Genomic DNA, 57,671 nt, shown 5'->3' with positions numbered 1-57,671 from the left:
ATTGTACTTAGCAAATAAGTGTAAGGGAGTTGCTTTATATAATTCTAGTTTAACTTCATCAATACCATTGCGTCCGTTAAAGTATATTACAGAACTAAGTCTTGTTTTATTATTTATATCAGTACCAATCGTTATGAAATCTGAATCATTTTTAACAAAATCTTTTCCTAGTGATTGATAATGATCAATAATTTTCTTTTTTATTGATTGATGAGATCTTTTAATATTTTCTATAATTTTATTTGCTTCTTCTTGTGAAAAGCTGAAAGCGAAAGGTTCATAATCTTTGTAGTCACTAGAAATTTTTGCTTCTAGAAGGGTATGAACTTCATTGCTTACTGATGCAGAAAGTGTTTTTTGTGAAAAGCTGAAAGCTGGAGGATATACACTGTAGTTAAAACCTTTATATTTAAACTCAAGTGGACCAGTTCCAATAAATTTTAGATCGTAATCCCTTTCTTTTAGTTGTGATAAAAAATTATTCCATTTACTTTCATCAAACTCGTTGTAACGAGGCCATGAGTAAATCAATACTTTATCTTTATCTCGATCGTGATCATTTCTAAATCGTGCATGAATACTGTTTGGCCGTCCGAATGCATAATTATATTCTTTTCCAAAGTCCTTGGTATTAAGAACGTCAACTGACATACCAGGGACATCATTGCTGATATGTTTTAAGAAGATTTCCCCAACTTTATGAGTCTTTCTAGCTAATCGAGCTTTCTCACCCTGATTTAGTATGGAGCTGTTATAATATTTATAATCAAAAGAATTGCCACTCATCCTACGCTTCTCTATAAAATTGTATTATTATAGTAAAGTAGTTAATAATTTATGAGCTCTGGGTTATACAAATAATGGTTATTCTTCGTGTTTCTCAGTATATTTGAGTAAACTATATATAAGAATTGCAACTATAGAACATACAACCGTTAGCAGTAAATTCGGTAAAATACTATAGTGAAAAAATTTCCCTACTATATATATTCCAATAGCTCCAAACATCATATTGCAGAATGAGAGGACTGCACTACCAAGACCTATACCTTTGATTGTTTCTAAAGCAGAAGTTACGTTATTGCTGATTACAAGTGCAAGCCCGATATTGCTTGGAATCCAAATAATTTGAAGAATAAGTATGCTCAATTTGTTTATGAGATAAAAATATATCAACAAACCATCGGATATTATCGGTAATACCAAACCTATGATTAGCATCTTGCTCACTCCTATTTTTGGTACATACCTTCTATTGATTAAAGTGCCAATTATGTAAAATATAACTATAATTGATATGAGATAGCCAAAATATTGTACTTCAACGCCTATTGATTCAAATATGAACGGGTAATTAGCAATGTATGCCCAAAGCCACATAAAAGTCAATCCATGAATGGCTGAAAACCCAAGGAAACGATAATTCCTGAATATTGACATATACTGCTTGAAGATATTGATGGCTATGTTGGTTTGATTTTTACTTACAGTGAGCGTTTCTTGAAGCTTAAGGTAAATAAAAATGAGCATAAGAATTGCAGCAAGTGATATAATAAAAACAAAAATTTCCAACTATAACCATGTGAAATTATATAACTGCCTACCACTGGTGCTATTCCAGGTGAAAGTGCTACTACCATATTTAACTTTGAGATTACTCTTGAGTATTCACTACCTGAGTACATATCCCTGATTGCTGCATATCCGACAACGCCTGCAACACCAGCTCCTGCTCCTTGTATAAAACGGATTAATATTAAAAGTATAATATTATCAGCTACGCAACACATGATACTTGCCAAAGTAAAAATTGCCATACCAATCAGCATCATTAGGCGCCTACCGTAGTAGTCTGACAGTGGGCCATAAATTAATCCAGATATTGCAACTCCTACTAAATTTAAACTGATTGTAAGCTGTACTATATTACCTTCCACCTTAAAATAATTGGCAATACTTGGCAATGCAACTGAGTATAAGTCTGTTGCCATATCAACAACTGCTACAGATAATATCATAATAAGAGAGATAATATTTTGTGAAAAAGCTGTCGACACTAATGATTTACTGGATTAAATATGTTTAATTGTAGTATATTTTTCTCATTAGTATATTAATTTAACTGCTAATCTCTGTATAAAATATGGATAAATCACAATTAGTTAAAGAGGTTTTCGATTCTGTAGCAAATCGCTACGACATCATGAATGATATAATGAGCCTTGGAATGCACAGGCTATGGAAGGAGAAGATGGTAAATAGTGTGCATTTTAAAAAGAACTCCAAGGTTTTGGACATTGCTGGAGGAACCGGAGATATAGCTATAAGAATAGCAAAAGGGGAACCAAGTGCTCAAGTTACAGTATGTGATATAAATCAAAACATGCTAAATAGAGGATGTGACAAAGCTATAAATTCAAATCAGCTCAATTTCAATTGGGTATGTGCAAATGCAGAGAGTTTACCATTTGAAGATTCTGAATTTGATTATTATACAGTAGCTTTTGGTATTCGAAACTTTTCTGACCGCAAGAAGGCTTTAAGTGAAGCATATAGGGTATTGAAGCCAGATGGGAAATTTATTTGCTTGGAGTTTGCCCCTATGCATTATCAAAATGAGATATTCACCAAATTTTATGACTTATACTCATTTAAAGTAATTCCTAAAATTGGCAGCATAGTTGCTAAAGACAAGAATTCTTATGAATATCTAGTAAGAAGCATCAGAGAATTTCCAACTCAGACTAATTTTAAAATGGAAATTGAAGAGGTAGGCTTTAGGAATGTTGAGTTTTGTAATATGAGCTATGGAATAGTGGCATTACACATTGGAACAAAATGAATATTAAACTCTGGTCTGGCCAGTAGTTTTTTTATTACACAATTCATAATAAACATAGGGGTAACATTGAGCATTTTTCCAACCACCGGCATAACTCTTCAGCTATGGTGGTTCTTCTTTTCTATCTTCGAGCATTGCACTTGGCATAATGTTGTCCTACAGTAGAAATCAAGCTAAAGTTTCTTGAACGTGTTGCTCTAAGGAAGTACACTGTAGACTAATGCTGTACCTTTTTCCTGAAACTAAAATCTATATACTTAACTATAATAGCAAGAGCGATACTCAAAAACCCTCAGATTTTAATACTGGATGAAGCAACTTCCGCCCTTGATTATGAAAGTGAGAACCTCGTGCAAAAAGCATTGAGCAAATTAATGCAAAACAGAACAACGATCGTAATTACACACAAACCGCACTTAAAACTGACAAGATTATAGTAATTAATCATGGAAAAGTAGAAGAAGTAGGAACTCATGACTCTCTAATGAGTAAAGACGGGCTGTATGCAAAATTGATGAAGATAGGGTAGAAATTTAAATCATAATGTTGTTAATATGCTGGATTTGGCAATCAAGTTATTAAATTTTTATGCAGTGTCTGGGCACTGGCATCCTACAGATAGTGTTCGTACAATTGGCATCAAGTGCTGGAATGACAACAAAGGTGAGTTTTTGTTTTTTACTTAAATGGTAAGAGATTTATTGAAATACTCCTGCAAAATCATACTATTAATTAGTACACTATAAATTTAAAATTATAAATATGTTAAACAAATTAGTAACTTTGCTATTAATTTTTATATTCCCTTTTTACTCGTACTCGTACCAGTTTAGAACCAAAGCAAAGCAAGCAGTCGTTTTAGATTTAGCTTCAGACTCGTTCATTTTTGACCATAATTCCAGCGAAAAAATGGCTCCATCTTCAATGAGCAAGCTAATGACTTTATATGTGGCTTTCGATTATTTAAAGGCTGGAATAATAAACATGGAAGATAAATTTCGAGTAAGTAGAAAAGCATGGGAAAGGAAAGGCTCTTCTATGTTTTTGAAAGAAGGTCAATCTGTGACAGTAAAAGAACTACTTGAAGGAATTACAATCGCTTCAGGTAATGATGCATGCATAGTGCTAGCCGAGGGTATTGCAGGATCAGAAGAGAATTTTGTTGCTGAAATGAATGAAGTTGCACAAGATTTGAATCTTAATGATAGTCATTTTGTCAACTCAAGCGGGTGGCCAGATGAAGATCATTTTATGAGCGCAAAAGACTTGGTAACACTGGCAAAAAGGATTTTTACTGATTTTCCTGAATATTATGATCTATTTTCTGAACAATACTTGACATATAACAACATTGTACAAAAAAATAAAAATCTTTTACTTTTCCATGATATTGGAGTTGATGGTCTAAAGACAGGTCATACGAGTGCTGGTGGTTATGGAATTATAGCGTCTGCAAAACGGAACGATAGGAGAATTTTTGCTGTTGTAAATGGTTTAAACACTGAAAAAGAGCGAATAGAAGAAGCTAAAAGACTAATACAATATTCCTTAAATCATTTTCACAGCAAGAAAATATTTGCTAAGGATAGTGTAGTTGAAGAAATAAATATTATTTATGGAAAAGATAAAAAGGTGCCCGTTACAGTTGCAAACGATGTTACCATAACTTATAACCGCAAATTACATGACAAAATTAAAGTGCGTATTGAATATAAAGATATGGTACCTGCACCAATTAAAAAAGGTCAAGAAGTGGGCAAAATCTTCGTAGAAATACCGGGTACTGAGCAACAAACTATACCTGTTTATGCAGCAAATGATGTACAAGAGTTGAATTATATAAAAAAAATTTTTAGAAAGTTGTTTTAATCAGCAAATGTAAGTTAAGGAGACCAGAAAGAATATCTAAGTGACAGCTAGGTACCCGTTCAGATGCATGGCAAATATTGAAACCCGTGCTTCTTTTCTTGTTACCTAAGTAGCCTCTATTCAAGTAGCCCTTTTGTTGTCATCCCAGTGCTTTGACACACAACTGTACGAACATTGTGATTTGGGCCCATCAGGGGGGTGTCATTCCAGTGCTTGACACTGGAATCTAGAAAATTTGATTGCAAATAAGCACGCTATACAACACTTTTGATGAAATTGAACAACGAAACTGGATCCACAGCTGTACGAACATTGTGATTTGAGAATAATCTCCGCCAGGAAGAGTGTCATCCCAGTGCTTTGGCACTGAGATCCAGAAAACTTAATTTTAAATAAGTACACCAGATAGCTGTATAATAAGAACTGGATTCCAGTGAGCTTTGTTGCATAGCTCTTCGGATAGTGGGTAATGTATAATAAATTCATGAAGCTATCTCAAATTTAGCCATGCCAGTTTCAGTAAATCTGTTAATCAAATAACACTTGAGTAGCAGCTCCCTCTCACGATTAATTTCAGATTTATTCCTAAAACTAAAACCAAATGCTTGCTTTAGTCGAGAAAAAAATCCCTCAATATATGATCTCTTTCCATAACTTACCTCTTCTTTCCATTTCTTCACACCATCTTCACCATATAACTTTATGAGTTTGATTGCAGAATTTCTCTCAGCCATATAGTCCAACTTTGGATGCTCTACTGCATTATTTTGCAGAGGAATTTTCATTTTTATGCCAAGCTTATTGCATAATTTGTGTAACTTCTTTCGGTTATATGCCCTATCTGCATACAGTGTGCTTATGTTATATTGAGCTTCAACTCTTTCAATAAGATCACAGGCTCCGTAATGATCAGAATAAACTCCTCTACTATATTTTGTAGCTATGACTTTTTGCTACCTATCTCCAGCATTACATGCAGTTTTCTTGTTTGCTCGTGGCCGTGATATTTTCTATCTCTACCATTTGCCTTCTGGAATATTATTGTAGATGCTGATACTTGTACTATCTATGGCAATTTCAATATCTTCTGTATCATTTTTGTTAACTCTACAGTCATTGATCTTAATATTGAGTTTTCTAAACCTCCTTGAAGCTTGTGAATAGCTAATAACTTTTAGCCTTTTTTCTATTTGTTTTAAGTATCCTTTTACGAACCCAATTGTTTGCCTCAGACCTATTCTGAAAAGGTGAGTTACTACATGCACCAAGATTACAACTTTATCACTGTAAATATTGTTTCCACCAGCTACTTTTGGGCTATTTTCGTACCAGTTTTCTATGGCATCATTGATATAACGAAAAATGCTTCCTCTTTCTTGGAGAAATTTGTTATATTCATAGCAGTTACTGACTTTCATTTTGACTGGCATATTTTCCTTTGTCGGTTAAATATCTGTTTTATAATGAATTCCGCCAGTAACTGCTAGCTCTTTTCACTTGAGTGATGCAACAAAGCCATTCCAGTGTCACGCACTGGAATGACATCATTTATTATGCAACATCGTGTCACATTGCAACGTTCGTACAGTTGTGTGCTTTGACACTGGGATCCAAGAAAATTCACAAGCAAGCTATTCGGTAAGCTTATGCTAAATTTGATGAGCTTAAATGGAAAAATGGATCTCAGTGTCAAGTTCTGGTTAATGTTCGTACAGTTGTGTGCTTGACGCTGGGATATTTGTTCCTATTTTCTCGTCTATCTTATTTTGCCACTCTGCTGAACAGATACAGTTAAGGAGACCAGAAAGAATATTTAAATGAAGCTAGTCTACTTTCAACCCCTCAGCATGTAAACTGCGTGGTAAAGACTCCAGCTCTTTTGCAGCGGCTAGTTCTTTATTTTTTGCATGTATACCAAGCTTATTGAATTCCCGAGCAGCAGGAAGCACTCTCGCTTCAAGCGAACCAGCAGTTTTATTGTAATGATCTACAGCGCTTTTTAAGCTCCTGCGTAAATTGTCAAAGTTTTCACCCATCGTGCAGATTCGCTCATATAAAATATGGCCCAGTTCACTTATTTTTTTCGCATTTTCGGCTATCATTTCTTGCTTCCATCCATAGGCTACTGCCCTAAGCAGCGCGATTAAAGTGATCGGTGTTGCAATAATCACTTTTTTTCTATTCCAATTTCTATCAAAGCTGGCTCACATTCCAGTGCTGCACTGAAAACCCCTTCTCCTGTTAAGAAAAGCACCACAAGCTCTGGCGTATTTTCAAATTGGTTCCAATATTCCTTTCTGCCTAGATCATTTATATGTTTTTTTATTGCCAGAGAATGATTCTTCAATTTTTCCCTTTGTATCTGCAAATCATTTTGTGACATAGCATCCATATAAGAATCAAGTGGTACTTTAGCATCTATTATTATTTGCTTTCCAGATGGCATTTTTATTATTAAATCAGGACGTAACAAATTGTCCTCATTTTTATCAATTACTGAGGCTTGAGTAAAAAAATCGCAATATTCAATCATTCCCGCCATTTCTACTACTCTTTTGAGTTGCATTTCACCCCACTTGCCCCTAATGTGAGGTTTCCTTAGGGCGTTGGCAAGGCTAGAAGTTTGGCTCATTAATGCTCCAATTTGCTCCCTTAAACCTTCGTAGGCCCCTACCCTCTCTTTCTCTAGATCACGTATTTCACTATCGAATTTTTCTAATTTTTCTTTTATTGGCATTACAACTTCGTTGATCGTTGCTTGCCTTTTTTTGAAATCACTTTCTGTTTCTTTTAGTTTACTATCAATTACTTCCTTCGCTAAATTTAGAAAATTATTATTATTTACCTGCAAAGCATCAAGAGAAAGTGCTTTAAAAGTGTTTGTGAGTCTCTCCTCTGCTTTTGTCAGTAATTCTATTTCCTTTTTCTTTTCCTCACGTTCTTTTTGCAGAGTTACTTCAAGCTCTGCATTCCTCACTTTCAAATTAACTATCTCTTCATTCTTATTCAGTAAAGTTTGCTTTGCCTCTTGAAGCTCACGCTCCGCCCTACATAAATTACTCTCAAGATTTGCTAATTTTTCACTTAGCTTTCTATTCTTTCTTGAGATGATATAGAGAAATAGTAATAAGGAAAGAACAAGAACTATAGAATTGAGAAGCATCAGAATAAAAAAACTGCGTTTACAATTCTATATGATTTTTGTTTATATAAGAAAGAAAAAAAGAGCACATCTTTAGGTGCTCTTTTGTGAAATTAACTAACAAGAACGATCATTATTAGCAACTTGTTCTGGTGTTATTAGTTGGGTAAATAACGAATTTGGTACCACCTTGCAAAACAATTTTTCTCTTTCCAAGCTTGCTTTTGATAAAAAGTCAGATAACTCTGGGAAAAACTTCAACTTTGCTCCCTCTGGAATAATAACACCGTTAATAACAATATACTCTCCTTCAGCTTGCTCTTTCAAAACGTTGGAGTATTCTTTCTCTTCCTTATTGTCACATAACTTACTTATATTCTTATGTGCAAATGTTCTTGAGTCATCGTTTAGCTTCTCTGTCCTTGAAATGAGATCAGATAGTATTTGTTTAACCTTAGGATGACTTCTTAAATCATAAGATTTCTTTAAATTTAATAATCCTACTTCCCATTGAGAAGTAATGTCATTTTGTTTTTCTTGAACTTGCCTCTCCATTAGTTTATCAGATAATGAGTTCTCAGCGATAAAATTATCTTTTTGATTACCAGTATGTTTTGTTTTACTTTTAGCAGGTGCTTCTGATTGTGGCATACCTAAAAAGACAAAATCCTCTTCTTGACCAGTAGACTGATGGTTTTTCCAGTCTAATTTTCCTAAAATCCATGAAATTCCTGTGTGATCAGCAATCCACTTAAAAAAGTTTTTTATGCTTTTCCACATATTTTACTCCTTAAATTAATAATATATTAACTTAATTATCTAATAAAAAATATAATATGTCAACTATTTTTTACTTTAAAGGGAAAAAGGAGAAAAAAGATGTCATTCCAGTACTGGAATCCAGCTTTTTCATAATTATTAAAACGTTGTATTTTAACATAAAACAGCTGTTTTTATGCTCGCCAACTTAATAAAATTCCTGGATCCCAGTGTCAAGCACTGGGATGACACCCTCCTGATGGGCCAAAATCACAATGTTCGTACAGTTATGGAATGAATCGCGGTATGACGTGTTGCTTTGGTCAGCTCTAAAGATGATGCTATAGAAGTTTTTAGTATTTGCTCGCAATTTTTAACAATTTGATAGCGCTGGTGTTTACAACTTCCCCACCGACACGCTTAGTGACAAAAAATCTAACATAAGGTTTGTTTGTATAAGGGTCTCTCAATATTCTCATTCCTCTGTTATCTACAATCTTATAAGCTTGTTTGAAATCTGCTACTGCAATCACTGTAGGTGGCATATCAGCAGATTGATATACTGGTATTCCCATTAAAGTATCTGGAGTTTCAAGAGATAAACTCGGCTGCCAAAGATATTGACCTGTTTCAGATTTTAGTAGCCTAACGTCCTTTAACGTATTCCTGTTCATCAAGAATGATGCATTTTTAGAGTAATGTTCATTCAGAGAATAGTACAATATCATTATGGCATCACTATCTAGCTCATCAGCTTTAATTTGCTCTATTTTATCTTCATAAGCTAAAATTCCTTTAGGCTGAAAAGTGCCATCACCTTTTATGAAGGCTTCATTCTCCTTCTTACTGAAAGTTTCGGCAACCTTTTCCACAAGCCAACTTTCAACATTGACAAATGCATCATCGAGCAATTTTTGTGATATTTGCGGTTGAGCATAGAGCTCATAAGTTGTAATGGAAATTTTTTGAATTTTAGGTGTACTCGTGTCTTTTGCAAAGTCATACTTAGATTTATAGCCACCATCTTCATCTTCTACTGTTTCACCACTCCAACCTGCACCAGCACGTTCACAATCTTCTATAATATAATCTAATGTTTCAGTAGAGATTCTTTGATTGGAACATATTTGCCGCATTGGAGATGAATCAGCTATACGCTTGTTTATCCGTTTTACAATATGAGGAGTAACTAAATACCCTCCAATATCATTATCATCTCCACTGAGGGTTTTGTGCGATAAATCGCCCTTGCGGACATAATCAGAAAAATGTTTGTCGTTTGTTGTGCTCGCCTCTGGACGTTGAGCTGCAGTTTCAATAAAATCTAAGCGCTCTTTGCAATTATCAATATTACTATTTATCTTACATAGCTGCTCGATTGTTGCAGGCCCTTTGCTTTCAATTTCTTTTAGTTTTCGATCATTTATTAGTTTAAATTGCTCCCATGATGAAGCGAGTTCATTGACACGGTGAGCGATATCAGTAAGTGACATAATAGCCTCCTTTAAAAATAAAATTAGAATAGTTATTGTAATTTGAGGATAATCTTTATCAGTACCTTTTCATTGTCATGTATGTAGCTAACACTGGAATCCAGTTAAGTTAGTAAACATAAAAATAGCTATTTTATGTTAAAATACAACGTTTTGATGATTATGAAAAGACTGGATGCTAGTGTCGAGCACTGGCATGACACTGCGTACCTAATTTAAAGAACTATTAACACTATACAGCGTTTATTTTTTCCTGTCAAGCACTTTTTTTCGCTGTACACCCATTGAGGAGAATGTACAAATAAAGTACTTAGCTGTACAAACTTGCCAAAACAATAAATGGTATCCTTCAAGTATCCTCTTCTTGTCATCCCAGTGCTTGACACCCTTCCCCGGTTGCTCTAAAACTACGATGGCAAGCGTTTGTCGCTTTTACTCTATGCTACCTTATCTACCTTACCGCTCTCCTGCTTCAATCAGTAAGAGATTTCAATATTAATTCTGCACTATTTGCAGATGGATCTGCCAATTACAATAAACTCGGTTTCTGAGTTTATTGCTTCTTCTAAGGCACCACAAATGATTTCAATCTGTCATATATACCTAAAAAGTAATTATATTAATACAATATTTACACCTATATGCTAATATAGATATTGCTTTTAAAATTAGGAGTAGATTATGAATAAAGAAAAAATAGAAAGTCCCGATCTTATATGCACACGTCAATGTAGATCACCATCCAAAAAAGCATGCGAAAACAAATGCCAAGATTACTGCGTTAAGTATGAATTAGAAAAAGCAGAACGCGATTTAGATAATCTAAAAGATCCAGATAATTTAAGTAAGAAAGATCGGCAAGACCTTGACAAGTATCTAAAGTGTTTAGAAGATAATGATGATGATTTTGACTACTGTTTTACTCTTTTTAAGGGTCAATCTAGTTCAGATTTATCTATTTTAAAAAGCTTCTCGTTAAGTAACACTTTAATGAGAGCGTAAAGTTATTGCCTATCGCAGATGAAATGCAAGATCAAGAGTTCATGTATTTTTAATCTGTAAAAGACAGCATTTGATCTTAATAGTTATTTACCTGAACTGCTTCAATCAATAAGGGATTTCAATATTAATTCTGCACTACTTGCGGTTTTTGTAATTGGCCTGCCAATTACGATATAATCAGCTCCTGAATTTATCGCTTCTTTTGGTGTTGCTGTCCTTTTTTGATCATCATGACCTGAATCTATACGGATTCCTGGAGTAATAATTTTAAAGTCTTTACCACATTCTTGGCGCACTTCTTGAGCTTCTAATGCAGAGCAGACTATTCCATGCAGACCAATTTTCTTTGCAAGCTTTGCTAACAAAATTACCTGTGATTTTGTTTCTCTTGCCACTCCAAGCTCGCTTAGATCTTCATTACCCATGCTAGTTAGTACTGTTACTCCAATTAGCTTTATTTTTTTCCCTTGCACTACACTTAGCGCTTCTTTAAGCATTTTTGTCCCACCACTGATATGCAATGTTAGCATTTCAACATCTAGAATCTTTATTGCTTCAATCGTTCTGGCTACAGTGTTTGGAATATCATGCAATTTCAGATCTAAAAAAATTGGTACATTGCATTTTGCAACTTCTCCCACTCCAGAAAGACCATGTGCAGCAAAAAATTCTAACCCAAGCTTTACCATGCCAACCTTATCACGCAGAGCATTAGCTAAAGATATAGCTTTATTCAAATCTCGTGTATCTAGTGCGCATATTATTGGGTTCATTATCTTGTATAATTTTTTTTATAATAAAGCTAGTTATTATGTTTTGCAAATACCTTCACTCTGATTAAACTGACTAAGTTCATAAGATCCTGTCAATAGTGAATTTGGCAATTTGGTCGGAGTGCTAGCAGGTGATGATTCATATCCAAGATCTTTCTGTAAAGAATCAGACGTTGCCTCCGACTGTGATTCACATCCATAATATTTACCTGGCGTAAATTGCATAATTCTCTTTTCGCTATAATCTTTAATTGCTTCATTTTCTCTTATCGATTCTTCTACCTTCATACATTGAAGTTGTTCTATTTGATCATCTCGCTTTAAGAGTAAATTTTCTAAATCCCTCACCTTATTATCGTGCTTTTTTGTTATTTTCTTTGACTCAAGGAACTGATCTTCAATAAAACCATTTGCTTGATTTAGCTCTTCAGATTTCTTTTCTAACTCTTCAGATAAATATCTATTTTCTTTTTCAAGCTTTTTAATTTTGTCTTGTTTTTCACTTAATTCGTTATTTAATGTATCCTTCTCTCTATGTAATTCTTCTATTTCCCCGCTTAATATTTTTCTATTTTCAGATATTTCTCTTATTTTCTCGAGTAACTCCTCTTTTTCTTTAGATAATTTTTCTACTTTCTTATACAGTTCTGCATTTTCCGATTCTGTATGTTTATTATTGTCTATTTTCCTTTTCAATTCCGTTATGCATTCTTCTTTTTCGGCTAGATTAGCTTCTTTTTCCTGTAACTGCTCATGTAAATGCAAGATCTCAGAAGAGAATTTTTTTCCCTGCTCACCAAGCTTATCTTTTTCTTTCGTTATTTCATCTAATTTTTCTGCCATCCCATATATACGGCACTTTTTACTTTCTAACTCTTGCTTTAAAGAGTCCCTCTCACATTCTAACCCATTTACCTTATTTACTTCCCCGTCTAGATTTTGCTTTTCTCTAGTTAATTGATCATTTAATTTTTCTATTTTTTTTTGCAGCCAGAGTTATTTTCTCTTCTAACTCTCGCTCTTTCTGAGTGAATTTATCCTCTATTCTCCTATTGTTACTCATTATTTTATACAAGAGCATAAGAGCCAAAGCAGACAATGCAGCTAAAGCGAGAATTAAAGAACTAGGTACATTAATAAGCACTAAAGATGTAAGTAATGTAAGAGTAGCTAGAGAACTAGCTATAAAATAAAATGTATTACCTTTATTAAATAAATTGCTCATAACCTATATATAAAACTGCTGCAGTTTTATATATATTGATTAAAATTGTCTTACCCGTAGACCATACGAGTCAAGTTAAGGAAAAAGATATGAGGAGATAGAATAATAAGTTCTCACAGATATGTTTTTAGTGAGAGAAGTAACGATGAATAAAATAACTTGCCTATCAAATAACCTCAAAGAGTTTTTTAATGAAATGGCAATTCTTCTCTCCTTAACTTCACTCTCTACCGCATCACTTAACTGCTTGAGTTTTTGTGTTGCTTTAGCTAACTCTTCAGTTTTCTGATCTAAATTTTTTTATATGATAGCTTTTAATTCCTCTACCTCTCTCACTTTCTGCTGCAATTGTTCTGATATAATTTCTTTATCTTCAGTCAATCTTGTATTTTCTTTTTCCAATTTATTAATCTCTTCGTTTAAGCTGTCATCTATAGCTTGTGTACTTTTGTCTTGCATTTTAGTAGCACTTATCTGAGTTTCTTTGCTATCACACTCAATTTCTTGAGTTGTTTGAATGTTAATATTTCTATTACCATTTTCTATCACGGTTTCAGATGATTTATGATTGCCTTCCTCCTTATTTTTAAATTTTATTTGATACAAGAATAAGTTACCTATTTTTACATCTTTGTTCGCTTTCAACTGATCGTCAGTAACACTATTACGCTCAATAAGTTCTATACCACTAGCATCAATGTTAATTATAATAGTACACTTTTTTCCATCCTTATCATACCAGTTCAGAGTCATTTCGTATGAACCATCAGTTACAATGTAATACTTTATCCCTTCTTCAGAAACAAAGCCGTGTATTCCACTTTTTCCATTGCTATGCAGCGTTGAAAACCCTAAAATTCCATTATCTTTACAGAAATTACTATTTAAAAACTCACTGATTTTGAATTCATGTTTATTAGCCCTCAATTCAATTTCTGCACAACTTCTATATATTGAGACTGTTTCAACACCATTTTCAATATATCCATTCAACACTTTTTTAGCCTCATCTTGAAGCTCTGGTCTAGCTATACTATTGTAATCTTGGATAATGGCTTTATATACTTCATCTTCATTAAAATTGGTATTATGTTTTATTAAAAACATAATACGTTAAAATTAGCTACAGCAGTGTGAATTGATTTATTTTTTTCTCTTATCTTATTGAGCAAAAACAAAAATTTTTGAACGAAGTTATGATAATCGTCTTCTTGTCCTTTAGCTTTACTATAATATGAACCACCCATCACCATTCCCTCACAGCTAAATAATTATCATGCTAACACGAATGCTAAGTTATGCAATCAATACACTTACAGTAAATTTTCCATTCTCAGTTATAAGCTCTGCCTCTGTACTCTCAACCCATTCTATCACTTCAGCATTGCAAATTGCCTGCAAATCATCCTGTGCAGATTGATTTAACTTATCCTCTTTTGCATTTGCTTTTATCATCAATTTTTTTATCAAGTGCTTAACTGACACATTATTATCCGCTTTTATTTTTCTCACTAAGTTTAACATCTGCACGAAATTATCTCCCATTTCTTCAGAATGCTTATCATAGATCAGCTCTTGCTTGCTAGGCCAATTACTTTTATTGTGCACGGAGTTATAACTATACAACCGATGATATATTTCTTCTGTAATGTATGGCAAAAAGGGTGCAAATAACCGCAAAATAATGTTCAACACATATGTTAAACTCTGTTTAGCGCTTGAATTTGCTTCACTGCTACCGTATGCACGTTTTTTTACTAGCTCTAAGTAATTATCACAAAAATCTTTCCAAAAAAATTCTTCTACCGCACTCAAAGCTTCGCAATATTCAAATTGCAATAGGTTATTTGTTGCTCTTTCTATAACTTTGTACAACTTAGACAATACCCACTTGTCCATCGCCTCACTGATGGAATTTATGCTCATAGTTTGATGTTTTTCCATGAACATGGAAACAAATTTGCTAGCATTCCAAAGTTTCGTAACGAGCCGTTTGCCAATTTTGAAGATATTTTCAGAGTAGACTGTGTCAACACCAAGTCTTGAATTTGCTGCCCAATAGCGAACCACATCAGCTCCATAAGCATCAAGCATTACATGAGGAGTAATGATGTTACCTTTTGATTTACTCATCTTTTTTTTATCATCAGCCAAACACCAACCGCTAATCATGATATTCTTCCACGGCAGTGAATCTGCATGATAATGCGCCTTCAAAATTGTGTAAAAAGCCCAGGTTCTTATTATCTCATGGCTTTGGCTGCGCAGATCTGCAGGAAATACCTTGTCATACCGATGGCTTGGTAAACCGAGCTCACTGTTTACTGCCAGTGCACTTAGCTGAGGAGTTATCGCACTTGTTGCCCAAGTATCCATTACATCTTGATCTGGAACAACCTCTTCTTTGCTATAGCCTTTCGGCAAATCTTTAAGTGGATCTATAGGCAAATCCTTTACTTCAGCTAGAATAATTTTGCCTTCCTCTCCTTTACGCTTTGAATACCATACCGGAAATGGCACACCAAAATAGCGCTGCCTTGAAATGCACCAATCCCAATTTAGTCCTTCTATCCACACCTCCATACGTTTACGCATAGACTCTGGATGCCAATTACATTCTCTTACTTTATCTAATACTTGAGCCTTTTGCCCTAAGATCTTGATAAACCATTGATAAGTAGGTAATATTTCAAGTGATGCACCAGATCTTTCCGCACATTTGACAGAATGAGAAATGTTGGTGCTTTCTATTAAAAGTCCTTTTCCACTGAGGATTTCAATTATTTTCTTTCTTGCTTTTCTGACCTTTAGCCCATGGATCCCAGTGTTAAGCACTGGGATCCATTTTTGATCACACACTGCATGCAGGTTCATCTTTCCATCCTGATCAATGATAATTTTCATCGGCAGATTATGCTTTTGCTGCCAATATATGTCGAGCTCATCACCGAATGTACAGCACATAACAAGCCCAGTGCCTTTATCTATTTTGACCTTATCATCAGCTATTATTGGAACTTTTGCCTCTGTTATTGCTACTGTAGCTGTTTTTCCAATCAGCTGAGTGTAGCGTGCATCTTCTGGATGACAAAAAACTGCAACGCATGCTGGAAGCAACTCAGGTCGCGTAGTTGCAATCTTGATCTGCTCATTTTTTTCAGTGGAAAAAACTATTATATTTAAAGATGATTCAAAAATTTTGTCTTCTATCTCTGCCTGCGCAATTGCAGTTTTATCAACTGGATCCCAAAGAATAGGTTGCATTTTCCTGTATGCATACCCTTTGTTATACAGGTCAATGAACGACATTTGAGAAAGCGTCACAGCTTCTTTACTGATTGTGTGATACTCCAAACTCCAATCATAACTAATGCCAACTGATTTAAATAACTCCTTGAATTCTTGCTTTGACTTCTCAATAACTTCATGGCACATCTCTATAAATTTCTTCCTGCCAACTTCTTTTGCGCGGGTTTTATATGTCCGCTCAACTAACCTTTCAGTGGGAAGCCCATTATCATCAAATCCAATTGGATAAAACACATCTTTCCCCAGCATGCGTTGAAACCTCGCAATAAAGTCCGTATGGCAATAGCTAAATATATGGCCGATATGCAACTTTCCCGATATTGTTGGTGGAGGTGTATCTATAGTGAAAGTGTTATCCTTTTCACCATTCCATTTATAAACTTTACTTCCTTCCCATAATATGTTGTATTTGTCTTCAATTTCTCTAAAGCTGTATTTTTCTTCTAACATAAATATTTTTCAATTTTAAGCTTTAAGTTAGCACAATTGAGCAAATACAGCAATTTTAATGTCTACCGTTTTAATTTAGCCTCGTTACAATACAAATTTTTCTTGATCTTATAATTTTTAATGTATTACATAATAAATTTTTAATATTGAGGTTTATCATGTCTGGTTTTGAATTTTCTGACTTAAAAAATCTTGTTAATGCTCTATACGATCCATACTTTCTGCCCTCCAATGAAAAAATAAAACTAGCAGAATTGCTTGAAGACGTGCTGGAATTAAAAGGTAAAAAAAGTCCAGAAGAGGCAATAGCTACATTAAAAGATAAAATAAGAAATGGACTAAAAAATGAAATAAAAAGTGAAATGAAACAAAAGATAAATAAATTTGAGCAGCTAGAGAAGGAAAATACAGAATTAAAAACTAAAAAGGATCAGGCTGAACGGTTAAACAGAGCCTTAGAACATGCAAATAATACAGCACAGAATGAAAATACAGAATTAAAAAACAAATTAAATATTCAAATCCAGCAATTCAAGAAAGAATCAAAAAGTAAAAATAAAACGATTGAACAACTAACATACACTGCTACTATTGGTGCTAGTCTCGCTGTTGGGTTGATAGTGTACATTGCACTTGAGCATATAACTGGGCTAAGTATGGTAGCTATAATTAGTATAGCAGCAGCGTCTGCACTCGTAGCTGGTTACGTTACACATACAACACTAAGACCTAATACTCAAGTAAATGAATCAAAGGAAGTACAGATAAATTGTAAAAGACAAAACTTAATCTCTACGAGTCACATACATTTAACAGAATGCTGATATTAGTTTTCAATTCTTCTGTCAGTTAATTCTTCGTATCTATTCAGGGGAGTAGCAAGGTGGTCTAATCATAGAATAGCTATGAGGTAATATGGTAAAACTTTTAGAACTTTGCAAAACTTAAAAATAGAGGTAGATAAATTTAAAAGCTGAAAAAGAAGCTCTGAGAATGCTCAAAGAAAGGAAAGGCTTGGTTTAAACTCGAAAAATTCATCAATACCAAGTTCAAAAGAATTGTATAAAATAAAAAAGGATAAGCAAGAGGTACTTTGCTGATAAAAAAAGGCAAATCTGTTGATACGGGATTTCGAAACATAGTTGGAATATTGAAGTTAAAATTCTAGCTTGAGAAAGGTAGCCACTGAATTATTTGAAAGCTTTACTAAAAAATGAGATAGATGTTTTTAGGTTCCAGACGTGCCAGAAAGTTGCAAAAGCGTACAAGGTATTACTTGAAGAAGATATTCTACTTACCTGGTTGCAAAAAATATTTTGAAATCTGAAAGAATGACTTGGAAATTTTTAGATGACCCTGCCGCTGACGTGCTGAACGGCAAATACGACATTATGTTGTTTACCGCAAAAATTCATATTTTACACAATCGAAACAGGAACTTGAGCGGATAATTTCGTTATACTTAACGTGGAAACAAAGGGCCTTTTCACAATCTTCTATCTATCGTTTCTTGAACCACTCCCCTGAACAGATACATATTATTAGTAGTATTATGCATTTCTTTACCACCACTATTAGTTTAGAGCCAATTTTCAACGCTTAGCAATAACCTGAAACCCTGTAATATATAACATTTTTTTAGCAATCTTATCCCACTTTCAATAAACAATGATATTTTAAAAAGGACGTCCACTAGTCTAATTAAAAGGGGATAGACTAACAACAGAAAAAATTGTGTAAAATATCTTTGATACACAACAGTTTGGTACTATGTCAATTAAACATAAGGCATTTCAAATTCCAACTATCTTTCAAATAACTGTTTCTTTCTGTTTTTGCACCTCAAAAAAAATTTAGCTTACTTTTGCACTAGTTCGTTCAAATAGCATTAGTACGATTTACTCTTTTTGGGATGTAGAGATTTTCTAGGGATTGTCTTTTTGAATTCTATAGTATTTTGTTCAACATTGAAACGAGAGTCCAGTTTCAAGCATTGAAGAGACGAATCAAGAGCTGCTTTTGCCCCATTACTCTTAATTATTCGAGTAGTTGGCAATCTAATCGAGTTATTTTCGTTTATACTAATCAGCACATCAAATTCTATGCTATTATTGTGTTGTTTGATATTGCTGGCCCTAATCTTACCGTTTCCAAACCCAAACGTTACAGAATTACCTTCATTATAGTCAATGTCCAAAAAATCAGGTAAAACTGCAAAATCCGCGTTGTTTACAAATTGAGAAAATGCATTTTTGATGTCGTTAAATGTACCGTAATGGTCTATATGGTCGTCATTAATACTTGTTACAACAGCAATATTTGCAGGAATTTTTAACATAGTTCCATCAGACTCATCAGCCTCGATTAAGAAAATGTCACTCTTGCCAAGTTTTGAATTACTCTGATAGGAATTTAATATTCCTCCCACAACTACAGTGGCGTCAGTCCCATAATGATCAAAAATGGAAGCAATCATAGCTGTTGTTGTTGTCTTGCCACTTGAACCCGAAACCGCTATCACATATTTACCTTTCATAATTTCAGCCAGCATATCTGACCTATGTAAAACGGTCTTATTGTTATTTCTTGCTTCAACTAGCTCCACATTATCAGGTTTTATTGCAGAAGAATGTACGACTATTTGAGCTTGTCTAATGCTACTGGCATCGTGACCAATATAGACCTCTATACCTAGTTTTTGTAACCTATCTATATTATCGTTTGATCGCGTATCACTGCCTTGAACTTTATAACCGAAATTGTGAAGAATTTCAGCGATTGCGCTCATTCCTATTCCACCTATACCGATTATATGTATTACTTCTTTTTTAGTTCTGTGCATATTTGGCAGTAGACGTTTACTTATTACTAAATTTATTATAGTATAATTTAAAATCCTCATGGCTTTCACTAAATACAATGATAAAAAACCTAGCCTTTCCATGCCTAATATTCATTTTGATGAGCAGTTGTAGTTTTAGCAACAGGTATAATCAGACTGCAGGTCATTATAAAATTGGCAATAGCTATACAATAAATGGTATCATTTATCATCCAAAATACTGTAAGTGTTACGAAGAAGTAGGAATAGCGTCGTGGTATGGAATAGAAGATCATGGGACACTTACAGCAAACGGTGAAGTGTTTAACCGTCACTTGATTTCTGCAGCGCATAAGACTTTACCCCTACCCTGCTTCGTTCGTGTTACTAACTTAGAAAACAAAAGAAAGCTTGTTATAAGAGTGAACGATAGGGGGCCGTTTGTTGAAGGTAGAATAATAGATCTATCAGAAAAGGCAGCACAAGTTTTAGGACTTCATAAGTCTGGGCTTGCAAAGGTAAAAGTCGAGTACCTAAGAAAGAGGTCAGAACAATTGATACAAAATACTCCTCATTACAAAAGGCAATATGAAAAAGAAATGCAGAAACGTCACCCAAAACAAAACAGTGCAGAAAGCAAGGGATATGTCGCATTTTTTGTAAACGCTCAGGCTGCTAAATTAGCTGCATCAAAGCTTCGTAATCAAGGAATAAAAAATGTTAGATTGCTTTTCAAGAACAATCAATATTGCATAAAAGTAAGTTAAAAACCTGCAGTGCATAGTATGCCAAAAACTCCTTGACAAACTTTCCCACTTTCCTTATCATATCAATGAGAGTATTTATCCTTGTTTTTGGGCTCAACGACAAAATTCAGTAAAAAAAACTCAGATATTTATTGGCAAATTACATAAAATTATAGCGGCTGCATGTCTTTTTTATTTTTTCTACATTCAGCCAAATCGCGCTTAAAATAAGCGTTAGCACATTATTACAATGCCAATTTAAATTATTATAGGGTCAAAACTCGCTATACGGGGGTTCTTTTGTCTTTTTTTTATTTAGTAAATTTCTTAATATTTAGATTAGTTGGGAGTCCTATAGAGATGTCATTCCAGTGCTTGACACTGGAATCCAGTTTCTATTTGGTGCGCTCATTTAAAGTGAAGTTTTCTAGATCCCAGTGTCTGGGCACTGGGATGACAACGAAGGGGCTACTTGAATGACAACGAAGGGTTATTTGGATGATAGCCGTACTTGATCTGGATTCCAGTGTCAAGCACTGGAATGACAGAAAAAGGAGTACTCCCAAAGGGGCTATTGCGTGACATTCCACTATGTCATTCCAGCACTTGATGCTGGAATCCAGTTCTTATTACCTGATCAGCCTTCTGGATCCCAGTACTGGGATGACAATGAAGGTCTACTTGAATGACGAAAAAGGGGTGAATGACCGAACCACTATTCACAATCCCAATTATTACCTTATTTAAAATAAATATTGACTTTTTATTATAGCTATATAATAATTAAATATATTACTTAAGATTAAAGACAAGATTATGACAAGTGATCAATTACTAGCAAAAGTACTCAGTATAATTAACGATAAGGCAGATTTAAATGAAGATAATATAATTCAGGAAATACAAGAAGAACTAAAGAAACAGGATCAAGATCTATATGAAGAGTGGAGAAAAGTTGGATTTGATGTAAATCATTTATTTAGTCAAAAACTTAATGAAGAGTGGAGAAAAGCTGTATTTGATTTAAATCATTTATTTAGTCAAGAACTTACATTGTTGCACGTAGCTGCTAGAGGTGGCTTTGAAAACGTAGCAAAAGTCCTGGTAGCAGCAGGAGCTGATGTTAATAAGAAAGATAGTAAGCACAAGAAGTTTCCTTTACATTTAGCTGCTGAAAATGGTCATGCTGAAGTAGTAGAATTTTTCTTAAATAAAGGGATAAGTGTTAATGTAATGGATAAAGAGGGCAATACTCCTTTGCATTATGCTGCAGATAATGGAAATAGAAAAACAATATCAATTCTAATAAGAAAAAATGCAGATCCTTGGTTAAAGAATTTTCATGATAAAACTCCAGTGGATATTTATGCATCCAAGCATCCTAATGGCTCTGGATACTTAATTCAGCTGAAAAAAGCGAAAATTCAAGGTTATATCGTTTTTTGCTCAATGTCGTTGTTAGGCGCTGCTATGGCAACATCAATTGCTGCGATTAATGTAATTGCATCTGATGTGCCTGTATTAAAGGTGTTGTTGTATGTAAGTATTTTGTATGCATTTGCATCTATAGCTAGATATATTACGTACAAAGTGGCTGAACCGAATGCTAAAAATGAGATTGAAGAAGATCAAGATTTAGACATAATAAATGTTGAAAAAGTGAGTGATGAAAAAAAATCGGTTAACAAAGCAACACACTCAAAAGAATTAGATGATCTTGTTCGTGCAATAAAAGGCTCTTCTAGAATAGAGATAGTTGATCCAGACAAGCAGAAAAAAGTAACACTTGATGATGTTATTGTTTCAGAGAAAGTAAAAGAAGAGTTAAAAATGATTTGTGGTCATATATCAGAGAAGAAGAAGCAAGCTCTTGAAATGTTAGGTTGCAAGATGCCAACAGGCTATATTTTATATGGTCTACCTGGGAATGGTAAAACTCTTATTGCTCGTGCAATTGCATGTGAAGCTAATGCTAAATTTATTAGCGTTTCTGGATCTGAATGTATGCAAAAATATGCTGGACACAGCGCACATTACATAAAAGATCTTTTTGAAAAAGCGAGAGAAAATGCTCCTTGCATAGTCTTTATAGATGAAATAGATGCTGTTTGTACAAAACGTAGTAATAGTGGACGAAGTAATGAAGAACACAACCGAATTGTAAATCAGTTTTTACACGAGCTTGATGGTTTTAATCCTATGGAAGGCGTGACAGTGATTGCTGCAACTAATCGTCTAGACAGTTTAGATGAAGCGGTGATTAGACCAGGTCGCCTCTCTAAACACATTGAAATTTCTTTACCAGATAAGAGCCTACGTGAAAAAATATTGACTCTTTATATGAAGGGAGTACCAATGGCATCAGATGTAAATCTGGCAGAACTTTCAGATAAAACTAATGATTTTTCAGGAGCTGATCTAGAAAATTTGGTAAATGAAGCAAAATTTCATGCTATAGATCAGATCTACAAAGAAGAGTCAGAAGATGAACCAAAAATAACAGTGACCATGGATGATTTTAATAATGTACTTAAAGATCTTAAATCTAAAAAGGTTGAGAATGAGCAAGCGGATAGTAAGATGGAGTTGTTGAACAATATTGAGAATTTTATAAATTTGAGCAAAACGCTTAATAAAAGTGCATAGAAAACAAAAGGATTAGCAAGATGCAAAAGGCATTATAATGCATACAGCTCTTGCTGTACAGAAAGTCTAGTTCTAGGGATACTGAATCAAAAAGTTTATTCGAGACCTGAAGAAATGACAAACCTTCAAAGAACCAATTATGACTTTTTTGAACTTGCACATAACCTTAATTCAGCAGTACTCGTGAGAGCTAGCAAAGATAGAACAGTAAATAAAAAATCTAGATATCCTGAACAAGGCGAAAAGAAGTTATGGGAAATCTTTTCGCCTTGTAGGTACGATAGAAGTTGAAATTCCTGCAAAAGATAAAAAGAACAGCAAATTTAGAAGTTAGGTTTGGAAGCTTCATGATGAATCCATCTAAAAATAACATTAGGCATAAATTTGCTACTTTTCTTTTTCCGCATCTCCGACAACCTGATTGATATTCCACTATATAAGGCTTGATTTCCAACTTTTTGATGAATGTACGGTTTTTGCTATCTCTCCTCCGCATTTGCAAGTGGGTAACTTTTACCACCTCATCTGCATCCATTTTGGCACGAAAACTTCCTTTGTGCCCAACCTGACCACCTATACTCTTTTCACTTTTTGGCTTGCCCTTTTTTATTTTGTATAACTCTTTTGAGCTGGGAATTGATGAATTTTTAGAATTTAAACCTAGCTTTTCCTTTAATTGAGCGTTCTCAGAGCTTCATTTTCTGCTTTTAAATTTTCTATCTCTATTTTTAAGTTTTCGCAGAGTTCTAAAACATCAACCATATTACCTCACAGCTACTCTATGATTAGTCTTTTAGATCACCTTGTCTACCTTGTTTCACCGCTACCCTGAACAGACACTTGAGGCCCAGGATGAAAATAATGGATCAGCCACCAAGCCCTAAAGTAGGCGCGCCAGCTCTCGACCCTACTGCAGGTCAAAAATAAGTTTTGAGTCGTAAATACCCTTAGGGCTATGGTAATGGAGTTGGCGGAGTTCGTAAAGCAATTTTTAGTTTTGTTTCTATGGGTCAGTTGGTACGCGCTTTGCCTTTAAGCAGATGTAAAAGCACAACTATTACGAATAACATTCCACCAATAACTGATATAGCGCCACCCGTAATAAAACAAGCACGTGCCAACATCGATGAAATACTTGGCAGATCTGCAACTTTTCTTAAGGCACCATACCCACCAAGCCAAACAAGGCCAGTAATATGGAGAAAATGTCCCAAGCTGTATGCATAAATCTGCCATTTTATGCTAGAGTTTTTTACTTCTTGAAAGTTTAATTTAGGTAACAGCCAATAAATGAAATTCATAAAAGCTATAGTGATTCCAACTACAGAACCATGATAATGAGCAGGAATTGTGACATTGCCTTCAATAGTTAGCACTCCAAGCACACCTCCATAGATGAACAATACAAACGAATGAAGCAAATAATTGCCCTTATCATTGAGTAGGGTCTTTATATTGCGATACACTAGTATTATTAGGAAGCACGGCAGAACTGCTCCAGCAATTCTCATATGCCAAGTAAAGAATTGTACTAACTCAGCACTATCCACTGTATAAACAAAATATGTAAACGGTGCGCCTACAGCCAAGATTGTGTTGATAAATAGCGGTAAAATTTTATTGCTTGAGGCTAGACTGGCACTGGAATTCAGCATGATTAAATACACTAAAAACATTGCTTGAGCAAACGCAAATTGCAGCAAATGTCCAGCTCCCCAAAAGAGATATTCATAAAATAAATTCTTATCTGAGTGATATATATCTGTCGGCATATTATTATATGCTAAAACAAAGCAAAGAAATGATGAAACAAGTATAATAACTAGCCCAATCTGTCCCACATAGAGGTATGAGGTTTGCTTATTTGACATATATGCAAGAACTGCATTTATTAATACGCTGACAATAAATAAACTTAGTCCGAGTAAAAATAATTTGTTTTGTAACACAGGAATATAGTTACTTTTGATAACCTCAGTGTTTGGAACAAATGCAGATATAAACATCAGCAGCATAGAAAGGGTTGATAGAACCCATAGGAAGCTAAACCAATTATTGGTGTTTTGTAGGTTAATGATAAAAAGCAGAGATATTATGGAGCACATCCACACCAAAATTGATAAATTTACGTGTATCACCAGCGCATTATCAAAAATATATTGTGCAGAAGGAACGAAGGAAGAAATAAAAGGCAATCGTAAAAAAATAACAATTATTGACAGCAATCCAGAACAAGCAAGAGCACATACTGCCAAAAATATCCATTGTTTGCAAGTTGTGGCGTTATTTTGTACGTTGAGCATGGTCTTTCTTACTTCTGATTGCTATAATACAATACAGGATGAATTTTTCAAATTGATTAGTGTTTCCATGTGTGATTCAAATGACATTACAACAATCCATTGCTCTGTCTAACCAATTTTAATACACGCTCCAAAGCACTTTTTTTATTTGCCTGAGGCTTCTCACTCCATTTTTTAAAGTAGTCGTAGCAACTGCACCATTTTGGAAACTCTTTTGGTTCACTGACAACCGCTTTTCAAGACATATAAGAATCCACAAAATACATCATAAGTCTTTTTGGTTTTGTTTTTTCTACAGAACTCTACTTAGGTTTTTCCCTAATTATGTCACTTTGTTCTCATAATTTATATACTCTATCTCCTGCTTTATTCCTTTCTTGAGATCATGTACAGGTTCTAAAAAGTAGAATTTACAATTCTATCTAAAAGAATACCGAAAAAGAGCAGAAGTCCTACCTGGGAATTATTTTTAAATATGGACATGCATTGACTGGAATCGTCAGGATTGAAATTTTTGTGTTGGTTGTAAAATATGAACCCTATAGCAAGTAGAGCAATATAAAAGATGTTATTTAATGATGATAGTATACCAGCGTATAACCACGCCATTAAGGATATTAAGTAAAATCTTTTCAACCAAGATTTTGTTGTATTGCCAAAATATAATGCGGTAGATTTCATTCCGAGTTTCTCATCATCTTTTTTATCTTGATGAGCGTATACAGTGTCATAACTAAGTGTCCAAAAGACGCATCCTATATAAAATAGCAAGGATTCTATGCTAATCTGGTTTGTTATTGCTGCTGAGCCCATGAGTGACCCCATGTTGAAAGTAAACCCTAAAAACAATTGTGGCCACCAAACGTAACGTTTTAGTAATGGATAAACAACTACCATACACATTGAAACTATTCCAAGTATAAGCGTAGTTCTGTTAGTTAATAATAAGATTAGCAGGGCAATAGACAGTAACAGTGAAAGTAGAACTAAAGCTTGCTTTATATTTAATGCACCACTTGCAAGTGGCCTATATTTTGTTCGTTCAACATGTGCATCTATTTCTCTATCGAATATATCGTTGATTATGCATCCTGCAGGTCTCATTAAGAATGCACCTACAGTAAACAAAATAAGGAGCAAAAAAGCCTGATATGATAGAAAAGTTGAAGCTAGCAGAATACCGCTCAAACTGGGAAATAGTACAAGCCATAAACCTGTTAAACTGTGTATTCTCATTAATGAGAAGTAATGGTTGAAATACATTAATTAAGTGTAATTACGTAATATTTTACTTACATTAACAAAATTATCGAATGCTAAATCAGGCTTGAAAACTAGCTCAGGTATAAACCGTAGGTCAACATAACGCAGTATAGATTTGCGTATTGACCATGCAGATTGGTTCATTTCATTAATAACAGTGCTGATATCATCATTATCATTTTGGATGTTCAATGAAGATAACACAATATATACATCTGCTTTCTTCAAATCTTTGCTTAGCTTTACATCAGATACTACTACTTTTTCATTAAGCACATTACCTTCCATTAAGACTTTTGATATTGCCTTATGTAATACTGATGCTACTTTTAGGTTTCTAATTTCCTTTTTCATGTCCAGCTACTATAACGTTCTTTCTTCTTGCACTAATTGATAAGCTTCCAAAATATCTCCTACTTTAACATCGATATTACCCTCTAGCGATATTCCGCATTCAAAATTTACACCTACTTCTTTAACATCATCTTTAAATCTACGTAGTGCTTTTAACTTTCCTTCATGCAACAATTTGCCGCCACGCACTACCTTAATTAAAGAATCTTTTTTTATAATTCCATCAGTGACATAACATCCGATGATATTACCGGCTTTAGATGCATTAAATATTTGCCTTACAGATGCAGAACCAACACGAACCTCTCGTGTAACAGGCTTTAACATTTTAGTTAGATACATCCTCATGTCTTCAATAAGCTCATATATTATATTGTAAGTATGTATTTCTATACCTTTTTGTTTTGCTAATTCTCTTATTTTTGAGTCTACTTTTACATTAAAAGCTAAAATTACTGCGCTTGATGCTTCTGCAAGCAGCACATCTGAATCTGTTACTCCTCCTACTGCTTTGTGTAGAATATTTAATTTCACTTGGTCTTTACCAAGCTTATCAATTGAACTTGATATTGCTTCAATAGAACCAGTTACATCGCACTTTAAAACTACAGATAGTTCTTCTGTTTCACTATCATTACGACTGAATATATCTAAATTATTGTCGTCTAAATCTTCTTTCTTTTTCTTGAGCACTTCTAACCTATATTCAACGATTTCACGAGCCTGCTTTTCAGAGTTTACAACAACAAATTTATCTCCAGCATTTGGTACACCGTTTAGACCAGTGACTTCAACTGGAGTAGAAGGTAGTGCCGCTTTTTCTCTTTGACCAAGGTGATTAACCATACTGCGTACTTTGCTGTATGTTGTACCAACTACCAATATGTCACCAATCTTTAATGTTCCTTCTTCAACTATTAATGTAGCTGATATTCCTTTAGCTTTATCTATTTTGGACTCTATTACCCATCCAAGTGCTCGACAATCCTCTATCCCTTCTAGCGTCATTAATTCAGCGATTAATAAAATTGCCTCTTCTAGTTTATCTAAGTTGGTTTTCTTTTTTGCTGATACTGGCACAATTATAACATCACCACCAAGTTCTTCAGGGATTAGATCATATTGAGGCAAACTATTAATTATTCTTTCTACATCACCAGATTGTGATTTATCAATTTTATTAATGGCAACTATAATAGAGACATTTGCTGCTTTTGCATGGTTTATTGCTTCAACTGTTTGTTTCATGATTCCGTCGTCAGCTGCAACTACTATTACAACTATATTAGTAATATTGGCACCACGTGCACGCATTTCAGTAAACGCTTCATGCCCTGGTGTATCAATGAAAGTAATTTTTTGCTTATTTTTTGTCGTCAATTGATAAGCACCTATGTGTTGAGTGATGCCACCTGACTCTCTTTCTGCAATATTAGATTCACGAAATGCATCGAGCAATAAGGTTTTACCATGATCCACATGTCCCATAAAAGTAACGATAGGTGGTTTGAGTCTTTTAGGTAAGTTTTCTCTGTTGCTTATGAAGAGTAAATTCTTTTCTTTGTCAGCATCACTTGCTCGTTTAGCCGTATGATTAAATTTTTCCACTATCTCAGATGCTATATCTGGATCCACCAAATCATCTACTCTATAACTCTCACCGACTTCTTCTTTGAACATTTTTAGCACACTCTTGCTATCTTCTGCCATACGAATAGATAACTCCCTGATAGTTATTTTGTCTGGTATAATAACTTCTCTTGATATATTTTTACCCTTAGTAAATTTTGACTTTCTACTTCTTATACCAAATCTTTGCTTAAATACAGGGAGTTGTTCAGTTTTTTCATCTATTGCCTGTGTAATGACTAGTTTAGAATGTTTAGAGTATATATCTTTGCTAGCTTTAAAAGACTTTTTATCATTATTCTCATATTCAATACTATCTTCTTTTTGTTCAACTGAGTTAGTATTACTTAAAATTTTCTTATTTATTTCTTTAGGCAAAGAGTCCGCTTCATTTTTATCTTCAACCTCTTTATGGCTGTCTTCTTTTATTGTTTTTTCTTTTTCTTCTCTCTGATTTCTTTCTTTCAGCAAAGCTGCATTCTGCACAGCATTAATGCGGGAAATTTGTTCTTTTTCAGTTAAAGAGCCTAATTTACTCTCGTCAAACAAATTATATTCTTCTGTAGAATGAATTTTTCTTCTTTTTTTTACTATTGTAGTACAAGTACTTAGATTAGCTAAAGAGTTTAAATTACTGTCCAATTTAAGCTTGCTTAAGCCTTGGATGGTCAATTTTTTATTACTGATATCTTCATTATTCATATTGTTTATTATATTAACCCAAGCTTTTTGCGTGCTTCCATGATTATTAAATCCGCTGTATCTTTTAGATTTTCTTTATTATTAGTTGAGGAAGAGAGTATGCTACAAAACTCATAATTTGATAAATCTGCTATGTCCTCTAAAGTTTTAATATTATGTTTACTAAGAGCAATTTTATTATCTATTGATAAGGTTAAGTTAATTACATCGTCTTCCATACCTAAATTTTTTAGCTCTTCTATTTTTCTATCATTCTCTGCTTTCAGGTAATTATTTGCTCTATTATGAAGTTCATTTGCAATATCTTCATTAAAGCCCTCTATTGAAGCAAGCTCCTTAATTGAAGTATTAGATATATCTTCTACACTTGAAAAGCCTTCTGTTACCAATAACTGGCCCATAATCTCTTCTAAGTTCAAAGCTTCAGCAAATAAAGCTGAACATTGATTAAATTCTTTACTTCGCCTTTCTGATTCTTGCTGAATACCTAATATCTCAATTTTCCATCCAACAAGCTCTGAAGCTAATCTTACATTCTGACCCTTTTTTCCTATAGCTAAACTCAATTGATCTTCAGCAACTATTAACTCTATGCAATTTTCATTTTCATCAATAATGACCTTTGATACTTCTGCAGGAGTAATGGCTTTAATAACAAATTGACCCAAATCTGATGAGTAATGTATGACGTCGATTTTTTCACCGTTTAATTCGTGTATAATAGTTTTTATTCTATCTCCTTTAACTCCAACGCAAGCACCCACTGGATCGATATTCTTATCAGGTGAAAAAACAGCAACTTTAGATCTTGAACCAGCATCTCTAGCTATACTTTTAATTGTTATCAATCTCTCAGCAATTTCTGGTATCTCTTGATGCAACAATGCCTCTAAAAAACCTTCATGAGTCCTAGAAAGAATGACTTGACGTCCATCATCAGAGCGCTTAACAGACTGTATGTAAGCTTTTACTTTATCTCCTTCACGAAATGACTCGCCACCAATCAAGTTCCGCAAAGGAAGGTATGCCCCAATGCCATTTATGTCTATAATAAGATCTGAATATTCTACTTGTTTAACGATGCCATACCTCATTTCTCCTACCTTATCTTTAAATTCCTCATATTGCTTTTTTAACTCTGCCTCTTTAATTATTTGAGAAATCTTTTGTTGGGCAATCCTTGCTGAAACAAGATCAGTATCAAGAGAAATCAACTCACTAATAGTGTCTCCAACTTTTGCATCTCCTTTTTTTAACTTAGCTTGTGTCAACTTAATTAAGTCACACTCATTTTCATTTGACTCATCATCAATGACTTTTAGTTGTCTATATGAGGTAACTTTGCCTGTGTTTCTATCTATATTGACTATAATCTTACTTTTGCTGCCATACTTTTGTTGAGCCACTGCTTCGATAGCACTTTTAAGTGCATTTATTATAATATCAAAATCTAAACCTTTTTGAAGTGAGAGCTCTCCTGCTGTTCTGATTACATCAAGGCTTCCAACTATGTTATTCTTGTTGCTTTTCTGCTTAACACTGCTTTTACGATTAGCAATCATATAAATAAATCCAATTTAATTAGTTATAATTATAGCTTCAACAGGTAAAGAACGCTATCTAAAATGTTAAATAGTTGCTAATTTAAGTCAAGCTTTTTCATATTTTTGTATGACGAGCAGCGCAGGAGTAAAGAATAAGGTTAAAATCGTTGCAGCCAATACTCCACTTGCTATGGTTGCTGAAATATCAACCCACCACTGGCTTGATGGAGCATCATATGTGATTTGCAACGTAAAAAAGTTGATATTCAATCTGGTAATCATTGGTATTAAGCCAAAAATTGTAGTTGCAACGGTAAGGAGTATTGGCCTGACACGAGAAATTGAAGCGTTTACTACACATTGCTTAATGCTGTTTTTGTGTACCTTAATTTGTTGATGAAAGGCATCAAGCAATAGTATGTTATTATTCACTATAATTCCTGCCAAAGCAATTATTCCCACTCCGCACATGACAATTACAAAAACTTGCTGAATAAGAAAGAAAACGAAAAATACACATGTTGTGGATAAAAATACTGCTGTCATTACTATAAATGTATAGTATATGTTGTTAAACTGTGCCACTAACACTAATATCATTAATGTAATTGCTAATATAAAAGCCTTTAGTAAAAATGCTCCTGATTTTTGTTGATCTTCTTTGTCACCTTTAAAATCAATTCTTACTTCCTTATTCCAATCCTGGCTAATAGAATTTTGAATGAGTTTTACTCTTTCATCAACAAGATAGCCAGTATCAATATCAGCAGAGATTGTCACTGTGCGTGATCCATCAATCCTACTTAGCTTGTTTGCCTTTTTTTCGGGAACATATTTTACTATTCTGCTCATAGAATACGGTCCATTTACTGTATTAATAAAGAGATTATTTATAGTCTTCATGCTGCGACTCCTTCTGGGAAAGCGTAGTACAATATCAATTTCTTCATCTGTGTTATTTGGTCTATATTTTCCAATTAATACTCCGCTTGTAGCCATCTTTATAAAATCGCCAATGGTTGCAACATTTACTCCAGAGCTTGTAGCCTTACTCTTATCAACACTCATGTTCCACTCTATTTCAGGCACTGATCTACTATCTTGAATATTTATAAATCCGGATGAAGGTTGGTCCATGATTTTTAGGATTTTCTCTGCTACTGAATTCAAACTGGATGCACTTCCGCTTAAGTTAATTTGTATTGGCTTGTCAGCTGGTGGTCCTGACTTTTGTTCCTGTATATCAATTATTACTCCTTTCATGTTTTGCACACTGCTCCTTATATCATTTAGTATTTGCTTAGCTTTGCGCCTGCAGCGCCAATCCACAAGTTCCAATTGAATTTTGGCAATAACGTTGTCTGAAAATATTCCTGATCTAGTATAAAAAACATAAATTTCTTTTTCAACACCCAGAATGCGTTCTTCTACTTCTTTAAGTATCAAATCTCGTTCTTTGGCTGATAAGCTTTCTTTTACTTTAACGCTGATTAAAATGTTATCTGAATCTACATCTGGAAAGAACTTCAACCCAGGACCAAAAGTAAAATATAATATACTAGACAAAAATAAAGCAAACACAACAACACATACAAATTTTTTGGGGTGATCTAAGACTTTCTCTAACATACGTACATAAGTTCTTATTATAGGCCCAGTATTTTTTATCTCACCACTTTCTATAGCACTCATTCTTGTTATTTCTTTTTTGAAGTTATCGAAGGCTTACCAAATATTGCACCAAGTGTTGGTATAAAAACTAAAGCCATAATGAGCGATCCAGTCAAAGTTAGAATTATTGTAATTGGTATGTACTGCATAAATTTACCGACCGTATCGGGCCAGAGTAACAGAGGGAAAAACACTGCTAATTTAGTCAATGTTGATGATAAAACTGGATAGAACATATCATGAACTGAGGTGCAAAAAGCTTCTACTTTATCCATGCCACAAATCATCTTTCTATCAGCATATTCGCTGATTACAATTGCATCATCAACCAGCATGCCGACTGCCATAATTAGACTGAAGAGCACAACTATATTTAGAGTAATACCCATGAGGTAAAGAGCTATTATTCCCATGAGGAAGGAGCCAGGTATTGATAGTGCAACAAGAATAGCAGTCCTTGTTCCCATAAAGAGCATTATTATGGTTAATATTAGTAATACCGCAAATATTACACCGTTTTCCAAATCGTCAAGCACATCACGTACATTTTTTGACTGGTCATTTAAATAAACTACTTTTAAATTTTCAGGTAATTGATCTTTTGCTTTGTCCATTAAGTATTTTACTTGATTTACCGTGTCTATTATGTTTTTTCCATTACGTTTTGAAATCTCTAGTACAATGCTAGGTAGTCCATTAATACGAGCAAATCCTTGGCGATCCTCAAACCCAAGGTATACTTTTGCTATATCTTTGATTCTCAAAACTGCATCACTTTGAGATCTAATAGGAATATTCATAATATCTTCTATGTCTTTTAATAACCCTGATATTTTGATCGAATATTTACCGGTATCATTTTCTAGTGATCCGGCTCTCACCAATCTGTTATTGTTTGATATAGCTTGAAATATCTCATTTGATTGAATGTTATATTTTGTTAGAACTGTGGGCTCAATTATAACTTCTACTGTTTCTTTGCGTATACCTGCTACTTCAACTTTGAGAACATTTGGCAGAGATTCTATTTCTTTCTTTAGTTTGCGCGCTATTTCAGTTAAAGCTCTTTCCGGCAAATTACCAATCAAGCCAACGTTTAGTATCGGAAATAAGCTCAAGTTTATTTCATTGATTATCGGAGATTCCGCTTCAATAGGTAACTTTGATTTTATGTTTGAGAGCCTTGAACGGACGTTATCAAGCACTTCTTTGGTATCATATTCTGTGCCAAACTTAATTATCATGTGAGCACCGTCATTAGTTGCAAGTGCCCTTAGCTCTCTCACGCCCTCAATAGACCTTAGTTCATTTTCTATTGGAATAGCTAATAACTTTTCACTATCCTCGACAGAAATACCAGGAAGCCCGACAAATACGCTGATTATAGGAATCTGTATATCAGGGTTGCTTTCTCTTGGCATTTTTATATAAGTGTATGAGCCGAAGGTAAAAATCAATATGAGCAATAATATTACTGTTCTATTCCGCTCTACAAGTAAGCTTTTCATGCCAGACATTATACGCATTTATATCATATTATAGCTAAGATAAATTATATATTAATTAATTCTTATACAGTTTTATGTAAATGATCAAAATTTTTACAGATTTGCAAGCATAAGAAAATCTCTATATAATATAACTTTAGCGTGGTATTTGAGGAGTTATTATGGTAGCAGTTCTAAGTGTAACAGAAGGCAAGAATAAAGTTATTGTATCTGGGTTGGTTGGTGCTTCATCAACTTTAGTATTTTTAACAGTGATTCACATCGCTGCAAAGATAGCCATTGTAGTTACTGCTGCTGCAGTTACTTACGCATTACTTTCGTTGATTCATAAAGTAAAAGCTAGATCTGCTAAAACTCATGGTATATCAAAAGATGAAGGGTATGAAAGTGAAGAAAAAGATACCGTAGAAGAGCCAGAAAAAACTGAAGCTGAGTTAGAAGAAGAATTAAAAAATAAAAGAGCACAAGAACGCATGGAGAAAAGATTACTTGGTGGTCCTATAAACGCATTTGGCGAACCAATTCTTGATGAAATCAAGAACACTGAGTGCAGTCATTCTGTTAATTATACAAAAACTATGGCAGTACCTGACAAAATTGTTCTTGGTGAGCCAGATAATAAAACTTTTGCACAAAATAATTCTAGCTCTGTAAAGAATCAAATGAGATCTTTACCTGAACGCATAGATGTGTTTGGTAATCAAGTTTTTGGGCAGTCAACGGGCAACCTTACTAATAATACAGGGCTTAGATCTCAAAGTACGCAAAAACCCTCCCCTTCAGACTTGTTATTACAGTACGGAAATGTAGATAATGATGTGAGAAGAGTATTAGAACAATCAATTACCCAAAAGGGGTTTAACGGATTAGGATTTGACAGATAGTTGTTATATTAACCTCTCCATCTCATATTGGGGATCAGATGCAATGCCGTAGACTCTATCTGGCGGGGTAATTTTGTTCTCCATACCAAAAATTATACCTTCAATTATTGCTATAAGCACTTGTTCAAGGTTACAGTCTGCTCCGGGAACACGGTGCTCCAGTCGGCACCTTTTGAAATCGTTGCCAAAATAGGGAATTCTTATTGCAGCAGTTCTGTTATTTACTCCCCAACTAATCGTAGTTGGAGTATGAATATCTGGGTGTTGAAACCTTAAATATGATTCATCATTTGGAGCAAAAAACAACATATGTTTTTTCATCATTGAACATAATCCACCAATACTATGAATCAGGTAGTCACTATATTTTTGCTCGTTGCTATAAAATAAGTTATCGTGATTTGAATTCACGAGATTAACATGCACATTTAATGCACTCCCTGCTCTATCCAAATAGGGCTTTGCTTTAAAACAAACATTTCCACCAAGTTTTTGTGCTACTTCAGTAAGTAATTGTTTTGCTAACTCAAAATGCTTAATTAAATTATCGGAATTCGTATAACAAACACTTTTTATCTCATATTGGTTTATAGAACTCTCTTTCTCACAAGAAAATCCAAGTGAAGCTATTTTATTTTTGATGCTACTCAGAAATAAATATTCTTTTTTTATTTCCTCAGTGTAAAACTCCAGTTCAATACCGAATACAGTATGATGGCTCAAATTACTTAATATAATCACAAATTTACTTCAATAAATTTATATTAGGTTAGCTATATTTATATGAATACTTTACTTATTTGCCAGTAAATTTAATATTTTATTTATACATAATGTATTACTGTTTTTAATAACATGCTTCTAATCCTCGGTACAAGCGACATTTACAAATTGATCATTTTTATTTCAAAAAAATGATCAATTTTAGTGTTTTTATATCCTTTACAAATCACCAAAAAATCTACATAATTTTTAGTATGTATTAAGTAGCATTAGCTTTTCATCTTACAATAAGCTATTGATTATCTTATATTTTTCTGATTATTAGTTTTTCTTGGTGTGGTATATGAACTTAATTAGCCCTAAGGTTTCTACTATGTTTTTTGATCAGATTATTACAGTAACAGACCACAATGTTACTTGGGAAAAAATCAAAAATTGTCTTTATAATCTCTATGGAGAAGCAACATATAACAGCTGGCTGAGTTCACTGAGATTTGTCAGCAGCAGAAATGGAGAAGTTTTGTTATCTGTATCAACAAGATTTATAAAAGAGTGGATTACAGTTCACTACATGGAAAAAATATTATCATTATGGCGAAGCGAAGATCAAAGTGTATGTTCTATTGATATTCAAGTAATTGAAGAAAGGAGTTCAAATTCTAATACGATACTAAAAAATAGAGAGGAAAATAATCATAATCTTGGTTCACCGCTAGATTCCAGATTCACTTTTGATAATTTTGTGGTAGGAAAGTCAAATGAGTTAGCATTTACAGCAGCAAAGCGTGTAGCGGAATCTATAGATCCAATATCAGGAAGCAACCCTTTGTTTCTATACGGCGGAGTGGGACTTGGTAAAACACATTTAATGCATGCTATAGCTTGGGACATAGTCAATTCTCCATCAGCAAAAAGAAAAGTGGTATATTTATCGGCAGAGAAATTCATGTATCAATATATTACAGCGCTGAGGAGCAAAGATATTATGTTATTTAAAGAGCAATTTAGATCAGTAGATGTATTGATGGTAGATGATGTGCAATTTATCAGTGGTAAAGATAGTACACAAGAAGAATTTTTTCACACTTTCAATGCATTGATAGACCAAAATAAACAATTGGTTATATCAGCTGATAGGTCTCCTAGTGATCTTGATGGAGTAGAAGAAAGAATAAAATCACGACTTGGTTGGGGATTAGTTGCAGATATTAATGAAACAACTTTTGAATTAAGACTTGGTATATTGCAGGCGAAGGTGGAGCGAATGAATATGTATGTTCCAAAGGATGTCCTAGAGTTTTTGGCAAGGAATATAAAATCCAATATAAGAGAATTAGAAGGAGCATTAAATAAGGTTGCCCATACCTCGTTAATTGGAAGAAGTATGACGGTAGAATCAGCTAGTGAGACCCTAATTGATCTTCTTAGATCAAATCATAGGTCAATCACAATAGAAGAAATACAAAAGAAAACAGCTGAATTTTTCAATATAAAGGTTGCAGATATGCAATCTAATAGAAGGCTCCGCAGTCTTGCGAGACCGAGACAAATAGCTATGTATTTTGCCAAGAAATTTACGCAAAAAAGCCTACCAGATATTGGAAGAAGCTTTGGTGGCAGAGATCATGCTACTGTTATACATGCAGTCAAACAAGTAGAAAATTTTATAAGAACTGACTCAAAATTTGCTGATGAAATCAGTCGATTAAAAAAGATGTTTAAGTAGCACTTTATTAATGATAACCAGGTTGTTTTCATTTCTTTGATCGAATATCCTTTCCCTCTCTTTCAAATAGATTAAGTGAATCAAGGATCAGTATTAGTAAGCTAAGAGAAAATAGCTAGTCGATTGCTTGAAAAGTATATAAAATCAAAATTTAAGTAGGAAATATGGCAGTTAGACTTATTCCAGACAATCTTGATATCAAATTTAATAAATATGGAAAATTGACAGCGTTTATTAGCGTTATTCTTATCATTTTTTCAGTGCTTACTGTTGTGCTGCGTGGAGTAAATTTAGGCATAGACTTCACAGGTGGAATTTTGATGGAGATAAAATCCTCAAGTGAGGATCATATCATTCTTAATATATTAAGAGAGAATGGATTTACGATACAGAGTTCAAAAGCTAGTGATAATTTAGTTGTACGGTTTAAAGACGAGGGAGATGAGGATAAAATTAAAAAAGTCAAAAATATACTAGAAGAAAAACTGGGTAATTCAATAATTTACCGCAAAATAGACTATGTTGGTCCACAAATAGGTTCAACACAGATATTTGAAGGAATATCATCCATGTTAATTGCAATTGTTGGAATATTTTTTTATGTTTGGCTTAGGTTTAATTGGCAATGTGGACTTGGTGGAGTAACGGCACTAATTCATGACACAATTTTAACTCTTGGCTTTATCAGCTTGACGGGTATTGAGTTTAATATTTCATCAGTTGCAGCTCTACTTACCGTGATTGGCTACTCAATCAATAACTCAGTGGTTATATACGATCGGATTCGAGAATATCAAAAGAGTAAAAAAAATGCAGCAATGGATGAAATAGTTGATGCTAGTATTAATTCTACGCTATTTCGCACTATGTTAACTTCAGGTACTACTCTTCTTGCTGCTCTTCCTTTAGTGCTGATTTGTACAGGTGTGGTGAGAGACTTCAGCTTAATCATTTCTTTTGGCATTGCAATTGGCACTTGCTCTGCAATATTTATCTCTGCTCCTATATTGACCTGCAGAGCATTGATAAGTAGATGAAGCACAAACGTTAATACACTTATAATAAAATTAGTATATACATCTTCTATTATTTATATCGTAAAGGAGTTTGTTATGAAAAGGACTTTTGAATTAATAGCGAAAAATATTGCTGAGGGTCCCAAATTTACAGGATGTAGTATAGATAAAGATATTTATAATGAAAAATGTAGTTTTGATATGAAGTTAAAAAATGGTGCAGAGTGTAATTTAAATGGAGGAACATTGAAGTGTACACGTGACATCTATGTTAACCAAGATAAAAGCACATCTCAAGAATCGATAGAAGTAGAAAATATTAGACTTTCTAATGCATCAAATAGTAAGCAAGGTAATTGGAAATTGACATTTAAAATTCCAGAAGAAGAGAATATGAAAGTAAGTTACGATACGAAGTATGTGGCTCCAGGCACGGAAGGAAGTGTAAGTATTGATAGTGAACTTAAAATAGATAATAAAGGGGTCTTGAAAGGGTTGTCTAATGTGAAAATAGAAGGATTTAGCAGCAATGAAGAGGAAAACAATACCTTTTTTTATTTTCCCGATATTTATAAAGGGAAAATGCAGTCAGTTATACGTCAAATAACAGAATTAGGAGTGCCTGTTCTAAAAATTAAAAACTCCGAAAGTAAGCTTGATATCCAAAATTCAAAGTTAACTTCAAAAAATATCGATTCAGAAAATAAAAGTGGAACTCTTGAATATGATGATACTTACCAGGTAAGGTACTACACGGAGCCATATAGTGATGGTCACAATTTAGAGATTAACATAATTTAGGAAATCAGCATCAGAATGCTGCTTATATAAGCAGCATTCTCTAGTCACGATATAATATCAACTTATTATCTCTAATAGTAAAATGAAAATACCTCAAAAAGCTCATTCCAAGTAATGAATGGGACATAGAATGAATGTTAACGCTAGCCTGCACATCATTGATTAAAAACTTTCCTATTTTAACCTGAGGGATGTGAACAACACCAGCTTTTATTTGACCTTTTGCAGTTTCATATATTTTAAAACCTTGAATGTTTTGTAAGTTAATACCAGCATGTAACGCATCTTTTTGTGATAGAACAATATCAGTTGCTCCGGTATCAAGCAAAAACGTTATATTACGATCATTGACTTGAGCCTGAATATAAAAGTGTCCATCGTATGATTTTGTAAATTCGATACTTCCGCCATCTTGAACTCTTCCTTTATATGGTAGAAAAGTGCTCAAAAACCTATTGCTTAGTTTATCTCCTTGTGAATCAATGAACATTGCAGTAATGACTATTATCAGTAGCCAAATAACTAGATTTTTTGCTGCGTTCATACTATTAACATTTGAAGCCATAAGAGTAAATTTTTAAGATTAGCGTTAAAAGCTATTATTAAAAATAAGTAAACTTTATTGTTTTAGTACAATATTTAATATATACTTTAAGGAGGTATGTTCGATTTAATTTCATGTCAGAAGTAAAAAATTTAATTTTAGCAACAATTCTTTCCATGTTAATTGTGGTATTATGGCATATTATTTATGATAATTTTCCTAACACAAGCCAAAGCCAGCCATCGATTGAAAATATTGAACATATTGAATCTTCTAACGACCTTGCTCCTATAATACACCAAAATCGTTCTGAAATTATTAATTCTACTCGAGAACAGAGAGTTAATTTAATCAATAACATGATTGAAGGATCGATTTCTCTGAAAGGTGCAAGATTTGATGACTTAATTTTAACTAATTATCACTTAGAACCGAGTTCTTCCTCTCCACAAGTAGTTTTACTGTCACCTGCAGAATCAAAAGATGTATATTTTGCAGAATTTGGATGGCTCGATCCAAGTGGCAAAATTAAAATTCCAGATTCTAAAACAGTCTGGCAAGTGGATGAGACTGAGCTGGCTAGTCGAAAAGTGGCCAATTTATTTTGGAATAATGACAATGGAATCTTATTTAGAATGAAAATTAGCCTTGATGATAACTACATGTTTAAAATCGAGCAAATTGTTGAAAATAACACAAAAAATAACGTAGTTTTAGTTCCTTATGGTAAAATCAATCGTAAACGTGATAATATTAACGAATCCTATTGGATATCACATGAAGGAGTACTAGGTGCATTTAACAATAAACTGGAGGAGTGGACATATAAGGATATTTCCAAGAAACGTTTAATAAAGACAAGCACAAGTGAAAAAAGTTGGTTTGGTTTTGCTGATAAATATTGGTTTACAGCTATCATAACTGAAAAATCTGATAAAATAAATGTAAGCATCAAGCATACGAATGTTAATAACATTGATAAATTTCAAGCAGATTTTGTTAGACCTTACAAACATATACTCCCTGGTGCAAGTGCTTCTACTCTGAACTACTTTTTTGCTGGGGCAAAGAAATTGAATTTACTTGATGCTTATAAAGACACTCTCAATATACCTTTGTTTGATAAGGCTGTAGATTTTGGTGTTCTTTATTTTATAACCAAGCCAGTGTTTTTATTGCTTGAATATTTTAACTTTGTTTTGAAAAATTTTGGCTTAGCAATATTATTGCTAACTTTAGTAATCAAGCTTTTGATGCTTCCCTTGTCTAATAGATCATATATTTCAATGTTTAAGGTAAAAAGTCTTCAACCTGAACTAATTCGTATAAAAGAGTTATATAAAAGTGACAGCTTAAAGCAGCATAAAGAGACAATGGCGTTGTTCAAGAGAAATAATGTAAATCCAATGTCGAGCATTTTCCCTATGCTCATACAAATACCAGTATTTTTTGCTCTATATAAAGTATTATTTGTTACTATAGAGATGAGACACGCCCCTTTTTATTTATGGATTAAGGATCTTTCAGCTCCTGATCCAACAAACATTTTTACATTATTTGGGTTGCTTAATTATAACTTTCCTATTTCTATAGGCATTTTACCTATAGTTTTTGGTATTACTATGATAATTCAGCAAAAGTTAAGTGAACCCAGTAAAGATGACATTCAAGTAAATGTTATGAAATTTTTACCTTACATTTCTGTTTTTATCTTTTCTTCTTTTCCTGCCGGCTTGGTGATATATTGGATATTTAGTAATATTGTAACTTTAATTCAACAATCCTTAATAAAGTTCTTCTTAACAAGAAAAGTGGGGATGAATGTCGAAAATACTAATAGTTAATTCAATTTATTATACTGAAATAGCAAACCTTTTGCTTGAGGGTGCAACTAATAAATTCAAAGGAAATAATATTAATTATGAGATAATTGAAGTGCCTGGTGCATTTGAAATACCAGCTACAATTCTCTTTGCGATCAAAGGCAAGAATACTAATTATAAAGGTTATTTAGCTCTTGGATGCGTAATTCGCGGTGAAACTGATCACTATGAATGCGTTTGTAAAGGAGTAATCGAAGGCTTAAATGCAATTATTATGCGTTATGCAATACCTATTGGTATGGGCATAATCACAGCAGATAGTAAAGATAAGGCATTAAGTAGAGCTGACAAAAACAAAAAGAACGTTGGTGGCCATGCAGCCTCAACTGTTTTGCGTATGATAGATTTACATAATAAATTAAAATGATGGATATAGATAAAAGTTGGCGCATAAAAAGAAGCATAGCAAGATTTCTTGCCGTACAGGTTATTTATTCGAATATTTTCATAGATTACACTTTTAAATTGGAAAATTGTGAGCTTAAGGACTACATAAGTAAGTTGGAGAATATACTTGAATGCGAAGAATATGACCATCAGTTCTTAGAAAGTTTGTTATGTAAAGTTATAAAGAACAGTAAAGAATATGATAAGATAATAGAGTCTTATTTGCACCCAAGCTGGTCTCTTTCACGATTAAATCTTATAAGCTTATCTATTTTGCGTGTTGCAGTATGTGAGTTAATTAATTGTGATACACCAGCCCCAGTTGTCATTAATGAATATACTAATATTGCATCTGATTTACTTGATGCCCCAAACAAAATTGGTTTTATTAATGGATTGTTAGATAAGGTAAAGGATGCAGTCAGACTAAATAAAAATCCTTAGCCACTTCTCACGTATCTGTTCAGGGGAGTGGTTTAAAAAACGATAGATAGAAGATTATGAAAAGGCCTTTTGCTTCCAAAGGTCTTACCCCTTTTGAATTTATATGTTCTCAATGCTCCTGATTTATTTATACTAAATCCTCATCATTGCACTCTGGGACCATACAGCTAAGAGAAAATTACCAATCACATTTTTTATCTTGTGGCTTTATTTGCAATATTGCTATCAGGCTGATCAATAAGCAGAAGACTATATAAAGCCCAGCAGCAAAGTTTATTTTAGGGAATGTTATAGTAAACCAAGTGCATATCATAGGAGTGAATCCACCATGCAAGGCAAAAGAGATGTTGCGTGATAAGCTCACACCACTAAATCTAACATTGGTAGGAAAAAGCTCAGCAGTAACTATCCCTATAGGATTGATACCTCTCTCTATTATAGAAAGAACCATCACACTCAACATAATTATAAGATAGCTCTTATAGTAATATGCAATAGATAACATAGGACAACATAGTACCATTGTGATCACTATAAATAAGATTACTGTGCGCTCTCTTCCTACCTTATCAGCTAAAATTCCAAGCACTATTGAAGATATCGGCATTAATATACTGGTTATAACGAGCACAACTTCGTTGATATACGTTGTTACATAAGTCTCAACCGACACTATTTCTTTTGCAATTGTTCTAAGAAATATGGTAAATCCAACAGCAACATTAACAGGTACAGATATTAAAATGGCAAGTATCAGAGCTCTCTTGTAGCGTTTTGTAAGCTCTATTATTGGTAAATTAGGTAAATTTCTTTGTTCTCGATTTTTTTCATACGCTGGAGTTTCTCCTAATGTGTATATACTATATGCGCTGATTAATCCTAAAATAGCTGAAAAAGTGAACGGCAGCCTCCAACCCCAAGCGTTAAAATCAGTGTTTTTTTGCAGATGATCACTGCAATTACAGAGAGCAATATACCAATGGAGCGACCAAAACTTATTATTCCAAAAAACATTCCTAGTTTTTTCTTATTAGGTAAATGCTCTATGAGATAAACAGAACTGCCTCCTTGTTCAGCGCCAAGTGCAATCCCTTGTATCAGATGGATTGTAAGAAGCAATACAGTAGAAGTTATACCTATTTTATTATAACTTGGAATAAACGCAACGAGACTAGACGGAATCGATATTAGCAAGATAGCAATCGTTAACGCCATTCTCCTTCCATACCTGTCACCAATGTGACCAAATACAGATGCACCAAGTGGCCTTACCATAGCACCCAATCCTGCAATTCCAAACAATTGCAGGATGCTGTAGTAGACATCTTTTGCACAACAAAACTCTCTACTAATTATGTTAACCAGATCGATAAAGAGCATATGGTCATACCATATTGCGATTCTGCAGAGTATCGTTGCTATCAATACCCTTGTTTGCTGATTGTACACTTAGTTTAATTTGTAAATGTCTGCTTATTTTTATTTTGGCTTCTTTTTGGAATTTTGCAACTCAAGCGTATGGTTCGTATGTAGCAATTTAAATATTATTAAAATTGGAAATAGATTTCTTGCATAACCAGGTGTCATCCCAGTACTCCTTTCCCTGTCATTCAAGTAGCTGACACTGGGATGACACCTTTGTGTTTAAGGCAAAACCTACTATAATATTTCTTCGCGAACAAATGTTCGTACAGTAGCTACTTGCATTTGTTGTAAACTCACTTTTTCTTGATTTTTTGGTTTATCTTGTCTACCTATTTTGCTACTCTGCTGAACGGATACATTTAATATATATATAAATTCCTATCTTTTATGTCTAACAAACCAAGTGTTGGTACGATTGTTGCTTTCAAGAAGATAACGGTTTCTACTGTCTTGGAGTTGTTAGCCAGTTTCTTTGATTTTTGACGCAGTGAGCTTGAAGTATCTTTTCTATGCTCTATAAGCCCACCAATTACCATAACTTCGCCGCTCTTAACTTTTAAAGTAGAGTGCATTTCTCTGGTTTCAACAATTGGAATGTCGCTATTTAATTTCATTTTATTCTGCTGTGCGACATATTCTATATTTGGGTCTTTAGTGTAATCGTTAATCCTTGATAAGGTTGGGTGTATATCCATGAATATTTCATTAGTATCAATGTTAATGCTTGGGTGGATTATTAACACCACACCTATTGGAGTGCTATTCATCTTGGTAATTAAAGAATTTCTGGTATCTTTCTGTATATCGGAAGTAAAATAGATATGGTTTTTAGTAAATGAAATCATTGCTTGCTGATTATTTATAGCATGTACTCTAGGGCTTGAAATTACCTTTGAAGTGCCAAATTTATTTAGATTTTTTACTAAATACCCTAGATCAGAGTTTATTGCTAGGTCAATAATGGAGTTACCTTGATTTGTCATAGATTTGGTTTCATTATGCAAATCATTTAAGTTGATACCAGAAAGGTATTTATCGTCTAATATAACTTCAACTATTTTGGCCTCTATCATTACTTGAGAAGACGCCAATTTCTTAACTTTATTAATATATTCTTCAACAGCTTTGTGAATATCTTTTCTAGCATTCAGAATAATGACACCAGCTTCTCTGTTGGATGAAAGAAATTCACCATCATCCACTCCATTAACATCCATTATTGCATTTAAGCCTTTTTCTAACGAATTCCATAAGTCACTACTATATTGAGACTTCATATAGTTTCTATCAGCATCGCTGTCGGTAATATTGTTACCAATGACAAAATTGCTTTGAGCAGAGTGTTGAATATTGATGAAATCTACGTAATAATTTTGTGCGTATGGCAAATCCTGTTCAATTCTAATTACACCATTATTTATTGAGTAACGCAATTTGGCACTGTTGGCTATATTCTGAATTATTTCATTTATATTCTTATCCTTTAGCTTTAAAATAATATTACCTGATATTTTGTGGTCTATATCCAAGTTAACGTCAGAAAGTCTTCCTATCTCAACCAGTAAATCCTTTACTGATACTTCTTCATTAACATTAATAGAAAGAAACTGATTACTGATTGTAAGATCGGGAAATTCTACCGGCAAAGGTATCATTTCTGGTATTGCTGGTTCATTATTCTCCAAAGGAGTATTGTATTGTTGCAACAAGTAATTGTGCTTATAATTGTCTATGTTAATAGGATATTGCTTGGTAGGTAGATGTGTACAAGAAATAATAAAAAGGAGTATTAAACATCTAAAAATAACCATGAGTGCAGCATACAAGTCTATACTAATAGTTTTCTATAAAAATGTTAAAAATGTATTTAATTTCATTTTCATCGAGCAGATAGTTATCATATATTAGCTATAGCTAAAGTGACTTAGACAACCGTCATTCCGCTACTCGTTAGCACCGCGGCTAATATGTTTTTGCACACTCTATCTTGTATTTAAATGTAGATCAGCATAGCCCTAATTTTTTTATATATTTTACTTCTTTCTCTATATTTTATAATAGGCTTGAAAATAAATGGTAAACCTATAATTGTTAAGCTTAGAGCTAGGATTGAAAGTACGCAAAAGGCTTTGTGTTTACTATTTAGCTCTTTCAGGTAAAGCATCAAAAATCTACAAAATTTTTTGTAATTTTCTTCGATATTTTTTTTTCTATGAGCCTTGTCAATAAACATATCTATTGCAATATAATCATTACTACAATTAATTGCTCCTTTTTCTATTAACAGCTGAGCTATATCAAAATAATCCTTTTGAATAGTAAGATGCAGAGGTGTAAAACCTTGTTGATCACAAATATTCATATTGGCTTTTACTGCTAATAACATTCTTACAATTTCTACATGGCCTTTTTTAGCTGCAAGTAGCAGAGGAGTTCTGTTACATTTAGTGACGACATTAACATTTACCTTAAGCTCCAGCAAGAGCTTAACTGCTTTAGTATCACCATTATAGCTAACTTTATGTAACCTGGTATTACCGCTACAATCTTGGTCATCTGCTTCTATTCCCTTTGAAACAAGGTATGTTACCATTTTCCTATTATTATGCTCAATAGCGCAATCCAGTGCATCAAAACCATGGTTGTTTTTTGTGCAAATAAACTCTTTTAACCTAGCTTTTGCTTGCTTTACAATAAGCTTTACCAGTTGTATTTTGTTGTTATACGCTGCTAGAAAAAGCGTAGTATTATTTTCTGAATCTTTGGCCTCTATATTTGCCCCTTTCTTTATCAGATATTCTATAATCTCTGCTCTACTTTCATAATGTGTAGTACATTGATAAATGGCCAAAAATAAAGGAGTGCGAAAGTTGTTATCTTCACATTCGAGATTTGCTCCACTATTAATTAAAGTCTGGACGCTCTTTTTAGAGCCGTATAATGAAGCTATGTGAAGAGGAGTGTAGCCCTCCTCAGCATCTTTTTCATTAATTTTTGCCCCTTTTGTTATTAAAAAATCTATTAACTCTGTGTCATCTTGTAATGTAGCAAGGTGCAGTGGAGTAAATCCATTTTTATCTCTAGAATTAATTGTTAATTGATTAACAAGAAGTTTAGCAACTTTTTTATGTCCATCCATAATAGCATAATGCAGTGGATTTCTGTTTTCGTTGTCCACAACATTAAAATCAGCTTCGTGCTCTAGTAATGATTTTACTCCAACTAAATCACCTTCTTTTGTAAACTTATGCAAGAGAGTGATTCCGCTTGCATCTTTTGAGTTAATATCAAAACCACTTTCTACTAATTGATGTATGTCTTCCTCACGTGCCATACCATTTCCCTCTTTCACATTAACAATACTCCCACTTAATTAAGTTTGAATGAATCTATAAGAGATAACGTTAGGGAGATTTGCGATAAACGGTAAGAAAAAGGGCAGGAGGATGGCTAAAGTCAAGATTAACTAAAAAGGCATGCTTAAGTTTTATCTAATACAACTAAAATGTAATGGTTTAGACTTGATCTGACAGGTGTGAATTAACTAACAGAAGAATTGAAAACTAATATCAGCATCTTGTTTAATGCTACTAATATTTTTCTGAAAAGCAACATGCATACTATCAAAAAACGTTTACATAGCAATATTTACTCAAATGTGGTGGCTTTGTTGCATGGCGATGTATAAGAAGCAGTGGAGGGAGGGATTTATGAGGCAAATTCGAAAATAGACATAGGGAGTGTAAAATAAACCATAGGCGTCAAGTTAAGAGAATACACCCAATATAGCAACCATTTAAGGTTTATTTATTATATTTATTTTTTAAGAAATCTTGATCTAAAATAAGGTAATTTTTTTAAAAGAGTCTATAAATTACTAATTTTATCGTTTAATATCTAAAATAATTTTTACTGCTTCTCTTCTTTCTTATGCCATTTTTCCTTAACTTGATGCGTATGGTTATTCAGACACTTCTGAACTCACCACTTTATTCCACTGTTCTTCATCTAAAATTTCCACACCTAACTCCATTGCTTTTTTATATTTTGATCCTGGATCTTCTCCTGCAATTAGGTAGTCAGTTTTAGCAGAAAGGCTTGAACTGATCTTTGCCCCCAGAGCTTTAGCCCTTACTTTTGCCTCCCCTCTGCTCGTAGCACGTAGCTTACCAGTAAACACTACAATTTTGTTATTTAAAACAGAACTGCTAGAGTTGGAACTCATAGGAAGAATTTGCAGATATGCAGTAAGATCATTTAACATTTTAATGTTACATTCCTGAGAAAAAAATGATTTCAAAGACTCAGCTACTTTTTCTCCTATGCCATCTATACCTACTAACTCAACAGCATTTGATGACATCGAATCATACCAGTTATCGTAAGAAATATAATAATTTGCGAGCAATTCCGCTGCAACTTGGCCGATAAATCTGATACCCAAAGAAAATATAAATCTATTTAGAGTGATTACTCTTCTATTTTGTATAGCACTTAATAGATTGGCTATTGACTTCTCGCCCCAACCATGCTGCTCTTCTAAGGAAAATTCCTTTAATCTTTCCTCTAAAGCAAAAGTATCTGGAATTTGTCTTATTAGGCCAAGATCATAAAAAAACTTTATTTGTTTTTCACCAAGGCCAACAATGTCAAATGCATCTTTTGACACAAAGTGTTTTAGTTTTTCTATTATTTGAGCTTTACAGGCAAATTCCTCAGGACATCTTACTGCCACTCCTTCAATCTGCACTTTACTACCACATTCAGGACATATGTCAGGAAACACAAATTCAGGCATATTTGTATGACGAGAACCTTCATCTACTTTGACAATTTGAGGAATCACATCCCCTGCCCTTTTAATTGTTACAACATCTCCCTCTCTTATGTCTTTACGTTTTATCTCATCTTGGTTATGTAGACTTGCTCTGCTAACTAGCACTCCGCCGATATTGACTGGTACTAAATCTGCAACTGGAGTTAAAACTCCCGTTCTACCCACCTGTATAAATATTTTATTTAACTTTGTCTTCGCATAAACCGCAGAAAACTTGTATGCAAGTGCTGAGCGTGGCGCTTTGTGTGTACTTCCCAGACGACTTTGTAGCACAAAATCATTTACTTTATAGACTATTCCATCGATATCATAATCCAAGTTATAGCGGCAATCATAGACCTCATTATAGAACTTCAGCATTCCATTCAAACTACTTGTTAAGGAACGATGCTCATTTACGCAAAAACCAAATTTCTCAAGCTTTTCTAGTACCTCACTTTGGCTTTTCTCCATCCCACCAATTAAAGAATAAGCAAAATATCTAAGTGGCCTTTTTGCTGTAATGTCCGCATTCAATTGCTTTAAAGAACCAGCAGCTGCATTTCGAGGATTAGCAAACTCATTGTTTTCATTTAACTTCAAAAAGTCACTGTTACTGATATATATTTCACCCCTTACTTCTAGCCTTCCTTGCACACCTTGTAAAAACTTAGGAAAGCTTTTTATTGTTGCAACATTGTGAGTTACATCTTCTCCTACAAAACCATCACCTCGAGTTGCAGCTTTAACAAATCTTCCATCTTCATAAATTGCAGAAAACGACAATCCATCAACTTTTGGCTCACATAGTATCTCTATTTCGTCTTCAATTAAAAACCTCTTTATTTTAGACAAAAATTTCTCTACACCTTGTTCATCATAAGCATTTTCAAGAGAAAGCATAGGTTCTTGATGTTCCACCTTAGAAAATCTCTCATCAGGGGGAGCACCAACACTATCTTGTGTTGCATAATCTCGTGGAAGTGGAAGTTGTGCCTCTATTCCAGCTAACTTTTTCTTCAGTTCATCATATTCAGCATCACTTATTTCTGGCTTACTTTTTTGATAATATAAGACATTATGATAATTAATTTGATCTTGCAGTTTCTCTCTCATCTTTTCTAAGTTAGTCATGATACCAATATAATGCTCTTTGTCGTCAAGTCATGAATTTTTTTTAAAGGCGCTATAAATTTATACTACTACCCTGAAAAGTGCCTATATTAATATAATATTTATATTTAAATACTAATATTAGTATTAATTTTAAACTAAGGAATATATTATTGAGAAACTATAGTTGAGACGATCAACCAAGTCATCACACACAGAATAAAGTCCACGAAGTACACCTGAACGAACTAAAAAATTCAGAAAGTCAATCAAGTTACAAACCTTTAGCATATGGCGTGGGTAGTACAATAAGAGACATGTTGGGCGTAAATGAAGCAGCAAAAAAAGTTACGAAGGAAGTAATAACTGAAATGGGTGACGACTTAAAAGCAGAAGCTAGAAAAGCAGCTCAAGATGAAGTAAAAAAAATTGAAGGAAAAATTGAAAGTCTTATAAAGCCTGAAATCACAAACAAAATAGATGATCTTCTTACTGAACAGAGTAAAGAAGCAAGGGCACTTTTAAAAGATAAAATGAATGAGTTAATCAAAGATGCACATAAAAATTTGAATGGGAAAATAGATAAGATTGAATGTGAACTTACAGAAGCAAAATCTCATATCTTAGAAGTTGGTGCAAATAGTCTCCATAAGAGCGCAGAATTATTGTCTCTTATGGCAGAAAATGCAACATGTGAAAATCAAGATTTAGTGTATTTTTAATCACAACAGGGTTTTTATGGGTTTTTTAACCCATAAAAACCTTAGCCATATATAGAATTACTTTGTTAAATATTCTCTACTCCCAGGTTTCGTTATGGGTAATTGTTTTAATTCACTTGGCAGTTCTTTCTCGCTATAGTTTTGAATGTTTAGTTCAATCAAAGATATGATAGGAAAAGGTAGTTTTGTTTCACTATTTCTCTTTATCAAAGAAGCTTCAGCAACAACTTTACCTCCCTCCTCTTCTCCACATTTTACTGCTTCAAGTGAAGATTTACCTGTGGTTATCACATCTTCAATTAGTAATATTTTTTCACCTTGTTTGATTTTAAATCCGCGGCGCAATTCAAACTTACCATTAACACGCTCGCAGAACATTGTTCTGATTCCAAGCTGTCTGCCAATCTCATAACCCACTATTATCCCTCCAATTGCAGGAGATAGTATTAAGTCTATGGGTTCAATAAGTTCTTTTCTTATTTTATTCGCCAATAATTCACAAATTTTCATCGCTCTGCTTGGATGTTCAAAGATCTTAGCGCATTGTATATACGTATCGCTGTGCAGCCCTGATGAGAGTACAAAATGCCCGTGCAAAATCGCACCAGCTTCTTCAAATTCTTTTATTATCGGATTGTCTAGTATCATTTTAAGTTTTACATTCTTTATTAATTATCTGCGTTATACAGACATCAGACCACACATTTATTGCAGTTTCAAACATATCGATGATTGTATAAATAGGCAAAATCAGTCCCATAATGTACAAAGGAACATTCATTGATACCAGATAACTAGTTGCCATAAAATAGCACCCCATCGGCACTCCAGCGTTGCCAATTGCAGCTCCTGTAGCTAAGAAAATCCATATGAACATCTCACTTAAGGAAAATGTGTGCCCATTCATCTCTGCAACAAACATCACTGTGATTAAAATAAATGCAGCACACGCATTCATATTGACTGTTGTGCATATTGGTAGAATAAAAGACGATAATTTCTTTGGTACCTTTAGTTGATTTTGCACACATTCTATAGTTGTAGGCAGCGTCGCACTGGATGACTTAGAAAAAATGCAAGTGTGAGTGCTGGCATAACTCCCTTCATCGTTTGAATTGGTGATATACCTTTATACCACATGAGTAGTGGCAAAATCACAAATGCTTGCACGAAATTTGCAGACATTATGCAAGCAAAATACCAAAAAAGACTATGGAATTCGCTGCCACCTTTTAACTCGTATAAAAAACATGTGATAAAAGACCATACAGCAAGAGGAATAAACTTTAATAACCCTTGGGCAATTTTAAGAAGTGTATCAAACAGTGCAGAGAATATTTGGTGTAATATATCCTGTTTTTCTTTTGAGAGCGAAATAATAGCTCCACCCATCAAAAAAGCAATCAATATGCTGCCAATAACGTTATTTTCAAGAAAAACTTGCACAAAATTTGATGGAATGAGTGATTTTAAGTATGAAAAGTAATTGTGGTTGCTGTCACTCACACTTTCTATTGTGTTACTTATGAAATTTTTTCTTACTGGATCCACGAGTAAATAGAAAGATAGCGCAACAAATGCAGCTATAATGGTTGTAAGCAGCGTATAAAGTAGTGTTTTCTTAAGTAAAACTTTAATTTCAATTGAGTCTTTAAGCCCGGAAATTGTGGACACGATAGATAGAAAAACTAAAGGTAAGCTAATCAATTTCAACAGACTGATGAATATATCGCTAAATAGCTTTGCAACTTCAAATATCACTTCATTATTTAAGTAGTAAGCAACGACTGCAAGCAATATAGAAAAGAGTATTGCAAGTTTGTGCATCGAAAATAAAACCTCAAAACCATATTATACAATAATTTTTGGAATTAGGTTAAAATAACCGGAAGCAGCTATCTACCCAAAACCCTTATCTCCCACTCAAGTTCAACGTTAAATTTATCTTTTACTGCATCTTTTACTCTGTTGCCAAGGTTTTCTAAGTCAAATGCAGTTGCATTATTGTAATTGAGCAGAAAATTACAATGTTTCTTAGAAATTTTAGCTCTGCCGTTATTTAATCCTCGGCAGCCGGACTCATCAATCAGTTTCCATGCCTTGCAGCCTCTTGGATTTTTAAATATGCAGCCAGCAGTTTTTCCTCCTACTGGTTGGCTTTTGTTTTTTTATCAATAACTTCCTTTAATCTTTGCAATATAAGCTCATACTCTGAACTTACTCCTTTAAACTCAGCTTCAACAAAAATCCACCTTCCTTTTAGACTATGTCCACGATAAAAATATCCCATTTCTTCGCTGGAGAATTCATATAAATTTCCATCTTCTAGATTTACTGCTCTTATCGACTGTACAACACTTGCAATATCACTACCATATGCACCTGCATTCATTTCTATTCCACCGCCAACTGTTCCTGGAATTCCAGCAAGAAACTCAAGTCCGCTAATTTCTTGTTCCCCAGCAAAGTATGCAAGGTTACTAAGCAGCGCAGCGCCACCCGCAATTATGGAGTTATTATCTTTACATTTAATATACGCAAATTCCTTACCTAATTTCACCGTTATTCCTCGAATGCCACTATCTTGCACTATTATGTTAGATGTTGCACCAATAACACTAATTGGTAACTCAGTATCTTTTATCAAGCACATTAGATCTTCAATGTCACGTGGCTTAAATAGTACATCAGCTTGGCCACCAACATTTAACCATGTCATTTTAGACATTAAAACATTATAACGATAGATTCCGCGTACTTTAGGTAAGCTTATAAGCATTTTGACTTTAACTCTAATCCTGCATCCATACCCATTTTTTCTGCATCTTCTACAAACGAAGTGCGCTCAGTAAAGTATATACCCCTTTCGTCTGCTAACATACAATAAAGATGCAGCATGTTTTCACTCACATATTCTGCCAAGGCTGCAAGCGGCGTAAAGCATGAACCATTTACTGTCTTCATGAAACTGCGCTCTGATTTTGTCCTTATAAAAGACATATTATTATTAATTTTCTCTAAAAGATCGATAACTTTTACATCATTCTTTCGACATTGAATGCAAATTACCCCCTGCCCTACCGCACTTAACATGACTTTCGATGGCAATACCTCTGTAATTGAGTGATGTTTTTTTAATCTTATCAGCCCTGCTTCAGCTAGAATTATTCCATCAAAATTTTGATTTTGCAGTCTAGTTGTCACATTTCCGCGCAGCGGTACTATATTCAGATCCGGCCTGAGATTTAGCAGCTGAACTTTTCTTCTTATTGAAGAAGTTGCAATCATAGCCTGCTGTGGCAAGGATTTTAGGCTTTCATATTTATGAGAAACAAATACATCACATGGACTTAACCTCTCTAAAACACAAGGGATTGCCAAATCCTTCGAGAAAAATGCAGGTACATCTTTTAACGAATGAACTGCCATATCTATATTATTCTCAAGCAATTCAGCCTCAATCTCTCTGAGGAACAGTCCTTTACCTCCTATTTCAGCAAGGTTTACATTAGCATGTTTGTCACCAGAAGTTTTTATTTTAACGATCTCAATGGATAGATTAGGAAAAGACTCTAATAATCTTTGTTTTGCTTCCAAAGCTTGGGCAATTGCAAGGTCGCTTCCCCTCGTACCCATTTTAACTAGCATATATTCTTCATATTGTATGTCTATATTCTATGCCCATTTTTTATTATCTCCAATTTAGTTATTGAACATCTTATAATTAGCTCTTAGTATCACGCACATTTAGTAATCGAGGAGTTTATATGTTTGATATTTTAAAAGATTCTAATGGCAGATTTAATAAAAAAAATGTTTTACCCCTTTTCAGTGTCACTGTCGCTAGCGTTCTAACAGCATTAAGTACAGCAGTAGCAATTCCCAGTTTTTCCTATCATCCTTCTCTATCTAATCATCTCGATTGGGAAGGTCCAAGTTATAGTGAATTTCTTACTACTCACATACCAGCTACTATAGTTACTTTTTCAATACTTGGTTTATGCATTTACCTTCCGATTGATAGCATTAGAAAAAATAAACAAATAGAGAATCTTAAAGCTAATTCTGAACCTAATTCATACATTTATAACACTTCAGTAAATAATGTTTCAGAAGAGCAAATTGCAGATCGTCAATTATAGATTAGGGCTTTAAGTAGTCTTAATCTTTTTTAGGTGCTTGTGGTTAGCAGCTATTCAGTTTACAATGCATCTAATATAGTTTAAATTTATGCCAAACAAGCTCATAGTTAAATCTCTTTCGGTATTACTAATTTTTTTACTATCTTTATATATAACACTGCCAAATTTCTTTGATAATAAGTTTTTCATCTCAAAAAAGAGAATAAATCTAGGGCTTGATTTGAAAGGTGGATCATCTCTGCTCCTGAACGTAGACTTGGATTTCTACTTTAAAGAAAAATCTAGCATGCTAGCCGATGAAATAAAAGAAGGTCTGTTAACACAAAGTAGCATAAAAAACGATAAACAAATAGTTGTAACTTTAAGTAATATTGATGATTACAAAAAAGTTTCAACGTTAATCCACAAAATAAACCCAAACTTAGAGCTGAGTAGAAAGGATGCTTCAATTTTCATTTCATATAAACCGAATTATAAGAATTCATTAATCAATGAAGTAGTTTCTGAATCGATAATTAATGTCCAAAGGCGATTAGATAAGCTTGGTACTAAGGAAGTAAGTGTACAAAAACAAGGACAGAATAAGATATTAGTCCAAGTTCCTGGAGTAGAAGACACTCAGCAGATAAAATCTCTGCTTGGCAAAACAGCTAAGCTAGCTTTCCATTTGGTAAACACTAACGTAGCAAAGTTGCAAGATATAGACTATGAAACTACGGTTATGCTCAAGGATTCTTTGGGTAATTCCTATCTAATATTCCGCAAGACTGAAATAGGCGGTGATTCATTGGTCAATGCATCAGTTAGATTCAGCAATTTAGGTAAACCAACAGTACATTTTAAATTTGATAGCGTAGCGAGTAAAAGATTTGCGAAAATCACTAAAGAAAATGTAGGAAAGCCTTTTGCAATTGTTCTAGATAACACAGTCTTAACTGTACCAACAATACGTGAACCAATTCTAAATGGAGAGGGAGAAATTAGCGGTAACTTCACTGAAAAACAAGCGAGCGAACTTGCAATACTTTTAAAATCTGGTGCACTACCTGCACCACTTAAAATAATTGAAGAAAAAAACATTGGTCCAAGCCTTGGAGAAGAGTCAATAAAAGCAGGAAAAAGAGCAGCGATAATTTCAATTATCGCTGTTGCTTTATTTATAATGATTATTTATGGCAAGTTAGGCTTATTGGCGTCTGTTGCACTTGTTTTTAATGTAACTTCCATACTACTCATTCTCACCCTACTTGAAGCAACTCTTACTCTACCTGGAATTGCTGGAATTGCGCTAACTGTTGGCATGTCGGTGGATGCAAATGTTTTGATATTTGAACGTATTCGCGAAGAAATAAGAGCAGGAAAAAGAACAGCTCGTGCCATTGAAGAAGGATTTAAAAATGCAATAAAAACAATCCTTGATTCAAACTTCACTACATTAATTGCTGCGGGAATAATGTTTATTATTGGTAGCGGAGCAATTAGAGGGTTTTCTGTCACTTTATCAATAGGAGTTTTATGCTCGATGTTTTCTGCAATTACAGTCACAAAACTCCTGATAGAATTGTGCGTGAACCCGAAGAAGCTAGCACTTTAGTATCTGTTCAGCAGAGTGACAAAATAAGATAGGCAAAAAAATGTAGGAATAAATGGTCAGTGCGTGACACACAGCTGCATGAGCATTATCCGTAAGAAGATGTCATTCGAGTAGCCTTTGTGATGTCATTCCAGTGCTTCTTCTACTGTCATCCCAGTGCTTGACACTGGGATCCAGATTGCAAGTAATTAATTGGAGTATGGGTTTTGCGTTATAGAATGAGGCACTTTTGGTAAAGAAAACTGGATTGTATATTAAATCAAAGTCGCAAGGCTATAATGAGCAAGGAGTGATACTGTCAATTGGATTGATTGATAGAAATCGTAGGAATCTCAGTACACTCCTTGCTTAAAAAATGTAGTACGAACGGTAGGGGGATCTAAAAGATCGAATCACAATCCTGTACATCATTTATATTGTTATTTGATTATAATTTATAGGTGCAAAAATGGCTAGAACAGTTTTTATGGGTATTGATGTTTCAAAAGAGACACTTGATATTTCAATCAACAATAAACATCAGCGTATAGAAAATGCAGAAAAAGCTATATCTGAGTTTATAAAGTCAAAAATAGTTAATGTATTTGTTGAATTATGTGTAGTAGAATCAACAGGCGGTTATGAAAAACTTGTCGTAAAATTGTTACAAGAACATAGTATAGTTGTGCATAGAGCTCACCCAAACCGGGTATATGCGTTTGCGAAAGCTTGTAACCATTTTGCAAAAACAGACAAATTAGATGCAAAATTGCTAGAAAAGTATGCTGAATTTATCACAAAAAACGATGAGGTAGTAGAATGTATAGTTTCACAAAAACAAGAAGAACTAAAAGAACTAAGAGCAATTGAGCGTAATCTAAGCGATGATGTTCACGCAAATATGTGTCGTTTACATAATGTGACAGGAAAAGCCAGAGAATATATAGTAAAGCAGATAGAATTTGCCAAAAAACAATTAGAGCAAGTTAGGCAAGACATAGAAGACATAATAGACTCTGACCCTGGTTTGAAGGAAAAAAGCAAACTTCTAACTAGCTATAAAGGTATTGGACGCAAAATTGCGAGTATCCTACTCATAGAAGTACCTGAGCTTGGTAGATTAGATAATAAAGAAATAGCCTGTCTAATTGGAGTTGCACCAAAAACTAATGAAAGCGGAAGAAAGGTAAGCAAAGCTCAAATCATAGGTGGCAGGTTTTATGCTCGAAAAGCATTATACATGTCTGCTGTGGTCGCAATGCGTCATAACAGGAAAATGAAAGCTCTTTATCAGCGCTTAGTTGCTTCTGGCAAAGCCGCTAAAGTTGCATTAGTTGCTGTCATGAGAAAAATCATTATTTGTTTAAATGCCATGGTAAAAAACAATAGTTTTTATCTTGACGCTTAAGACGGTAGATTCC

40 protein-coding genes and 13 pseudogenes (1 of these 53 running past the window's edge) are annotated in these 57,671 nt (G+C 33.8%); 22 read left to right on the top strand and 31 right to left on the bottom strand.

What is annotated here, in order from left to right; all coding sequences use genetic code 11:
• The 3 genes from Wcon_RS00570 to Wcon_RS13240 form a co-directional block, all read right to left on the bottom strand.
• Nucleotides 1-786, bottom strand: partial view of an ankyrin repeat domain-containing protein gene (locus tag Wcon_RS00570; RefSeq protein WP_114516819.1) — the 5' portion only. It extends 543 nt beyond the left edge of the window; 786 of the gene's 1,329 nt are visible here — the first part of the coding sequence; its start codon is at nt 784-786; its stop codon lies off the left edge, out of view.
• A 78-nt stretch (nt 787-864) separates the two neighbouring features.
• Complete coding sequence (locus Wcon_RS13245; protein WP_458694573.1) at nt 865-1,440, bottom strand: MFS transporter; 576 nt, start codon at nt 1,438-1,440, stop codon at nt 865-867.
• Between the two features lie 44 nt (nt 1,441-1,484).
• Entirely contained in the window at nt 1,485-1,991 is a 507-nt protein-coding gene (locus tag Wcon_RS13240; RefSeq protein ID WP_458694572.1) for an MFS transporter, read from the bottom strand.
• Between the two features lie 152 nt (nt 1,992-2,143).
• On the opposite strand from Wcon_RS13240, the gene ubiE reads away from it, so the two are divergent.
• From ubiE to Wcon_RS00545, 3 genes and pseudogenes are all read left to right on the top strand, one after another.
• Nucleotides 2,144-2,842 (top strand): bifunctional demethylmenaquinone methyltransferase/2-methoxy-6-polyprenyl-1,4-benzoquinol methylase UbiE, encoded by a 699-nt coding sequence (ubiE, locus tag Wcon_RS00560; protein ID WP_114516818.1) that lies wholly within the window; start codon nt 2,144-2,146, stop codon nt 2,840-2,842.
• A gap of 263 nt (nt 2,843-3,105) precedes the next feature.
• Nucleotides 3,106-3,371, top strand: a pseudogene (locus tag Wcon_RS11660) (multidrug ABC transporter ATP-binding protein); the annotation flags it as partial.
• Nucleotides 3,372-3,604: 233 nt separating this feature from the next.
• A complete protein-coding gene (locus tag Wcon_RS00545; RefSeq protein WP_114516817.1) occupies nt 3,605-4,711 on the top strand; it encodes a D-alanyl-D-alanine carboxypeptidase family protein in 1,107 nt (368 codons plus the stop codon).
• A gap of 482 nt (nt 4,712-5,193) precedes the next feature.
• Here the strand turns inward: Wcon_RS00545 and Wcon_RS13235 are convergent.
• The 4 genes and pseudogenes from Wcon_RS13235 to Wcon_RS00520 form a co-directional block, all read right to left on the bottom strand.
• Nucleotides 5,194-6,141, bottom strand: a pseudogene (locus tag Wcon_RS13235) (IS5 family transposase).
• Between the two features lie 393 nt (nt 6,142-6,534).
• Nucleotides 6,535-7,874, bottom strand: a pseudogene (locus Wcon_RS00530) (DNA recombination protein RmuC).
• Nucleotides 7,875-7,970: 96 nt separating this feature from the next.
• Entirely contained in the window at nt 7,971-8,633 is a 663-nt protein-coding gene (locus Wcon_RS00525) for a hypothetical protein (RefSeq protein WP_114516814.1), read from the bottom strand.
• A 332-nt stretch (nt 8,634-8,965) separates the two neighbouring features.
• Nucleotides 8,966-10,105, bottom strand: coding sequence for a phage major capsid protein (locus Wcon_RS00520; protein WP_114516813.1), 1,140 nt, complete (start codon nt 10,103-10,105; stop codon nt 8,966-8,968).
• Between the two features lie 681 nt (nt 10,106-10,786).
• Between Wcon_RS00520 and Wcon_RS00515 the strand changes: the two genes are divergently transcribed.
• Entirely contained in the window at nt 10,787-11,107 is a 321-nt protein-coding gene (locus Wcon_RS00515) for a hypothetical protein (RefSeq protein ID WP_114516812.1), read from the top strand.
• 101 nt (nt 11,108-11,208) lie between these two features.
• Here the strand turns inward: Wcon_RS00515 and pyrF are convergent, their stop codons facing one another.
• From pyrF to Wcon_RS00495, 5 genes are all read right to left on the bottom strand, one after another.
• Complete coding sequence (gene pyrF, locus Wcon_RS00510) at nt 11,209-11,880, bottom strand: orotidine-5'-phosphate decarboxylase (RefSeq protein WP_114516811.1); 672 nt, start codon at nt 11,878-11,880, stop codon at nt 11,209-11,211.
• Nucleotides 11,881-11,916: 36 nt separating this feature from the next.
• Nucleotides 11,917-12,723: a coiled-coil domain-containing protein gene (locus Wcon_RS00505; protein WP_237349950.1), complete on the bottom strand. Its 807-nt coding sequence runs from the start codon at nt 12,721-12,723 to the stop codon at nt 11,917-11,919.
• A gap of 118 nt (nt 12,724-12,841) precedes the next feature.
• Complete coding sequence (locus Wcon_RS11655) at nt 12,842-13,105, bottom strand: hypothetical protein (RefSeq protein WP_237349949.1); 264 nt, start codon at nt 13,103-13,105, stop codon at nt 12,842-12,844.
• A 300-nt stretch (nt 13,106-13,405) separates the two neighbouring features.
• Nucleotides 13,406-14,212, bottom strand: a complete 807-nt coding sequence (locus Wcon_RS00500) for a hypothetical protein (RefSeq protein WP_237349948.1) — start codon at nt 14,210-14,212, stop codon at nt 13,406-13,408.
• 189 nt (nt 14,213-14,401) lie between these two features.
• Nucleotides 14,402-16,864, bottom strand: a complete 2,463-nt coding sequence (locus Wcon_RS00495) for a valine--tRNA ligase (RefSeq protein WP_114516810.1) — start codon at nt 16,862-16,864, stop codon at nt 14,402-14,404.
• A 158-nt stretch (nt 16,865-17,022) separates the two neighbouring features.
• Between Wcon_RS00495 and Wcon_RS00490 the strand changes: the two genes are divergently transcribed.
• On the top strand, nt 17,023-17,688 hold the full coding sequence (locus Wcon_RS00490) for a hypothetical protein (RefSeq protein ID WP_114516809.1): 666 nt from the start codon (nt 17,023-17,025) through the stop codon (nt 17,686-17,688).
• A 265-nt stretch (nt 17,689-17,953) separates the two neighbouring features.
• Nucleotides 17,954-18,378: pseudogene (locus tag Wcon_RS00485) on the top strand (IS66 family transposase); the annotation flags it as partial.
• Nucleotides 18,379-18,937: 559 nt separating this feature from the next.
• On the opposite strand, the pseudogene Wcon_RS00480 reads toward Wcon_RS00485, so the two are convergent.
• Nucleotides 18,938-19,766 (bottom strand): annotated as a pseudogene (locus tag Wcon_RS00480) (Mur ligase domain-containing protein); the annotation flags it as partial.
• Nucleotides 19,767-19,783: 17 nt separating this feature from the next.
• Between Wcon_RS00480 and Wcon_RS00475 the strand changes: the two are divergent.
• From Wcon_RS00475 to Wcon_RS11650, 3 genes and pseudogenes are all read left to right on the top strand, one after another.
• Entirely contained in the window at nt 19,784-20,452 is a 669-nt protein-coding gene (locus Wcon_RS00475; RefSeq protein WP_047758750.1) for a septal ring lytic transglycosylase RlpA family protein, read from the top strand.
• A 795-nt stretch (nt 20,453-21,247) separates the two neighbouring features.
• Entirely contained in the window at nt 21,248-23,077 is a 1,830-nt protein-coding gene (locus Wcon_RS00465) for an AAA family ATPase (RefSeq protein ID WP_114516808.1), read from the top strand.
• Nucleotides 23,078-23,099: 22 nt separating this feature from the next.
• Nucleotides 23,100-23,484 (top strand): annotated as a pseudogene (locus Wcon_RS11650) (IS4-like element ISWosp2 family transposase); the annotation flags it as partial.
• On the opposite strand, the pseudogene Wcon_RS00460 reads toward Wcon_RS11650, so the two are convergent.
• The 7 genes and pseudogenes from Wcon_RS00460 to Wcon_RS12725 form a co-directional block, all read right to left on the bottom strand.
• Nucleotides 23,394-23,839 (bottom strand): annotated as a pseudogene (locus Wcon_RS00460) (DUF6444 domain-containing protein); the annotation flags it as partial. The pseudogenes Wcon_RS11650 and Wcon_RS00460 overlap by 91 nt on opposite strands.
• A 248-nt stretch (nt 23,840-24,087) precedes the next feature.
• On the bottom strand, nt 24,088-25,380 hold the full coding sequence (locus Wcon_RS00455; RefSeq protein WP_114516807.1) for a cbb3-type cytochrome c oxidase subunit I: 1,293 nt from the start codon (nt 25,378-25,380) through the stop codon (nt 24,088-24,090).
• 396 nt (nt 25,381-25,776) lie between these two features.
• Nucleotides 25,777-26,643 carry a 4-hydroxybenzoate octaprenyltransferase gene (gene ubiA, locus Wcon_RS00450; protein WP_114516806.1) on the bottom strand — a complete coding sequence of 289 codons (867 nt, stop codon included), beginning with the start codon at nt 26,641-26,643 and terminating at the stop codon, nt 25,777-25,779.
• A 3-nt stretch (nt 26,644-26,646) separates the two neighbouring features.
• The gene (locus Wcon_RS00445) at nt 26,647-26,997 is read right to left on the bottom strand and encodes a ribosome-binding factor A (protein WP_047758755.1); all 351 of its coding nucleotides are present in this window, start codon (nt 26,995-26,997) and stop codon (nt 26,647-26,649) included.
• A gap of 9 nt (nt 26,998-27,006) precedes the next feature.
• Complete coding sequence (gene infB / locus Wcon_RS00440; RefSeq protein WP_114516805.1) at nt 27,007-29,328, bottom strand: translation initiation factor IF-2; 2,322 nt, start codon at nt 29,326-29,328, stop codon at nt 27,007-27,009.
• Nucleotides 29,329-29,336: 8 nt separating this feature from the next.
• Nucleotides 29,337-30,890 (bottom strand): transcription termination factor NusA, encoded by a 1,554-nt coding sequence (gene nusA / locus Wcon_RS00435; RefSeq protein ID WP_114516804.1) that lies wholly within the window; start codon nt 30,888-30,890, stop codon nt 29,337-29,339.
• Nucleotides 30,891-30,977: 87 nt separating this feature from the next.
• A pseudogene (locus tag Wcon_RS12725) lies at nt 30,978-34,051 on the bottom strand (efflux RND transporter permease subunit).
• Nucleotides 34,052-34,212: 161 nt separating this feature from the next.
• Between Wcon_RS12725 and Wcon_RS00425 the strand changes: the two are divergent.
• Nucleotides 34,213-34,935, top strand: a complete 723-nt coding sequence (locus tag Wcon_RS00425; protein WP_114516803.1) for a hypothetical protein — start codon at nt 34,213-34,215, stop codon at nt 34,933-34,935.
• Between the two features lie 3 nt (nt 34,936-34,938).
• On the opposite strand, the gene Wcon_RS00420 is transcribed toward Wcon_RS00425, so the two are convergent.
• Complete coding sequence (locus Wcon_RS00420) at nt 34,939-35,676, bottom strand: type I glutamate--ammonia ligase (protein ID WP_114516802.1); 738 nt, start codon at nt 35,674-35,676, stop codon at nt 34,939-34,941.
• Between the two features lie 325 nt (nt 35,677-36,001).
• Between Wcon_RS00420 and dnaA the strand changes: the two genes are divergently transcribed.
• From dnaA to Wcon_RS00405, 3 genes are all read left to right on the top strand, one after another.
• Nucleotides 36,002-37,384: a chromosomal replication initiator protein DnaA gene (dnaA, locus tag Wcon_RS00415; RefSeq protein ID WP_114516801.1), complete on the top strand. Its 1,383-nt coding sequence runs from the start codon at nt 36,002-36,004 to the stop codon at nt 37,382-37,384.
• Between the two features lie 164 nt (nt 37,385-37,548).
• Nucleotides 37,549-38,421 (top strand): protein translocase subunit SecF, encoded by an 873-nt coding sequence (gene secF / locus Wcon_RS00410; protein WP_114516800.1) that lies wholly within the window; start codon nt 37,549-37,551, stop codon nt 38,419-38,421.
• A 75-nt stretch (nt 38,422-38,496) separates the two neighbouring features.
• Complete coding sequence (locus Wcon_RS00405; protein WP_114516799.1) at nt 38,497-39,201, top strand: hypothetical protein; 705 nt, start codon at nt 38,497-38,499, stop codon at nt 39,199-39,201.
• 40 nt (nt 39,202-39,241) lie between these two features.
• Here Wcon_RS00405 and Wcon_RS00400 read toward each other — a convergent pair whose 3' ends face one another.
• On the bottom strand, nt 39,242-39,766 hold the full coding sequence (locus tag Wcon_RS00400; protein ID WP_114516798.1) for a TIGR02281 family clan AA aspartic protease: 525 nt from the start codon (nt 39,764-39,766) through the stop codon (nt 39,242-39,244).
• Between the two features lie 113 nt (nt 39,767-39,879).
• Between Wcon_RS00400 and yidC the strand changes: the two genes are divergently transcribed.
• The 4 genes and pseudogenes from yidC to Wcon_RS12960 all read left to right on the top strand — a co-directional run.
• Nucleotides 39,880-41,589 (top strand): membrane protein insertase YidC, encoded by a 1,710-nt coding sequence (gene yidC, locus Wcon_RS00395; protein WP_114516797.1) that lies wholly within the window; start codon nt 39,880-39,882, stop codon nt 41,587-41,589.
• Nucleotides 41,567-41,995, top strand: coding sequence for a 6,7-dimethyl-8-ribityllumazine synthase (locus Wcon_RS00390; RefSeq protein ID WP_114516796.1), 429 nt, complete (start codon nt 41,567-41,569; stop codon nt 41,993-41,995). Before yidC ends, Wcon_RS00390 begins: the two co-directional genes overlap by 23 nt.
• Nucleotides 41,992-42,459 carry a transcription antitermination factor NusB gene (gene nusB / locus Wcon_RS00385; RefSeq protein WP_237349946.1) on the top strand — a complete coding sequence of 156 codons (468 nt, stop codon included), beginning with the start codon at nt 41,992-41,994 and terminating at the stop codon, nt 42,457-42,459. The genes Wcon_RS00390 and nusB overlap by 4 nt, the downstream gene beginning before the upstream one ends.
• A 59-nt stretch (nt 42,460-42,518) precedes the next feature.
• Nucleotides 42,519-42,630: pseudogene (locus Wcon_RS12960) on the top strand (IS481 family transposase); the annotation flags it as partial.
• 7 nt (nt 42,631-42,637) lie between these two features.
• Here the strand turns inward: Wcon_RS12960 and Wcon_RS00380 are convergent.
• The 5 genes and pseudogenes from Wcon_RS00380 to ligA form a co-directional block, all read right to left on the bottom strand.
• Nucleotides 42,638-43,908, bottom strand: a pseudogene (locus tag Wcon_RS00380) (MFS transporter).
• 335 nt (nt 43,909-44,243) lie between these two features.
• Nucleotides 44,244-45,710 carry a type II secretion system protein GspD gene (locus tag Wcon_RS00375; RefSeq protein WP_458694571.1) on the bottom strand — a complete coding sequence of 489 codons (1,467 nt, stop codon included), beginning with the start codon at nt 45,708-45,710 and terminating at the stop codon, nt 44,244-44,246.
• Between the two features lie 167 nt (nt 45,711-45,877).
• On the bottom strand, nt 45,878-47,218 hold the full coding sequence (locus Wcon_RS00370; RefSeq protein ID WP_114516793.1) for an ankyrin repeat domain-containing protein: 1,341 nt from the start codon (nt 47,216-47,218) through the stop codon (nt 45,878-45,880).
• A 210-nt stretch (nt 47,219-47,428) separates the two neighbouring features.
• A pseudogene (locus Wcon_RS12955) lies at nt 47,429-47,546 on the bottom strand (IS481 family transposase); the annotation flags it as partial.
• A gap of 299 nt (nt 47,547-47,845) precedes the next feature.
• Nucleotides 47,846-49,834, bottom strand: coding sequence for an NAD-dependent DNA ligase LigA (ligA, locus tag Wcon_RS00365; protein WP_114516792.1), 1,989 nt, complete (start codon nt 49,832-49,834; stop codon nt 47,846-47,848).
• Nucleotides 49,835-50,109: 275 nt separating this feature from the next.
• Here ligA and Wcon_RS11640 point away from each other — a divergent pair, with 275 nt between their 5' ends.
• The gene (locus Wcon_RS11640) at nt 50,110-50,535 is read left to right on the top strand and encodes a hypothetical protein (protein WP_237349944.1); all 426 of its coding nucleotides are present in this window, start codon (nt 50,110-50,112) and stop codon (nt 50,533-50,535) included.
• 57 nt (nt 50,536-50,592) lie between these two features.
• Here the strand turns inward: Wcon_RS11640 and pyrE are convergent, their stop codons facing one another.
• From pyrE to hemC, 4 genes and pseudogenes are all read right to left on the bottom strand, one after another.
• Nucleotides 50,593-51,183, bottom strand: coding sequence for an orotate phosphoribosyltransferase (pyrE, locus tag Wcon_RS00355; RefSeq protein WP_114516791.1), 591 nt, complete (start codon nt 51,181-51,183; stop codon nt 50,593-50,595).
• A 1-nt stretch (nt 51,184) separates the two neighbouring features.
• A pseudogene (locus Wcon_RS00350) lies at nt 51,185-52,362 on the bottom strand (dicarboxylate/amino acid:cation symporter).
• Between the two features lie 68 nt (nt 52,363-52,430).
• Nucleotides 52,431-53,314: pseudogene (gene murB, locus Wcon_RS00345) on the bottom strand (UDP-N-acetylmuramate dehydrogenase).
• Nucleotides 53,305-54,183 (bottom strand): hydroxymethylbilane synthase, encoded by an 879-nt coding sequence (gene hemC / locus Wcon_RS00340; RefSeq protein ID WP_114516790.1) that lies wholly within the window; start codon nt 54,181-54,183, stop codon nt 53,305-53,307. The pseudogene murB and the gene hemC overlap by 10 nt, the downstream one beginning before the upstream one ends.
• A 119-nt stretch (nt 54,184-54,302) precedes the next feature.
• Here hemC and Wcon_RS00335 point away from each other — a divergent pair, with 119 nt between their 5' ends.
• The 4 genes from Wcon_RS00335 (at nt 54,303) to Wcon_RS00325 (ending at nt 57,658) form a co-directional block, all read left to right on the top strand.
• A complete protein-coding gene (locus Wcon_RS00335; protein WP_237349943.1) occupies nt 54,303-54,677 on the top strand; it encodes a hypothetical protein in 375 nt (124 codons plus the stop codon).
• Nucleotides 54,678-54,765: 88 nt separating this feature from the next.
• Complete coding sequence (gene secD / locus Wcon_RS00330; protein ID WP_114516789.1) at nt 54,766-56,271, top strand: protein translocase subunit SecD; 1,506 nt, start codon at nt 54,766-54,768, stop codon at nt 56,269-56,271.
• A gap of 229 nt (nt 56,272-56,500) precedes the next feature.
• The gene (locus tag Wcon_RS12395) at nt 56,501-56,623 is read left to right on the top strand and encodes a hypothetical protein (RefSeq protein ID WP_255565419.1); all 123 of its coding nucleotides are present in this window, start codon (nt 56,501-56,503) and stop codon (nt 56,621-56,623) included.
• 96 nt (nt 56,624-56,719) lie between these two features.
• Nucleotides 56,720-57,658 carry an IS110 family RNA-guided transposase gene (locus Wcon_RS00325; protein ID WP_114516788.1) on the top strand — a complete coding sequence of 313 codons (939 nt, stop codon included), beginning with the start codon at nt 56,720-56,722 and terminating at the stop codon, nt 57,656-57,658.
• The last annotated feature ends 13 nt before the right edge of the window (nt 57,659-57,671 follow it).

The sequence above is a fragment of the Wolbachia endosymbiont of Cylisticus convexus genome (assembly GCF_003344345.1).
Note: the sequence above shows the minus strand (reverse complement) of the source record. Positions and strands in the feature narration are given on the sequence as shown.

Bases quoted from the DNA above. Each gene is read 5' to 3' on its own strand.
- Wcon_RS13245 (WP_458694573.1), bottom strand. From the start codon at position 1,440: ATGTCAATATTCAGGAATTATCGTTTCCTTGGGTTTTCAGCCATTCAT.
- Wcon_RS13240 (WP_458694572.1), bottom strand. From the start codon at position 1,991: ATGGCAACAGACTTATACTCAGTTGCATTGCCAAGTATTGCCAATTAT.
- ubiE (WP_114516818.1), top strand. From the start codon at position 2,144: ATGGATAAATCACAATTAGTTAAAGAGGTTTTCGATTCTGTAGCAAAT.
- Wcon_RS00545 (WP_114516817.1), top strand. From the start codon at position 3,605: ATGTTAAACAAATTAGTAACTTTGCTATTAATTTTTATATTCCCTTTT.
- Wcon_RS00525 (WP_114516814.1), bottom strand. From the start codon at position 8,633: ATGTGGAAAAGCATAAAAAACTTTTTTAAGTGGATTGCTGATCACACA.
- Wcon_RS00520 (WP_114516813.1), bottom strand. From the start codon at position 10,105: ATGTCACTTACTGATATCGCTCACCGTGTCAATGAACTCGCTTCATCA.
- Wcon_RS00515 (WP_114516812.1), top strand. From the start codon at position 10,787: ATGAATAAAGAAAAAATAGAAAGTCCCGATCTTATATGCACACGTCAA.
- pyrF (WP_114516811.1), bottom strand. From the start codon at position 11,880: ATGAACCCAATAATATGCGCACTAGATACACGAGATTTGAATAAAGCT.
- Wcon_RS00505 (WP_237349950.1), bottom strand. From the start codon at position 12,723: ATGGCAGAAAAATTAGATGAAATAACGAAAGAAAAAGATAAGCTTGGT.
- Wcon_RS11655 (WP_237349949.1), bottom strand. From the start codon at position 13,105: ATGAGCAATTTATTTAATAAAGGTAATACATTTTATTTTATAGCTAGT.
- Wcon_RS00500 (WP_237349948.1), bottom strand. From the start codon at position 14,212: ATGTTTTTAATAAAACATAATACCAATTTTAATGAAGATGAAGTATAT.
- Wcon_RS00495 (WP_114516810.1), bottom strand. From the start codon at position 16,864: ATGTTAGAAGAAAAATACAGCTTTAGAGAAATTGAAGACAAATACAAC.
- Wcon_RS00490 (WP_114516809.1), top strand. From the start codon at position 17,023: ATGTCTGGTTTTGAATTTTCTGACTTAAAAAATCTTGTTAATGCTCTA.
- Wcon_RS00475 (WP_047758750.1), top strand. From the start codon at position 19,784: ATGATAAAAAACCTAGCCTTTCCATGCCTAATATTCATTTTGATGAGC.
- Wcon_RS00465 (WP_114516808.1), top strand. From the start codon at position 21,248: ATGACAAGTGATCAATTACTAGCAAAAGTACTCAGTATAATTAACGAT.
- Wcon_RS00455 (WP_114516807.1), bottom strand. From the start codon at position 25,380: ATGCTCAACGTACAAAATAACGCCACAACTTGCAAACAATGGATATTT.
- ubiA (WP_114516806.1), bottom strand. From the start codon at position 26,643: ATGTATTTCAACCATTACTTCTCATTAATGAGAATACACAGTTTAACA.
- Wcon_RS00445 (WP_047758755.1), bottom strand. From the start codon at position 26,997: ATGAAAAAGGAAATTAGAAACCTAAAAGTAGCATCAGTATTACATAAG.
- infB (WP_114516805.1), bottom strand. From the start codon at position 29,328: ATGAATAATGAAGATATCAGTAATAAAAAATTGACCATCCAAGGCTTA.
- nusA (WP_114516804.1), bottom strand. From the start codon at position 30,890: ATGATTGCTAATCGTAAAAGCAGTGTTAAGCAGAAAAGCAACAAGAAT.
- Wcon_RS00425 (WP_114516803.1), top strand. From the start codon at position 34,213: ATGGTAGCAGTTCTAAGTGTAACAGAAGGCAAGAATAAAGTTATTGTA.
- dnaA (WP_114516801.1), top strand. From the start codon at position 36,002: ATGAACTTAATTAGCCCTAAGGTTTCTACTATGTTTTTTGATCAGATT.
- secF (WP_114516800.1), top strand. From the start codon at position 37,549: ATGGCAGTTAGACTTATTCCAGACAATCTTGATATCAAATTTAATAAA.
- Wcon_RS00405 (WP_114516799.1), top strand. From the start codon at position 38,497: ATGAAAAGGACTTTTGAATTAATAGCGAAAAATATTGCTGAGGGTCCC.
- Wcon_RS00400 (WP_114516798.1), bottom strand. From the start codon at position 39,766: ATGGCTTCAAATGTTAATAGTATGAACGCAGCAAAAAATCTAGTTATT.
- yidC (WP_114516797.1), top strand. From the start codon at position 39,880: ATGTCAGAAGTAAAAAATTTAATTTTAGCAACAATTCTTTCCATGTTA.
- Wcon_RS00390 (WP_114516796.1), top strand. From the start codon at position 41,567: ATGTCGAAAATACTAATAGTTAATTCAATTTATTATACTGAAATAGCA.
- nusB (WP_237349946.1), top strand. From the start codon at position 41,992: ATGATGGATATAGATAAAAGTTGGCGCATAAAAAGAAGCATAGCAAGA.
- Wcon_RS00370 (WP_114516793.1), bottom strand. From the start codon at position 47,218: ATGGCACGTGAGGAAGACATACATCAATTAGTAGAAAGTGGTTTTGAT.
- ligA (WP_114516792.1), bottom strand. From the start codon at position 49,834: ATGACTAACTTAGAAAAGATGAGAGAGAAACTGCAAGATCAAATTAAT.
- pyrE (WP_114516791.1), bottom strand. From the start codon at position 51,183: ATGATACTAGACAATCCGATAATAAAAGAATTTGAAGAAGCTGGTGCG.
- hemC (WP_114516790.1), bottom strand. From the start codon at position 54,183: ATGCTAGTTAAAATGGGTACGAGGGGAAGCGACCTTGCAATTGCCCAA.
- Wcon_RS00335 (WP_237349943.1), top strand. From the start codon at position 54,303: ATGTTTGATATTTTAAAAGATTCTAATGGCAGATTTAATAAAAAAAAT.
- secD (WP_114516789.1), top strand. From the start codon at position 54,766: ATGCCAAACAAGCTCATAGTTAAATCTCTTTCGGTATTACTAATTTTT.
- Wcon_RS00325 (WP_114516788.1), top strand. From the start codon at position 56,720: ATGGCTAGAACAGTTTTTATGGGTATTGATGTTTCAAAAGAGACACTT.